This window comes from Confluentibacter lentus (assembly GCF_002806995.1).
Taxonomy (GTDB): Bacteria; Bacteroidota; Bacteroidia; order Flavobacteriales; family Flavobacteriaceae; genus Confluentibacter; species Confluentibacter lentus.
Genome location: NZ_NIHE01000011.1, coordinates 1 through 57,671, shown reverse-complemented (window position 1 = coordinate 57,671; position 57,671 = coordinate 1). Strand labels below are relative to the sequence as shown.

The 57,671-nt window shown below is 33.5% G+C and carries 49 protein-coding genes (1 of these 49 running past the window's edge); 27 read left to right on the top strand and 22 right to left on the bottom strand.

Annotation, left to right across the window (positions count from 1 at the left end; genetic code table 11):
- A protein-coding gene (locus CDH50_RS14720) for a hypothetical protein (protein ID WP_157805001.1) crosses the window boundary here: on the top strand, window positions 1-308 show its 3' portion. Its footprint begins 934 nt before the window's first position; the window shows 308 of its 1,242 coding nt (coding positions 935-1,242); its start codon lies beyond the left edge, outside the window; it ends in the stop codon at window positions 306-308.
- Here the strand turns inward: CDH50_RS14720 and pheT are convergent.
- The 4 genes from pheT to recG all read right to left on the bottom strand — a co-directional run bounded on the left by pheT (window position 284) and on the right by recG (window position 6,687).
- The gene (gene pheT / locus CDH50_RS14715; protein WP_100613051.1) at window positions 284-2,710 is read right to left on the bottom strand and encodes a phenylalanine--tRNA ligase subunit beta; all 2,427 of its coding nucleotides are present in this window, start codon (window positions 2,708-2,710) and stop codon (window positions 284-286) included. The two genes, CDH50_RS14720 and pheT, sit on opposite strands and share 25 nt — an antisense overlap.
- A gap of 97 nt (window positions 2,711-2,807) precedes the next feature.
- Complete coding sequence (miaE, locus tag CDH50_RS14710; RefSeq protein ID WP_100613050.1) at window positions 2,808-3,389, bottom strand: tRNA-(ms[2]io[6]A)-hydroxylase; 582 nt, start codon at window positions 3,387-3,389, stop codon at window positions 2,808-2,810.
- Window positions 3,390-3,504: 115 nt separating this feature from the next.
- Entirely contained in the window at window positions 3,505-4,437 is a 933-nt protein-coding gene (locus CDH50_RS14705; protein WP_100613049.1) for a T9SS type A sorting domain-containing protein, read from the bottom strand.
- A 147-nt stretch (window positions 4,438-4,584) separates the two neighbouring features.
- Window positions 4,585-6,687 (bottom strand): ATP-dependent DNA helicase RecG, encoded by a 2,103-nt coding sequence (gene recG / locus CDH50_RS14700; protein ID WP_100613048.1) that lies wholly within the window; start codon window positions 6,685-6,687, stop codon window positions 4,585-4,587.
- 76 nt (window positions 6,688-6,763) lie between these two features.
- On the opposite strand from recG, the gene CDH50_RS14695 reads away from it, so the two are divergent.
- Together CDH50_RS14695 and CDH50_RS14690 are read left to right on the top strand one after the other, a co-directional pair.
- Window positions 6,764-8,707: a M1 family metallopeptidase gene (locus CDH50_RS14695; RefSeq protein ID WP_100613047.1), complete on the top strand. Its 1,944-nt coding sequence runs from the start codon at window positions 6,764-6,766 to the stop codon at window positions 8,705-8,707.
- Between the two features lie 46 nt (window positions 8,708-8,753).
- Entirely contained in the window at window positions 8,754-9,665 is a 912-nt protein-coding gene (locus CDH50_RS14690) for a patatin-like phospholipase family protein (protein WP_100613046.1), read from the top strand.
- Here CDH50_RS14690 and CDH50_RS14685 read toward each other — a convergent pair whose 3' ends face one another.
- Window positions 9,666-10,187: a DUF7935 family protein gene (locus tag CDH50_RS14685; protein WP_100613045.1), complete on the bottom strand. Its 522-nt coding sequence runs from the start codon at window positions 10,185-10,187 to the stop codon at window positions 9,666-9,668. It lies immediately after the preceding gene.
- A 100-nt stretch (window positions 10,188-10,287) separates the two neighbouring features.
- On the opposite strand from CDH50_RS14685, the gene CDH50_RS14680 reads away from it, so the two are divergent.
- Window positions 10,288-11,859: a hypothetical protein gene (locus tag CDH50_RS14680; RefSeq protein WP_100613044.1), complete on the top strand. Its 1,572-nt coding sequence runs from the start codon at window positions 10,288-10,290 to the stop codon at window positions 11,857-11,859.
- A 94-nt stretch (window positions 11,860-11,953) separates the two neighbouring features.
- On the top strand, window positions 11,954-14,287 hold the full coding sequence (locus CDH50_RS14675) for an ATP-dependent helicase (RefSeq protein ID WP_100613043.1): 2,334 nt from the start codon (window positions 11,954-11,956) through the stop codon (window positions 14,285-14,287).
- A 17-nt stretch (window positions 14,288-14,304) separates the two neighbouring features.
- On the opposite strand, the gene CDH50_RS14670 is transcribed toward CDH50_RS14675, so the two are convergent.
- Window positions 14,305-15,147, bottom strand: coding sequence for an alpha/beta hydrolase (locus tag CDH50_RS14670; RefSeq protein ID WP_100613042.1), 843 nt, complete (start codon window positions 15,145-15,147; stop codon window positions 14,305-14,307).
- A gap of 59 nt (window positions 15,148-15,206) precedes the next feature.
- Between CDH50_RS14670 and CDH50_RS14665 the strand changes: the two genes are divergently transcribed.
- Complete coding sequence (locus CDH50_RS14665) at window positions 15,207-15,827, top strand: L-threonylcarbamoyladenylate synthase (RefSeq protein WP_100613041.1); 621 nt, start codon at window positions 15,207-15,209, stop codon at window positions 15,825-15,827.
- Window positions 15,828-16,077: 250 nt separating this feature from the next.
- On the opposite strand, the gene CDH50_RS14660 is transcribed toward CDH50_RS14665, so the two are convergent.
- The 3 genes from CDH50_RS14660 to CDH50_RS14650 form a co-directional block, all read right to left on the bottom strand.
- Window positions 16,078-16,914, bottom strand: a complete 837-nt coding sequence (locus CDH50_RS14660) for an OmpA/MotB family protein (RefSeq protein WP_100613040.1) — start codon at window positions 16,912-16,914, stop codon at window positions 16,078-16,080.
- Window positions 16,915-17,008: 94 nt separating this feature from the next.
- Window positions 17,009-17,998 (bottom strand): glycosyltransferase family 2 protein, encoded by a 990-nt coding sequence (locus tag CDH50_RS14655; protein ID WP_100613039.1) that lies wholly within the window; start codon window positions 17,996-17,998, stop codon window positions 17,009-17,011.
- 60 nt (window positions 17,999-18,058) lie between these two features.
- Window positions 18,059-18,505, bottom strand: coding sequence for a type I restriction enzyme HsdR N-terminal domain-containing protein (locus CDH50_RS14650; protein WP_100613081.1), 447 nt, complete (start codon window positions 18,503-18,505; stop codon window positions 18,059-18,061).
- A gap of 104 nt (window positions 18,506-18,609) precedes the next feature.
- Here CDH50_RS14650 and holA point away from each other — a divergent pair, with 104 nt between their 5' ends.
- Entirely contained in the window at window positions 18,610-19,614 is a 1,005-nt protein-coding gene (gene holA, locus CDH50_RS14645; RefSeq protein WP_100613038.1) for a DNA polymerase III subunit delta, read from the top strand.
- Window positions 19,615-19,646: 32 nt separating this feature from the next.
- Window positions 19,647-20,513, top strand: a complete 867-nt coding sequence (locus CDH50_RS14640) for an SMP-30/gluconolactonase/LRE family protein (protein ID WP_100613037.1) — start codon at window positions 19,647-19,649, stop codon at window positions 20,511-20,513.
- On the opposite strand, the gene CDH50_RS14635 is transcribed toward CDH50_RS14640, so the two are convergent.
- Entirely contained in the window at window positions 20,504-21,997 is a 1,494-nt protein-coding gene (locus tag CDH50_RS14635) for a YfcC family protein (protein WP_100613036.1), read from the bottom strand. The two genes, CDH50_RS14640 and CDH50_RS14635, sit on opposite strands and share 10 nt — an antisense overlap.
- Before the next feature lie 64 nt (window positions 21,998-22,061).
- Between CDH50_RS14635 and ung the strand changes: the two genes are divergently transcribed.
- The 7 genes from ung to CDH50_RS14600 all read left to right on the top strand — a co-directional run bounded on the left by ung (window position 22,062) and on the right by CDH50_RS14600 (window position 28,715).
- The gene (gene ung / locus CDH50_RS14630) at window positions 22,062-22,727 is read left to right on the top strand and encodes a uracil-DNA glycosylase (RefSeq protein WP_100613035.1); all 666 of its coding nucleotides are present in this window, start codon (window positions 22,062-22,064) and stop codon (window positions 22,725-22,727) included.
- 430 nt (window positions 22,728-23,157) lie between these two features.
- On the top strand, window positions 23,158-23,997 hold the full coding sequence (locus CDH50_RS14625) for a 1,4-dihydroxy-2-naphthoyl-CoA synthase (protein WP_100613034.1): 840 nt from the start codon (window positions 23,158-23,160) through the stop codon (window positions 23,995-23,997).
- Window positions 23,998-24,900 carry a 1,4-dihydroxy-2-naphthoate octaprenyltransferase gene (menA, locus tag CDH50_RS14620; protein ID WP_198513513.1) on the top strand — a complete coding sequence of 301 codons (903 nt, stop codon included), beginning with the start codon at window positions 23,998-24,000 and terminating at the stop codon, window positions 24,898-24,900.
- 52 nt (window positions 24,901-24,952) lie between these two features.
- A complete protein-coding gene (locus CDH50_RS14615) occupies window positions 24,953-25,630 on the top strand; it encodes a metal-dependent hydrolase (RefSeq protein ID WP_100613033.1) in 678 nt (225 codons plus the stop codon).
- Window positions 25,631-26,668 (top strand): o-succinylbenzoate synthase, encoded by a 1,038-nt coding sequence (locus CDH50_RS14610; protein ID WP_100613032.1) that lies wholly within the window; start codon window positions 25,631-25,633, stop codon window positions 26,666-26,668.
- A 3-nt stretch (window positions 26,669-26,671) separates the two neighbouring features.
- Window positions 26,672-27,655: a CPBP family intramembrane glutamic endopeptidase gene (locus tag CDH50_RS14605; RefSeq protein WP_100613031.1), complete on the top strand. Its 984-nt coding sequence runs from the start codon at window positions 26,672-26,674 to the stop codon at window positions 27,653-27,655.
- A complete protein-coding gene (locus CDH50_RS14600) occupies window positions 27,630-28,715 on the top strand; it encodes an AMP-binding protein (RefSeq protein ID WP_317044660.1) in 1,086 nt (361 codons plus the stop codon). Before CDH50_RS14605 ends, CDH50_RS14600 begins: the two co-directional genes overlap by 26 nt.
- Here the strand turns inward: CDH50_RS14600 and CDH50_RS14595 are convergent.
- The 8 genes from CDH50_RS14595 to CDH50_RS14560 all read right to left on the bottom strand — a co-directional run bounded on the left by CDH50_RS14595 (window position 28,710) and on the right by CDH50_RS14560 (window position 39,865).
- On the bottom strand, window positions 28,710-29,180 hold the full coding sequence (locus CDH50_RS14595) for a hypothetical protein (protein WP_100613030.1): 471 nt from the start codon (window positions 29,178-29,180) through the stop codon (window positions 28,710-28,712). The two genes, CDH50_RS14600 and CDH50_RS14595, sit on opposite strands and share 6 nt — an antisense overlap.
- A 21-nt stretch (window positions 29,181-29,201) precedes the next feature.
- Complete coding sequence (locus tag CDH50_RS14590) at window positions 29,202-29,576, bottom strand: DoxX family protein (RefSeq protein ID WP_100613029.1); 375 nt, start codon at window positions 29,574-29,576, stop codon at window positions 29,202-29,204.
- A gap of 73 nt (window positions 29,577-29,649) precedes the next feature.
- Window positions 29,650-32,061, bottom strand: coding sequence for an alpha-ketoacid dehydrogenase subunit alpha/beta (locus tag CDH50_RS14585; RefSeq protein WP_100613028.1), 2,412 nt, complete (start codon window positions 32,059-32,061; stop codon window positions 29,650-29,652).
- 170 nt (window positions 32,062-32,231) lie between these two features.
- On the bottom strand, window positions 32,232-35,060 hold the full coding sequence (locus CDH50_RS14580) for a gluzincin family metallopeptidase (RefSeq protein WP_100613027.1): 2,829 nt from the start codon (window positions 35,058-35,060) through the stop codon (window positions 32,232-32,234).
- Between the two features lie 114 nt (window positions 35,061-35,174).
- The gene (locus tag CDH50_RS14575; protein ID WP_100613026.1) at window positions 35,175-35,864 is read right to left on the bottom strand and encodes an LOG family protein; all 690 of its coding nucleotides are present in this window, start codon (window positions 35,862-35,864) and stop codon (window positions 35,175-35,177) included.
- A gap of 43 nt (window positions 35,865-35,907) precedes the next feature.
- On the bottom strand, window positions 35,908-38,739 hold the full coding sequence (gene uvrA, locus CDH50_RS14570) for an excinuclease ABC subunit UvrA (RefSeq protein WP_100613025.1): 2,832 nt from the start codon (window positions 38,737-38,739) through the stop codon (window positions 35,908-35,910).
- A 99-nt stretch (window positions 38,740-38,838) separates the two neighbouring features.
- The gene (locus tag CDH50_RS14565) at window positions 38,839-39,321 is read right to left on the bottom strand and encodes a septal ring lytic transglycosylase RlpA family protein (RefSeq protein ID WP_100613078.1); all 483 of its coding nucleotides are present in this window, start codon (window positions 39,319-39,321) and stop codon (window positions 38,839-38,841) included.
- Window positions 39,322-39,499: 178 nt separating this feature from the next.
- Window positions 39,500-39,865 (bottom strand): hypothetical protein, encoded by a 366-nt coding sequence (locus CDH50_RS14560; protein ID WP_100613024.1) that lies wholly within the window; start codon window positions 39,863-39,865, stop codon window positions 39,500-39,502.
- A gap of 418 nt (window positions 39,866-40,283) precedes the next feature.
- Between CDH50_RS14560 and CDH50_RS14555 the strand changes: the two genes are divergently transcribed.
- From CDH50_RS14555 to CDH50_RS14545, 3 genes are all read left to right on the top strand, one after another.
- Window positions 40,284-40,808: a hypothetical protein gene (locus CDH50_RS14555; RefSeq protein ID WP_100613023.1), complete on the top strand. Its 525-nt coding sequence runs from the start codon at window positions 40,284-40,286 to the stop codon at window positions 40,806-40,808.
- Between the two features lie 153 nt (window positions 40,809-40,961).
- Window positions 40,962-43,274, top strand: coding sequence for a VWA domain-containing protein (locus CDH50_RS14550; protein ID WP_198513512.1), 2,313 nt, complete (start codon window positions 40,962-40,964; stop codon window positions 43,272-43,274).
- A 65-nt stretch (window positions 43,275-43,339) separates the two neighbouring features.
- Window positions 43,340-44,941: a carboxypeptidase-like regulatory domain-containing protein gene (locus CDH50_RS14545; protein ID WP_100613022.1), complete on the top strand. Its 1,602-nt coding sequence runs from the start codon at window positions 43,340-43,342 to the stop codon at window positions 44,939-44,941.
- Between the two features lie 23 nt (window positions 44,942-44,964).
- On the opposite strand, the gene CDH50_RS14540 is transcribed toward CDH50_RS14545, so the two are convergent.
- Window positions 44,965-45,354: a transmembrane 220 family protein gene (locus tag CDH50_RS14540; protein WP_100613021.1), complete on the bottom strand. Its 390-nt coding sequence runs from the start codon at window positions 45,352-45,354 to the stop codon at window positions 44,965-44,967.
- Between the two features lie 151 nt (window positions 45,355-45,505).
- Between CDH50_RS14540 and CDH50_RS14535 the strand changes: the two genes are divergently transcribed.
- Both CDH50_RS14535 and CDH50_RS14530 read left to right on the top strand, forming a co-directional pair.
- Complete coding sequence (locus tag CDH50_RS14535) at window positions 45,506-47,413, top strand: 3-keto-disaccharide hydrolase (RefSeq protein ID WP_100613020.1); 1,908 nt, start codon at window positions 45,506-45,508, stop codon at window positions 47,411-47,413.
- A gap of 17 nt (window positions 47,414-47,430) precedes the next feature.
- Window positions 47,431-49,392, top strand: a complete 1,962-nt coding sequence (locus CDH50_RS14530; protein WP_100613019.1) for a plastocyanin/azurin family copper-binding protein — start codon at window positions 47,431-47,433, stop codon at window positions 49,390-49,392.
- A gap of 49 nt (window positions 49,393-49,441) precedes the next feature.
- On the opposite strand, the gene CDH50_RS14525 is transcribed toward CDH50_RS14530, so the two are convergent.
- Together CDH50_RS14525 and CDH50_RS14520 are read right to left on the bottom strand one after the other, a co-directional pair.
- Window positions 49,442-49,864, bottom strand: coding sequence for a DoxX family protein (locus tag CDH50_RS14525; RefSeq protein WP_100613018.1), 423 nt, complete (start codon window positions 49,862-49,864; stop codon window positions 49,442-49,444).
- A 57-nt stretch (window positions 49,865-49,921) separates the two neighbouring features.
- The gene (locus tag CDH50_RS14520; protein ID WP_100613017.1) at window positions 49,922-51,550 is read right to left on the bottom strand and encodes an acyl-CoA carboxylase subunit beta; all 1,629 of its coding nucleotides are present in this window, start codon (window positions 51,548-51,550) and stop codon (window positions 49,922-49,924) included.
- Between the two features lie 174 nt (window positions 51,551-51,724).
- On the opposite strand from CDH50_RS14520, the gene CDH50_RS14515 reads away from it, so the two are divergent.
- The 7 genes from CDH50_RS14515 to ettA all read left to right on the top strand — a co-directional run bounded on the left by CDH50_RS14515 (window position 51,725) and on the right by ettA (window position 57,187).
- Entirely contained in the window at window positions 51,725-52,255 is a 531-nt protein-coding gene (locus CDH50_RS14515; RefSeq protein WP_100613016.1) for an NADPH-dependent FMN reductase, read from the top strand.
- A gap of 2 nt (window positions 52,256-52,257) precedes the next feature.
- On the top strand, window positions 52,258-52,548 hold the full coding sequence (locus CDH50_RS14510) for a GNAT family N-acetyltransferase (RefSeq protein ID WP_100613015.1): 291 nt from the start codon (window positions 52,258-52,260) through the stop codon (window positions 52,546-52,548).
- Window positions 52,549-52,552: 4 nt separating this feature from the next.
- A complete protein-coding gene (locus CDH50_RS14505) occupies window positions 52,553-52,990 on the top strand; it encodes a MarR family winged helix-turn-helix transcriptional regulator (RefSeq protein ID WP_100613014.1) in 438 nt (145 codons plus the stop codon).
- Between the two features lie 25 nt (window positions 52,991-53,015).
- Window positions 53,016-53,738 (top strand): pirin family protein, encoded by a 723-nt coding sequence (locus tag CDH50_RS14500; RefSeq protein ID WP_100613013.1) that lies wholly within the window; start codon window positions 53,016-53,018, stop codon window positions 53,736-53,738.
- 162 nt (window positions 53,739-53,900) lie between these two features.
- Window positions 53,901-55,061 carry an OmpA family protein gene (locus tag CDH50_RS14495; RefSeq protein ID WP_100613012.1) on the top strand — a complete coding sequence of 387 codons (1,161 nt, stop codon included), beginning with the start codon at window positions 53,901-53,903 and terminating at the stop codon, window positions 55,059-55,061.
- 252 nt (window positions 55,062-55,313) lie between these two features.
- Complete coding sequence (locus tag CDH50_RS14490) at window positions 55,314-55,496, top strand: CAL67264 family membrane protein (RefSeq protein ID WP_100613011.1); 183 nt, start codon at window positions 55,314-55,316, stop codon at window positions 55,494-55,496.
- Window positions 55,496-57,187, top strand: coding sequence for an energy-dependent translational throttle protein EttA (gene ettA / locus CDH50_RS14485; protein ID WP_100613010.1), 1,692 nt, complete (start codon window positions 55,496-55,498; stop codon window positions 57,185-57,187). Before CDH50_RS14490 ends, ettA begins: the two co-directional genes overlap by 1 nt.
- 49 nt (window positions 57,188-57,236) lie before the next feature.
- Here the strand turns inward: ettA and CDH50_RS14480 are convergent, their stop codons facing one another.
- Window positions 57,237-57,470 carry a hypothetical protein gene (locus tag CDH50_RS14480; protein WP_100613009.1) on the bottom strand — a complete coding sequence of 78 codons (234 nt, stop codon included), beginning with the start codon at window positions 57,468-57,470 and terminating at the stop codon, window positions 57,237-57,239.
- Between the last annotated feature and the right edge of the window lie 201 nt (window positions 57,471-57,671).

Here is a 57,671-nt window from a genome sequence, read left to right as displayed (position 1 = left end):
TGTTAGTAATGCCTTTATTTTTCTTGTGGCCAATATTTGGATTCTTTATGAGTCAAGAATTGAAACATTTACTACTTGTAAGGCAAAATTATTTTGACGTATTTGCAAAGATAAAATACATATTGGCGATTACATTTTTAACCGTATTAAATTTTATAGTATCTTTTAAAATATATCACACTACTATAGGTCCTAAAATAGGAGTGTTCAATGTTTACTTATTTTTATCTATAAGTCTTATTATTATTCATTATTTAATAAAGCATGATAAAAGCAAAAAACATTACCTCAATTCAGCCCCTAATTGATTTTCAAATTGAATTTGAAGTGTGCTCATGATCTTATCAATTTGCTTATCGGTTAGTGTATTGTTTTCATCTTGTAATGTGAAGCTAACAGCATAACTTTTTTTGCCAGTTGGTAGATTTTTACCTTGGTACACATCAAATAAATTAACACTTTTAAGTAATTGCTTTTCGCTTTGCTTTGCTATTTTATAAATGGATTCAAAAGTTATGTTATCATCTATAAGCAAAGCAAAATCCCTGCGGACTTCTGGGTATTTAGGAATGGCTTTAAACTTGATGGTGTTATTTTTTATAACTTCTAAAATAGCATCCCAATGAACATCAGCAAACAAGACTTCTTGTGAAATATCAAAATGTTTAAGTATGGATTTTTTAACAAGTCCGAAATCAACCAATTGTTTTTTTCCTAAACCTATAGTTAATCCTTCACTAAACAAATCATTATTAATTGGTGTTTCAGTATATCTGGAAATTCCTAAACGTTCCAATAATGCATTAATCGTTCCTTTAAGAAAAAAGAAATCACTTTTTTCATTAGCAACATGCCAATGTTCTTGGTTTTTATTTCCGGTTACAAAAACAGTGAGATGTTTAAATTCCTCACGTTTGTCATTATAACTGTGATAGGTTTTGCCAAATTCAAACAGTTTCAAATCACTGCGTTTTCTGTTGATATTATATGAAACTGATTCCAGTCCAGAAAACAATAAGGATTGTCTTAAAACAGACAAATCGCCACTCAGAGGATTTAATATTGTGATATTATGTTCCTCTTTTAATTGGTTGGTTAATGAAATATAGTTAGGCGTTGTAAGCGAGTTTGCCATAATCTCCAAAAAGCCTTGAGCAGCTAATTGGTTACCAACAATGTTTTGAATTTTATGGTCTTCAAAACGTGTGGAGCTGGAAACCGAAGCATTTAGTTTTTCGGTAATGTTGATATTGTTATAGCCATAAACACGCAGAATTTCCTCAATAATGTCTGCTTCACGAAGCACATCATTTCTATAGGCTGGTACTGTTAAGCCCAAGCCCGTTTCCGTAACATTATTTATTTTAATTTCCAAGGACGTTAATATACGTTTAATGGTTTCCTTAGGAATTTCCTCGCCTATTAACTTTTTGGCATTTTCAAAACTAAACCGTACCTGAAAATCCTCAATTTTTTTGGGATAAATATCAATAATGTCACTAGTAATTTCACCACCAGCAACTTCTTGAATCAATAATGCGGCGCATTTAAGTGCGTATTCGGTAATATTTGGGTCGATACCGCGTTCAAATCTAAAAGAAGCATCGGTATTCAATCCGTGTCGCTTTGCAGATTTCCGAATGCTAACCGGATTAAAATAAGCACTTTCTAAGAAAATATTGGTTGTACTTTCAGAAACGCCGGAGTGCATACCTCCAAAAACACCCGCAATACACATGGGTTTTTCGGCATCGCAAATCATTAAATCATCCTCATGCAGTTCGCGTTCAACGCCATCGAGGGTTGTGAATTTTGTTCCAGAAGGTACAGTTTTGACTTCAATTTTATGGCCTGAAATTTTAGCTGCATCAAAAGCGTGAAGTGGCTGACCCAAGTCGTGCAGCACATAATTGGTCGCATCTACAACATTATTTATAGGCTTTAATCCTATAGATTTCAGACGGTTTTGCAACCAAACAGGAGATGTTTCTACTTTTATTCCAGAGATGGTTAAGCCACAATAGCGAGGTGCCAATTCTTTATTTTTAACATCAACATCAATTTTTAATGTTCTACTATCAATATGAAAGGCACTCACAGATGGTGTGATAAACTCTAAAGTAATATCTTTTTGAATCAACCCCGCTTTTAAATCGCGTGCAGTTCCTAAATGGCTCATGGCATCAGCCCTATTTGGAGTTAATCCGATTTCAAAAACATGGTCATTTTCAACATCAAAAATGTCTGCTACGGGTGTGCCTACTTTACATGATTCATCAAGTACCAAAATACCTTCGTGAGATGCCCCTAGGCCAAGCTCATCTTCGGCACAAATCATTCCATGACTTTCTTCGCCACGGATATTTCCTTTTTTAATGGTCCAAGATTCACCTTCTTTGGAGTAAAGCGTCGTTCCAATAGTGGCGACGGGTACTTTCTGACCAACAGCTACATTTGGAGCACCACAAACGATTTGCAAAGGATTTTCCTCTCCAATATTAACAGTTGTGATTCTTAATTTATCCGCATTTGGGTGTTTAATACACGTTAAAACTTCTCCAACTACAACACCTTCTAGGCCACCTTTTACAGATTGATAGGACTCAATGCCTTCAACCTCAAGACCCAAGTCTGTTAGTAATTCGGCAGTTTGTTCAGGTGTCCAATCAATCTTAATAAATTGTTTTAACCAATTGTATGAAATCTTCATGAAAATTTACAGTTTTATAAGCTAGCAAAGATAAAATATTGAAGCTAGCATTCAAACATTGCAATGTAATTTATGGATAAAATAGTAAGTGGATGTTTTACCCGTGTATGGTTTCATGTTTACCATAGTTTTTTATCACTTCGCTTTCAAAATCGACTAACTCTTTCCAACGTTTATCAACATCAATATCTTTTCCGTATTTTCTAGCGAAGCCGATGAAAGTTGTATAATGCCCCGCTTCACTAATCATTAAATCATTGTAGAATTTGGAAAGTTCTGGGTCTTTTATTTCTTTGGAAAGAAGCTTAAAACGTTCGCAACTTCTGGCTTCAATCATGGCTGAAAACAACAATCTATCTACCATGCATTGCAATCTGTTTCCGCCTTTATTCATGAATTTATAAAGTTCGTTCACGTAACTATCCTTGCGTTCCCTACCTAGTTTGTAACCACGTTTCTTAATGATGTCGTGAACCATTTGGAAGTGCTCCAATTCTTCTTTGGCAAGTTCTAGTAAATCCGTAACCAAATCGGTATGTTCAGAATTTAGAGTGATTATAGTAATGGCATTCGTGGCGGCTTTTTGTTCGCACCATGCATGATCGGTAAGTATTTCTTCAATATTACTTTCTACAATATTTACCCACCTAGGGTCAGTTTCTAATTTTAAATGGAGCATGATTAAATTTTCAGTAAATATAAATAATAGCAAGACTATTAAAGTCTTAACTTAGATAATTACACTAAAAGGATTAACTCATTTAATAGAACAAGAGTGAAAAATAGAAAAAGGATTATTTTACGAGTAATTTTGCTGAGTAAGAATTGTTTACGCTACTTAAAGTGAGAAAATAAAGTCCTGATTTTAAATACCCTATTTCCAATTCTTCAATATCGTTTTTAAATGTTAGATTTAATTTGTTTGATACTTGTTTACCAACAATATCCATAATTGTTACTTTATAGGAATCTGGCTGAATACCGTTAAGGGAAATTTTGCTAGATGAAGTTACTGGGTTTGGAAAAACCTTGAATTTTTTTGCGTTTTCAATATCAGTAACCGATAATGTGGTGGAGCAGGTTGCTTCTTGAATACTTAAATTAGTAGGATTAGATACTGTACTTTTACTTAATACAATTCTATCTAATAGGTGGAATTCTGATCGTGCGGATATCTCCATGGTATATATACCTGGCGAATCAAATCGAACAAAAACCTCATGGCCATCGTTGTCACTTACTAGGGTAGACCATGTCCAATTCGTAGTTCCGTTTGAATATACCTTAAACCAACCGGCAGATCCTGCACCTTCTGGATTCGGAGTTTTACCACTTCCTGTTGGATAAATAATGCTCGAGCCATCTTGTCCGAAGAAGTTATCAGCATCTGGAAAACGTAGCCACGAATCATTTTCATCTGTTGAGCTAGTGCCAGCACCAACTTTAGTGCGCCATTGGAATTTATATAGCCCAGTATTGTTTATCTTTATATTGACTGAAAATTTACCTGTACCTGGTGTGTTAAAATAACTCCCATTTCCCCATTCTAAATATCCACTGCCCGAAAATCCAGTAATATTATTTTTAACATCCCATAGACCATCTGTATCCATATCTTCAGCTTCTATGACTACAATATTGTTGGATTCTTCATAAAAACAGTCTGAGTTTTGGGAAAACACAATAGATTGTATGAATATGAATGTGAAAAAAGTAATAAATTTCATTTTTAGAGGGATTAAATGTTATAAAGAGAGAATAATTAGGAGATTCTTTCTCTAGGCAATATTACTAATTAATTTCTTTTAATAAAAATTAAATCATTTTAATAATTAACACATTATCAACATACTGCATGTATCTGATTTAATGGTTTAACTTATATAATTCCAAATATTTTTGAATTTTGCTAGTTCTTGATAGGTGTTGAGAATAGCTTTGTTTTCCGTATTAGATAGCATAGGGTCGCTGTTTAAAACTTTTTTTGCGTGAAATCGAGCATTTTGAAGAATATCTTTATCCTTTATTAAATCAGCTATTTTTAGATTTAAAACACCGCTTTGTTGAGTTCCCATAATATCTCCTGGTCCACGTAATCGTAAATCGACTTCAGCAATTTCAAAACCGTCCGAAGTTCTTACCATCGTTTCTAATCGTGTTTTGCTGTCCGCGCTCAATTTATGGCTGGTCATTAAAATGCAATAACTTTGTTCGGCACTTCGACCAACACGACCGCGTAATTGGTGCAATTGTGATAACCCGAAACGTTCAGCACTTTCAATAATCATTACTGATGCGTTGGGAACGTTTACGCCGACTTCAATCACTGTGGTAGCCACCATGATGTTTGTTTCGCCTTTTATAAAACGTTGCATTTCATAATCTTTATCGGCGGGTTTCATTTTGCCGTGGACAATCGAGATTTGATAATTGGGCAAAGGAAAATCTCTGGAAATGCTTTCATAGCCATCCATCAAATCTTTATAATCCATAGTTTCGCTTTCTTGGATTAATGGATAGACAATATAAATCTGTCTGCCCTTCGCAATTTCATCACGTATAAATTTGAAAACATTCAACCTGTTTTTGTCGTAACGATGCACGGTTTTTATGGACTTTCTTCCAGGAGGTAATTCGTCAATTATGGAGATGTCTAAATCACCGTAAACGGACATCGCTAATGTTCGTGGAATGGGTGTTGCCGTCATGATTAAAACATGTGGTGGCGACGTGTTTTTTTTCCATAATTTGCTTCGTTGTTCCACACCAAAACGATGTTGTTCATCTATGATGGCGAGTCCTAAATTTTTGAATTTTACCTTATTTTCAAGTAAGGCGTGGGTGCCAATTAAGATGTCTAATTCGCCATTTTCTAAAGATTCATGAATTTTTGTTCGTTCTGAAGTTTTAGTTGAACCAGTGAGTATTTTTATACTGATATTCAATTTGTTACATAATTCAACTAAATTGTTATAGTGTTGAACTGACAAAATTTCAGTCGGAGCCATTAAACACGCCTGAAAACCGTTGTCAAGTGCGATTAACATTGACATGAGCGCCACAATGGTCTTGCCAGAACCTACATCGCCCTGCAACAATCGATTCATTTGTGCATTGCTACCTAAATCGGCTCTGATTTCTTTTAAAACACGCTTCTGTGCATTGGTCAATTCAAAGGGCAAATGGTCTTTAAAAAAGGTGTTGAAATAGGTGCCGACTTTTTCAAAAGGAAAGCCTTTTATTTTCGATTTATGAATGAGATTTTTTAAAATCAATTGCAATTGAATATAGAAAAATTCCTCAAACTTTAATCGGTATTGCGCACGTGCCAATAGCTCTTGGGTTTTTGGAAAATGCACGTTAAAAAGCGCATCACTTTTACTAATTAATTTCAATTCCGAAAGGATATTTTCTGAAAGCGTTTCGCTAAATCTGCCATTGGTTTCCAAAAAAAGCTGCTGCATGATTTTACTAATCACTCGGTTTGTGATGCCTTTATTGGATAACTTTTCCGTGGAAGGGTATACGGGTTGCATGGCAGAACGTAAATTTTTTTCGTGTTCTTCGAGCAATTCCATTTCGGGATGCGGCATGCTAAATCGGCCATTAAACCAATTGGTTTTTCCGAAAATAACATAATTAGTGTTTAATTTTATGCTTTCCCGAATCCATTTTTGACCCCGAAACCAAACCAATTCCATCAAGCCCGTGTCGTCTTGAAATGTAGCAACCAATCGTTTTCCCTGTTGTTGTGCTACTTCTTTAAACTCAGTTATTTTTCCAATCACTTGCACATCAGTATTGTTACGCTGCAGTTGATTGATTTTATAATACTGTGTTCTGTCAATGTATCTATTTGGAAATAAGTTGATTAAATCCTGATACGTATGAATACCCAACTCTGTGCGCAGTAAATCCGCCCGATTGGGGCCAACGCCTTTTAAATAATCTATAGGAGTTTGAAGATTAGTAATCATAGAACTAAAATACTGCTTTTGGTAATAATGACAAGGATTATTATTATTTTGGCTTAACCTTTGTTATAAACACGTTATGAAGTTAATTACCAATCTTTTTATTATATTTTATTGTTGCTTGATACAAGCGCAACAAACTGATTTTGTTGATTTTAAAACAGCCAAGGCTAGTGTTGAGTTCGGTAGTTTAGATGATAATAGAATAGGTGGTAAGGTTTCCTATCAATATGAAATTTTAAAAGATGTTGACTCTATCTTTTTGGATGCTAAGGATTTCAGTATGGTTGAATGTCTTTTGAATAATGAGTTTATAGCCGCAAAATATGATGGAAATCATCTTGTCATAAAACATAATTTTAAGAAAAATGAAATCTATACTTTAGACATTATTTGGAAGACAAATCCTAAGAAAGCACTTTATTTTGTTAATAAAGGTGACGAAAAGCAAGTTTGGACTCAAGGTCAAGGAAAATACACGAGTAATTGGCTTCCCAGTATTGATGATATGAATGAAAAAATTGAGTTTGATTTAAGCATTGTTGTTAAAAACACGTATCAAGTGGTAGCTAATGGTAAGCTAATTGATATTGAAAATTATGAAGGATTTAATCGTTGGAATTTTGATATGCAACAACCCATGTCCAGTTATTTAGTTGCCTTAGCTATTGGTAAATACGATAAAAAAGTAGAAACGTCAAAAAGCGGTATTCCTTTGGAAATGTATTATTATCCAGAGGATTCATTAAAGTTTGAACCAACTTACCGTTACACCAAGCAGATGTTCGATTTTCTTGAAGAAGAAATCGGCGTTCCTTATCCGTGGCAAAATTACAAGCAAGTTCCAGTGAAAGATTTTCTGTATGCGGGCATGGAAAACACAAGTATTACCATTTTTTCTGATACGTATTTAATAGATTCCATCTCGTTTATTGATAAGAATTATGTGAATGTGAATGCCCACGAATTGGCGCATCAATGGTTTGGCAATTTGGTGACTGAAACCTCGGGAACACACCACTGGCTGCAAGAAGGCTTTGCGACTTATTATGCGTTGTTGGCTGAAAAAGACATTTTTGGAGACCATTTTTATTATTGGCAATTGTACCATTATGTTCAGGAATTGCTGGAACAAGAAAAAGCGGGAGGCAACACAGCACTTTTAGATCCGAAATCGAGTGGCACGACGTTTTACAAAAAAGGTGCATTGGCATTGTATATTTTGAGAGAAAAAGTAGGGGATAAAGCTTTTAAATCGGCCATAAAGAATTATCTAAAAAAACATGAATTTAAAAATGTTGAAACCAACGATTTTATAAGTGAAGTAGAAAAAGCAAGCGGAAAAGATTTATCGGAATTTGTAAAACTTTGGTTGGAAAGTGATGCATTTGAAAGTGATTTGGTTATAGAAAGTATAAAGCAGTCAAAGTTTATGAATGATTATTTGAAAGTAGATTGCCAAGGAGATAAATCAAAATATGCTGATTATTTGAATTCTAAAATTTCTGATGAAGCAAAAATCAAATTGATTTCAGAAAATCCAAACTTCATAAGAAAAGAAGATTTTAATAATTCGCTCAAAGTTCGTCAAGCTATTGCAAAATCCCTTTCTAAAATCCCTTCAGAATTGAATTCTGATTACGAAACACTTTTAGACGACAAATCATATATAACCATCGAAATAGCTTTATATAATCTTTGGAATAATTTTCCAGAAAGTAGGCATGAATATTTAGCTAAAACAAAACATCTTCAAGGCTTTAATGATAAAAATATTAGAACGCTTTGGTTAACATTAGCGTTGATTACAGAAGATTTTGAACAAGAAAATAAGTCGGAATACTTTGAAGAACTCACTAATTACACCAATCCAAGCAATCATTTTGAAATCCGTCAAAATGCCTTTCAGTATTTAAAATTGATAAACGCTTGTAACGAAAAATGCCAAGAAAATTTAGAGCAAGCCGCAAAACATCCTGTTTGGCAATTTTCAAAAATGGCAAAAGACTTGCTTAAAAAATAGCAACTATTTTTAAAATGTTATATTTATCAACTAAATTTTAAAAAAAATGAGAGCTTTGGTTATTTCTGGAGGTGGTAGCAAAGGGGCCTATGCGGGTGGTGTAGCGCAATATCTAATTCAAGAAGAAGGCAGGCAATACGATTTGTTTTTAGGAACCTCAACAGGCAGTTTATTAATACCTCATTTGGCCGCTGGTAAAATTGAAAAAATCCATAAAGTCTTTACCAATGTCAAGCAAAGCAACATTTTTAATATCAATCCTTTTGTGCAACATAAAAAAGAAGGTAGGGAATATGTATCGATTAACTATTTAAATACGCTTATTCAATTCGCTAAAAGAAAGCGCACCTTTGGTGAAAGTCAGGCACTTTTGCGGTATTTGAAACGAAATTTCACAGAAGAAGAATACCATATAATTAGAATGACCAAAGAAGATGTTGTGGTAACAGTATCTAATTTATCAAAGAACAGAATAGAATACAAATCCATAAAAGATTACACATACGACGAATTTTGTAATTGGGTATGGATTTCATGTAATTACATTCCGTTTATGTCTTTAGCAACTGTTGACGGATTTGAATACGCCGATGGTGCTTTTGGCTGCGTGGTGCCCATTAGGGAGGCCATTCAACGCGGTGCGACAGAAGTTGATGCCATTATTCTGGAATCTGAAAACATGGAGTACAATAAAGTTTTGGGTAAAAATCCGTTTTCGCTCATGATGAATTTATTCGGGCATTTGCTTGATGGCATCGAGAGAAGCGATATTACTATTGGAAAACTCGCCGCCAAAAATAAAGATGTAAAACTCAATTTGTATTATACACCATCCAAACTCACCGAAAACTCGTTGGTCTTTAACAAAGCGCTCATGGTATCTTGGTGGCAACAAGGCTTTGATTATGCTAAAGAAAAGTGTGCCCAAGGCAGGTTTAACGAATTAAGAAATGATTAATTAAAATATACCAGCAATTTCATCTTTTATTAAAGAAAGTGCCGCATCACTGGGCGAACGTCTCTCCATCATTTCAGTTAAAATAACTTCTCTTAATTTGTCTGCCGAAGTCGTTTTTTCAGATAAACTAGCTTTTCTAATCAACTGAATAGTCGCATTTTTAGCTGCTAAAATAATATTCCAGCATTTCTCACTAACATAAATTTGCTGGGTTAAATTATGTTCCAATTCCATTTCAATGGTTTGTATAAGTAGGGATTCGTAATCTTCTTTATTTAAATCATTTGGAGATATTCTAATAAGCAGTTTACTAGGGGACATCCTTTCTAAAAAAAGAGTTAAACGTTCATATGCCTGTAGCCGTGTTGGCAAGGCATTAACCTGCAATTCTTTTTTTAACAAAAAGCGTCTTCTTCCGTCTTCATTTTTGGTATGCTCTTTAAAAAAATAGTAGGCAATTAATCCCGTAATTAAAGAAGGAATGGCGAACAAAAGCATGTCAATAACTCTTTCAGAATCCATAGCGATTATTTTTTTAAGTTAAAAAGTTAAAAATTAATTTTAAGCGTAAAGATATTTAAAATATGTTGTTATAAGGGTATTGATAGCTTATCTTTATGTAATGGACAAACGGCTAAAAAAAGGATTTATCATAGGTTTATTTGCATTAATATTTTTCATTATAAGCACTTTAGTTATAAATGTTATAGTTAAAAACAAGCTAGTAAGAGGAATAAATAATTTTTCTGAAACTATAAAAATTGAATATCAAGGTGTCCATGTCAATTCCTTAACAGGAAGTGTGGTGTTGGTACATCCTAAAATTTTAGTTTATGGAAGTACAACTAGCAACATCAATCTTCAGATTGAATTAGAGAAGTTGTCCATCAATAATTTAAGCTATTGGGATTATTTTTTTGATGATAAGATTAATGTAAAAAGCATTTCTTTTGATCAACCCAAAACAATCTATCATCATAATAGTTTGGTAAGCTTAAAATCTTCTCGAGATTCATTTGATGGTGCCTCTAGGAAAGATATTGAAATTGGAGCTATTAAAGTAATCAATGGCCACCTATCGGTTTTTGATTTAGCCAATGATTCGTTGCTATTGAAGTCTGAAGAAATTAATGCCAGGGTTAATATGGTTGTCATTAAAAAGTCAAGCCTTGAACATAAAATACCTTTTACTTTTCAGGATTATCTTTTAACCTACAATAATTTGTTTTATCAGCTAAGCGATTATGAAAACCTGTTCATAAAACAAGCTCATTTTAATATGGATTTTTATAAGATTAAAAACCTATCCATAAAGACGAAATATTCTAAAGAAGCCTTATCAAAACAGATCGCTGTTGAACGAGATCATTTTGATTTAAACATCGATTCCTTAATAATTAAAAATCATGATTTTGGTGTAAAAAACGATTCGGTCTTCTATTTTAAAAGTGATCAAATCGATTTTTATCAGCCTAAACTTATTATTCATAGAGATAAATTGGTTGCAGATAATTTTAATTATAAATCACTGTATAGTAAAATATTAAGAAACTTTAATTTTGGTATTAGTTTAAGTAAAGTTTATTTAAACAATGCTACCGTAGTTTATACCGAAAAGGTTAATGAAGACCCCAAAGGAGGAAGACTTGAATTCTCAAATTTAAATGCTGAAATAAATAATTTAAGTAATACTTATAAACATGGTGAAACTAAAACATCAGTCCATATTGATGCCATTTTTATGAAAAATACGCCTTTAAAAGTCGACTGGAATTTCGATGTGATGGATACTAATGACGAATTTATTTTTAAAGCAGTCATAGGCACATTGGATGCAAACCATATGAATCAATTTATGGAGCCTAATCTCAATATAAGATTGAATGGGAAAATCAATAAAAATTATTTTACTATTAGCGGGAACGACCATACGTCGCGTATAGATTTAAAATTGCATTACGATGATTTTGATATTGTGATTTTAAAGAAAGGCGGTGAAGAAAAGAATAAATTGTTGTCAGGATTAATCAATCTTTTTGTTTCAAAGGATAGTCAGAATAAATCCAATACATTTAGGTATGGCCATGGAAAGGACATAGAAAGAGATAAAACAAAATCGGTGTTTAATTATTTGTGGCTCAATATAAAAGCAGGATTATTAAATGCCATGACAGGTGATGGTAAGGAAAACTGAACATATTAAAGCTTAATTGTTTATAATTTTTGATTATAATAACAAGCTAAAAGCTTAACAATGGTTAATTTCACACCTTAAATCGCAATAAGTTTTGGAAAAGTATTTAAGTCAGTTAAACGACGCACAATTAGAGCCTACTTTGCAAAAAGATGGTCCGATGATTATTATTGCTGGTGCAGGTTCTGGTAAAACACGCGTGCTTACATTTAGAATTGCTTATTTGATGAGTCAAGGTGTGGATTCCTTCAACATATTGGCTTTAACATTTACCAACAAAGCCGCAAAGGAGATGAAAGAGCGAATCGCGACTATTGTTGGAAGTAGTGAGGCTAAAAATTTGTGGATGGGAACATTCCACTCTGTTTTCGCTAGGATTTTACGCAGTGAAGCTGATAAATTGGGTTATCCAAGTAATTTCACCATTTATGATACTCAAGATTCAGATAGGTTGGTAGGTGCCATCATCAAGGAAATGAATTTGGATAAAGATATTTATAAGCCTAAACAAATACGTTCAAGAATATCATCTTACAAAAATAGTTTAATTACGGTTCGTGCCTATTTTCAAAATCCGGAATTAATTGAGGCGGATGCTATGGCACGTCGACCACGTTTGGGAGATATCTACAAAGAATATGTCAACCGCTGTTTTAAGGCTGGTGCGATGGATTTTGATGATTTGTTGTTGAAAACCAATGAATTATTAACGCGTTTTCCGGATGTGTTGATGAAATACCAAAATAGGTTTAAATATATCTTGGTTGATGAGTATCAAGATACCAATCACTCTCAATATTTAATCGTTAGGGCTTTGTCCGATAGATTCCAGAATATTTGTGTGGTAGGTGATGATGCGCAAAGTATTTATGCGTTTCGTGGCGCCAACATCAATAATATTTTGAATTTCCAAAAAGATTATGATGATGTGAAGGTTTTTAGACTGGAGCAAAATTACCGTTCTACGAAAAACATCGTCAATGCAGCTAATTCTATTATTGAAAAAAATCAAACGAAACTTGATAAAGTCGTTTGGACCGCCAATGATGAAGGTGCGAAAATAAAAGTACATCGGTCTTTAACGGATGGTGACGAAGGGCGTTACGTAGCCAGTACCATTTTTGAAGAGAAAATGAATAATCAGCTGAAGAATAGCGATTTTGCTATTTTGTACAGAACCAATTCACAATCGCGTGCTATTGAAGATGCGTTGAGAAAGCGTGATATTCCATATCGAATTTATGGTGGCACATCTTTTTATCAACGCAAGGAGATTAAAGATGTATTGTCGTATTTAAGATTGGTAGTCAATCCAGCGGATGAAGAAGCTTTGGTGAGAATTATAAATTTTCCACCTCGTGGTATTGGTCAGACTACTATTGATAGATTGGTTGTCGCTGCCAATGGCTATAACCGAAGCATTTTTGAGGTTTTAAAAAACATCGATAAAGTTGATATCAATATAAATTCTGGGACAAAAAATAAACTTCAGGATTTTGTGACGCTTATTGAAAGTTATCAGGTATTGAATCAAACAGCCGATGTTTTTGAGTTGGCAGAATACGTTACCAGAACTAGCGGATTAATAAATGAATTCAAAAAAGATGGAACGCCTGAAGGTGTTACCAGAATGGAGAATATTGAAGAGCTTTTAAACGGAATGAAGGACTTTGTGGAAGGCCAGAAAGAAATAGCCGATACTACAGGGTCTTTAGCGGAATTTCTCGAAGATGTGGCTTTGGCAACGGATTTGGATGCTGATAAAGGCGATGCCAATCATGTAGCTTTAATGACCATCCATTTGGCTAAAGGCTTGGAATTCCCTAATGTGTTTATTGTCGGTTTGGAAGAAGATTTGTTCCCGAGTGCCATGAGCATGAACACACGAAGTGAATTGGAGGAAGAACGAAGATTGTTTTATGTGGCGTTAACACGGGCCGAAAAACAAGCTTATTTAACGTATGCATTATCAAGATATCGTTGGGGAAAATTAGTGGATTCAGAGCCTAGCCGTTTTATAGATGAAATAGACGATGAATATGTTGAAATTTTAACACCGCCAGAAGAACTACGTTTTAACCCGATGCTAAGTGCTGATATTTTTGGAGACGTTGAGCCTAACCGAATCCGATTTAAACCAGCCAAACAAGTTGAGTTTAACAAAGGAAAAGTTTCAAAAGAAGAGCCTACAAAATTTCAGGTAAGTTCGCCCAAAAACTTAAAACCAGTCGGACAAACAAATGGCAATGTTAATTTATTTGACAGTAAATTAGTAGTGGGCAATTTGGTAAAGCACATTCGTTTTGGTACTGGAGAAGTTCTTAAAATTGAAGGTGCTGGAGCCGATATAAAAGCTGAAATCAATTTTCAGCATGGCGGTGTGAAAAAATTATTATTGCGTTTTGCTAAGTTAGAAGTGATTGGGTAATATAAAAGCTTGATTGTTTAGAGATTTGTTTGCATAAAAGCTTTGAGTTTTAACCAAGTGTCTAATAGTTCTAAACCTTCCCAACCATGGCCTGCGTTAGGATACAAAGTGAATTCATGCTTAACACCCAGATTTTGTAGCCTGTCTCTCAAATCTGTTCCTTGTGAAGTTGGTATTAAAGGGTCTTGTCCACCATAAAATAAAATGGTTGGTGGTGCCGTAGTGGACACTTGATGATATGGACTTACTTCTTCTAAAAAAGATAACTCCGCATTGGTGCCAAATGAGTTTAATAATTCCTGTAAAACAGGATCGGTATTATTTAAGTATTCAGGGTCTGTCAAATTCGTTGGTCCCACAATGCTGCAAACCATTTTTATGTCATTAAAATCATCAAAAGCATAGCTCCATAAAAGTGACAAATGTCCTCCAGCACTAACCCCTATAAATCCAAAATATTCAGATATGGTATATGTAGCTTTTTTTTCTTTTAGGTAATTTATAATAGATGTTATATCCTCAATTTGCATGGGGTAAGGACTATTATTGGCATCTGCTAAGCGATAATTAATATTTACGATTGCTAAATTTGGCAAATCCTGACGAATTAAATCCTTAATGGGATTCATGTCGCTTTTATCACCAGAAGACCATCCGCCACCATGTACTAGAATGATGGTTTTAGTTGACGTTGTTCGATTTGCTGGAAGATAAATATCGAATTTTTGATTTTCATCATTGCCATAAGTAATATTTAGCTCTTCATAATACTTTGGAGGATTTAATGTGTCATCATTAGTTTTTTCACTTGAGCAATTGTAAATAACAAAAAAGAAGAATATATATTTTAAGAATTTCATAGAGTTTCATATAAAAAAATAGTCCGTACTTTGTAAAACGTAAAAGCAAGTTACATATTATGGCAGAGTTTATTAGAATATACGAAGAAAACCCAAATCCGAAAGAGATTGAAAGGGTCGTGGCTATTCTAAAAAGAGGCGGCTTAATTATTTATCCTACAGATACCGTGTATGGTTTGGGATGTGATATTACCAATATAAAAGCGTTGGAACGTATCGCAAGAATAAAGGGCGTAAAGCTTGAAAAGGCTAATTTTTCTTTTGTTTGTCACGATTTAAGTCACCTAAGTGATTACGTAAAACAAATCGATAATACCACCTTTAAGATTTTAAAACGAGCACTTCCTGGACCTTATACATTCATTCTTCCAGGCTCAAACAATTTGCCAAATCCGTTCAAAAAAAAGAAAACAGTTGGTATCAGGGTGCCAAAAAACAATATAGCCATTGAAATTGTAAAACTATTGGGAAATCCAATCATTTCAACCTCTATACGTGATGACGATGAAGTTTTGGAGTATACAACAGACCCAGAACTTATTTTAGAAAAATGGGATGATTTGGTCGATTTGGTCATTGATGGTGGTTATGGCGATAATCAAGCATCTACGGTTATAGATTTATCTGAAGATGAACCTATTGTTGTTAGGGAGGGGAAAGGGAGTTTGGAGATATTTTAGTTTTGTTAGGTGTTAGGTGTTAGGTGTTAGGTGTTGATTCTAATTAAGGAAAGTGCAACAATCCTATAAATAAATTCATATAGCTAGTTGTTTGCTGCTTTAGGGATAGGAGCGGAAAGCCCTCAGTGAGGTACGAGCGAGTACTTGTAGCGTATAGCCCGACCTTTAGGTAACGCCATAATATTTTAAACAAGTTGCACAAAAAAAGCCCAACTGAAAAGTTGGGCTTTTTTATTATTTTAAATTCTAATTAGTTTTGAGCAGAAAGATTTTTCATTTCTTTTTCAACCATCTCATAGAATTGGTCAATTTTAGGTAATACTACAATGCGAGTACGTCTGTTTGTAGCTCTATTTTCAGCAGTGTTATTATCAACCAATGGCACATAATCAGCACGACCGGCAGCAATAAGTTGTTTTGGATTAACACCTAAACTTTGTAATACTCTGATGATAGAAGTGGAACGTTTAACACTCAAATCCCAGTTATCTAAAAGAACACCACTTTGGTAAGGTACATTGTCTGTGTGACCTTCAACCATACATTCGAAATCTGGTTTACCATTTACAACCTTAGCAACTTTAGCCAAAACTTCTTTAGCTTTAGCAGTTACATTGTAGCTACCACTTTGGAATAACAATTTATCAGAAATTGAAATGAATACAACTCCTTTTTCAACATTGATTTCAATGTCTGGATCGTTGATTCCTACTTCACGTTTTAAGCTAGTTACTACAGCAAGTGTAATACTATCTTTCTTAGTTAAAGCATCTTGAAGACGTGTAATTTTCATGTCTTTTTCTTTGATGCTTTCTAATGTTTTTTCTATGTTACTAGCACCTTTTGCTGATAACACTTGTAAGTTGTCATTGTTTTTTCTTAAATCGGCAACTTGTTCTTCTAAAGCAGTTGCTCTTGCGGTTGCTGATGCTTTTTCTTCTAAGCAAGAATTTAATTTTACGGTTGCAGAATTAAGTAAATCTTGAGTTTCTTTTTGTTTTGCTTGTAAGTCTGTGAATTGCTTTTTTGATACACAAGAACTTAAAACCAGCATAGTAGCCAAGCTAAGTAATAAAACTTTTTTCATAATTATTAATAAGGATTAATTTCAATATTATTAAATACAAAAGTATGGAAAAAACAGTATAATTTAAGATTTTAACAAAACTTTTGTTAAAAAACTATAAACAATTAAACGTTGTTTTTTTATTCATGAAGTAATCAATTACAACGGATGTTTTGTCAAAGTATTTTATTTTATTCTTTTGTAATTTACGCTGTTTTAATAAGTAAGGGAGATACCAATAAAAACTAACATGTGATTTTAAAATGGCTAAGGAATGATTTGGCTTCATTTCGAATAAAAATTTAATACTTGCCAATCCATCTAAAAAAAGCCGAAAAAACATGGTAGTAAATAATGGGCCTTTTGCATTTTTGATTAGGGTAAATAAACTGTTTCTAAAATTTAAATACGTTTTTTTAGAATTTACTTTTGAAAGTGTAGCACCACCCAAGTGATACACTTTAGATTGATATACATATTTAATAACATTTCCTGAATTTTTAGCTCTCCAACATAAGTCTATTTCTTCCATATGGGCAAAAAACCGTTCATCAAAACCATTTAGTCTTCTAAACACCTCGCTTCTAACAAAAAAACAAGCACCAGAAGCCCAAAATATATCTATAATATCATCATATTGGCCAGAATCTTTTTCTAAAGTGTCAAATAGTCTGCCTCGGCAATATGGGAAACCATATTTATCGATAAATCCGCCTGCAGCACCAGCATGTTCAAAATAATCCTTGTTTTTGTAATCTAAAATTTTTGGTTGAATGATGGATGTGTTAGCGTCTTTTTCAAATACCTCTAGTATTGGTGTTATCCAATTTTCAGTGACTTCTACATCGCTGTTCAACAGGCAAAAAATATCGGCTTCAATATGCTGTAAAGCATCATTATAGCCTTTTGCAAAGCCTCCATTTATAGTATTTCTTATGATTTTTATAGTGGGGTAATTTGAGTTTACAAAACCAATAGAATTATCTGTTGAAGCATTATCAACCAAATAAATCGTAGCTTCTTTTGAATGTTCAACAACGGAAGGTAAAAACTCTTCTAAAAGTTTTTTCCCATTCCAATTTAATATAACGACAGCTATTTTCATTTGTATACCGAATTCAAGACTATTTTATTTATCCAATCACCACTAATCATCAACTACTAACTAACCACCATAATTAGGTATATCTCTTAAAAAATTATAACGTTCGTTTTCAAAATCCATCTGGCAATAATAATGATTTAATCCGTTGGTAACCATTAAATACGTGGCATTTAATGTCAGGTTATATTTTGCGATTTGGTCAAATGTTGCTTGATTTATGGCAACATTTGGTGATTTACATTCTATGATGATTAAAATACTGCCATCTGTATTAAAAACAACTATGTCATATCGTTTACTTAAATTGTTGATTTTTAATTCCTTTTCAACATTAATTAAAGAAATTGGATATTTTTTTTCATTAATTAAATAATGCACGCAATGTTGCCTTACCCATTCTTCGGGTTGTAAAACCACAAATTTTTTACGTATCACGTCGAAAATAGAAATTTTATTTTCGCTATTTTTGAATCGAAACGAAAACTTTGGAAAGTTGAGTTCTTGCAAAACAGATTTTAATTTTTCCAAAGTTAATCTTCAATAATCAAATACCAAATTCATGACTTGTTTTTTGGAATTTGGATTTTATAATTTTTTGAAATTTCTCAGTTTTGGACGAAGTAAAACAATTAGTAACCGACATTAAAAATGGCAATATTAAACCTATTTATTTTTTAATGGGTGAAGAGCCCTATTATATTGATAGGATTTCAGAATTCATTGAGAAGAATGTTTTAAGCGACGAAGAAAAAGGGTTTAACCAAATGGTTTTGTACGGAAGGGATGTTACCATTGAAGATATTGTTAGCAATGCCAAGCGTTACCCCATGATGGCAGATCGCCAAGTGATTATTGTTAAGGAGGCCCAAGATTTATCCAGAACCATTGAGAATTTGGCTAGTTATGCCGCAAATCCACAACCTACAACGGTACTGGTTATTAATTATAAATATAAAAAAATAGATAAACGTAAGGCCTTATACAAGGCGGTCAGTAAGATTGGCGTTATTTATGAGAGCAAAAAACTATATGAAAATCAAGTAGCCGATTGGATTAGACGAGTTTTAGCATCTAAAAACTATACTATATCGCCAAAAGCAACACAAATGCTTGTGGAGTTTTTGGGAACGGATTTAAGTAAAATAAATAACGAACTAGACAAGCTGCAAATCATTTTGCCCAAAGGAAGTGCTATTACGCCAGAGGCCATTGAAGAAAATATAGGGATTAGCAAAGACTACAATAATTTTGAGTTGCAAAAGGCCATTGGAGAAAGAGATGTTCTAAAAGCGCATAAAATTGTCCATTATTTTGCTGAAAACCCTAAGGATAACCCTATGGTAGTAACAGTTTCTTTATTATTTAATTTCTTTTCGCAATTGTTACATTTTCATGGTTTAAATGATAAGTCACCTAGAAATGTTGCTTCAGCATTAAAAATAAATCCTTATTTTGTTAATGATTATATTATGGCTGCCCGAAATTACCCAATGAAAAAAGTGAGCGGGATTGTTTCTACTTTGCGTGAGTTTGATGTAAAAAGTAAAGGCGTTGGTTCTAATGCCGTTCCACAAGGCGATTTACTTAAAGAGCTATTGGTGAAAATAGTATCTTAGCGTTTTTAATAATCACATTTTAATATTTTTATATGAAAAATCATTTCCCAGTAGTGTTGATTCTTATAACGATGTTTCAAATAAGCCATTCGCAAACAACGGAGGCTAAAGTAACATTGACCAAACTTTGGGAAACGGATACGGTATTGAAAACAGCCGAAGCCGTGAGATATTATCCAGAAAAAGAGATGATTTTTGTTTCAAATATTGGAGGAGTGCCACCTAACAAAAAAGATGGAGATGGCTATATTTCCATGCTTTCCAAAGACGGAAAAATTGTTAAAAAAGATTGGGTTACTGGGATTAACGCGCCAAAAGGACTGAACTTTTTTAATGATAAATTATTTGTTGGAGATATCGATACGGTTGTTGAAATAAATATAGAAACAGGAAAAATAGGGAAAACACACACTGTAACTGATGCTGTTTTTATTAATGATTTGGATATAGATGCCAATGGTGATATGTATGTAACCGATTCCCAAGATGAGAAAATTTTTAAATTGGCTAATGGTGAATCTTCATTGTGGTTAGATTTAAAAGGGTTTTATCCGAATGGTATTTTAGTTGAAGACAACAGAATACTAATCTTATCTTCCAGCAAAGGGGAATTGATTGCAATCGATAAAATAACCAAAGAGAAAACGGTGTTGGCATCAGGCGTTAGAGGAGGCGATGGTATTGTACCAATAAAGGAAGGGTATTTTCTTTCGGCCTTTCAAGGTGAAATATATTTTGCCAATAAAAACATGGTAAATGCCCCTGCAGTAAAATTATTGGATACTCGAACGAATAAATTGAATTCCGCCGATATGTCATTCATACCAAAAGAAAATATATTATTGGTTCCTACTTTTTATGGAAATACAGTGGTTGCTTATAAATTGGATTATAAATAAACTGATGCTGTTAACATGATCATCGTAAAAACAGTTAAAATAATCACTAATGGTATGACAAATTTCAACCATTTATCATAGCCAACTTTTACAATAGCTAAAGACGCCAATATTAATCCCGTAGGGCTTATAAAAGCAAACAATCCCATACCGTATTGATAAGCATTTACAATGGCTTCCCGGCCAATACCAACACCGTCCGCTAAAGGCGACATAATGGGCATGGTTAATACGGCCATTCCAGAGGACGATGGAATAAAAAATGATAATCCGCTATAAATAAAAAGCATGGTATTTATAAAAATGCCTTTGTTCATGCCATTTGTGGCATTGCTTGCGTAATATAATAAGGTATCGCTAATTTGTCCATCTTCCATTAATACAGTAATTCCTCTGGCAATTCCAATAATTAGGGCAATGCCCAATAAGTCACTGGCGCCTTTAACAAAGGTTTCAATAAACTTATATTCATTAATTTTAGCTATAAAACCAATAATTATAACGCCGACAAAAAAGACAGTTGTCATTTCAAGAAACCACCACTCCAGTTGGGATACACCATAAATCATAACAACAAAGCACATAATGAAGGTGAACAAAATGAGCCTTAACCGGTTGTTTAATCGTATCACAGAATGTGTTGAGTTTCCAAAATGATTTTCAATGGCCTCTTTCTGACTAAAAATAATGGATTTAGAAGGGTCTTTTTTAACACGTTGTGCGTAGCGAAGAATGTATAATATACAAATAAGGGTTCCTAAACATAGCATAATTATTCTGCCTGTAAATCCAACCGTCCAATTAATACCAGCGGCATCAGAAGCGATGATCGCACTAAATGGGTTTGTTGTAGAAAAGGTGGTACCTATTGATGACCCCACATAAATACAGGCAAGTGGTACCATGGCATCATATTTCGCTGCTAAAAATATAGGGATGAGAATGGGATAAAAAGCAATGGTTTCTTCAGCAAGACCAAAAGTCGTTCCACCAATAGCGATTAATATTGTAACAAAAATAATGAGTAAATATTCTCTTCCTTTTAATGCGTTTGCTAACCATGCTATGCCCGATTCAAAAGCTCCAGTGATATTCATAATACCTATAAGTCCACCGATGAACAAGACAAGAAAAATAATATCGGCAGCTGCTATAATGCCTTTAATAGGGGATTTTATAAATGCAACAATGCCTTGGGGTTTATTATCTACTTTGTGATAGGTATTTGGGATGCTAATAGGTTTCCAAATATCTCCGTTACTGAATTTTTCTATAGGAATTTTAATGTTTAGCACATTAAGTGTTTCTTGGGTAGCTGCTAAAGTTTCTATTTTATTTAAGCTTGTTCGAGTAAATGTGTTTTCATCCTTATTATAGGCCAAGGAATCAAATTTTCCAGAAGGAATAAACCATGTAAGAATGGCTACGAGACCAGCAATAATAAAAAGTATGGTTTGTGCGGTTGGGAATTTTATTTTTTTCAATCTGTATAAGTTTTAATATGACTAAAGATAGTATTATTTTTATTTCGATTATTAAGTTAATAAAATGAATGTAGATATACACGACAGTTGGAAACCGTTTTTGCAAGATGAATTTAAGAAACCGTATTTTAAAGATTTGGTAAATTTTGTTAAAAACGAGTATGCTAATAATGAATGCTTTCCTCCTGGAAAACAAATATTCAATGCCTTTAATCATTGTCCATTTGAAAAGGTTAAGGTTGTTATTATTGGTCAAGATCCCTATCATGGTTTTGGGCAGGCGAACGGACTTTGTTTTTCCGTAAACGATGGTATTAGCCATCCACCTTCATTGATAAATATTTTTAAGGAAATCGAACAAGATTTAGGGATACCTTACCCAAAAAGCGGCAATTTAATGCGTTGGGCAGAACAAGGTGTTTTATTGTTAAATGCAACGCTTACAGTCAGAGCCAATCAGGCAGGAAGTCATCAAAATAAAGGATGGGAAACTTTTACAGATGCTGTTATAAAAATAATTAACGAGAAAAAGGAAGGTATGGTTTTCTTATTATGGGGTGGTTATGCTAAGCAAAAAGTCAAGCACATTAATTATAATAAGCACAAAATTTTAATGTCAGGACACCCTTCTCCATTAAGTGCCAATAGAGGATATTGGTTTGGAAACAAACATTTTAGCAAGACTAACTTCCTGTTGGAGCAAGTCTTTCAGATACCGATTCAATGGTAAGACTTGTATTTAAAACCACAGTTTTCTTAACATCTTGTTTTTGTTTTGTGATTTTATTACAACTAAACTTTAGTAGCAATAAATTAATTAGAACCAATACTGAGAGAGATACTGTAATTGTAAATAACATAGACATTGGGGTTTAAATGTTCGACAAAATACAACTATTATAGATAAAAAACAAATTCCAAACAAAAATAATCTATATTATACTACAAAGCAACACTTATTTGTAAGTATTTTTATTTTTTTTATATAATCAAAAAATTAACATGATTTTTAAAGTATTAAACATTTTTTGATAATTAAAATCAAGAATATGGTTTTTTACTTATTTTTTTGAATTAAGTTTTATTATTTGGTGTTGTAATATTTTTGACAAATTTGTATTGAAAACAAAATATAGTTTATTTTTGGACAAACTAAAATAATGAAGCAAGTTAACTGGATAACCGTTAAGGAATATGAAGACATTACCTATAAAAAATGTAATGGTGTTGCTCGTATAGCATTTAACCGGCCAAATGTACGCAATGCTTTTAGACCAAAAACAACTAGCGAATTGTATGAAGCATTTTATGATGCTGGAGAAGATGTAAACATAGGTGTTGTATTATTGTCTGCTGAAGGTCCTTCAACTAAAGATGGAGTTTGGAGCTTTTGTTCGGGAGGAGACCAAAAGGCTAGGGGGCATCAAGGCTACGTTGGAGAAGATGGTTATCATCGATTAAATATTCTAGAAGTCCAACGTTTAATTCGCTTCATGCCAAAGGCTGTTATAGCTGTAGTGCCAGGTTGGGCTGTTGGTGGCGGACATAGTTTACATGTAGTTTGCGATTTGACTCTAGCTAGTAAAGAACATGCCATTTTCAAGCAAACAGATGCCGATGTCACTAGTTTTGATGGAGGTTATGGTTCAGCTTATCTCGCTAAAATGGTTGGGCAAAAAAAAGCTAGGGAAATATTCTTTTTAGGAAGAAATTATTCTGCTCAAGAAGCTTTTGATATGGGTATGGTAAATGCTGTTATACCCCATGATGAACTGGAAGCTACAGCATATCAATGGGCTCAGGAAATTTTAGCTAAATCACCAACATCCATTAAAATGCTTAAGTTTGCCATGAATCTTACTGATGATGGTATGGTTGGGCAACAAGTATTTGCAGGCGAAGCTACACGTTTGGCATATATGACAGATGAAGCAAAGGAAGGTCGAAATGCTTTTTTAGAAAAGCGCAAGCCTAACTTTGAAAAAAAATGGATTCCGTAAATGAAAAATATTAAGCTGTGGATTTCTAGTATGCGTCTTAGAACGCTACCATTATCTGTTTCAGGGATTATTATTGCTTCCTTTCTTGCTGAATACAATGGGTTTTTTAAATGGGATATTTTTGTTTTTGCCATTATGACTACCATAAGTTTTCAAGTATTATCCAACCTTGCAAATGATTATGGCGATGGTGTTAAGGGAACGGATAATAATGACAGAGTAGGTCCAGAACGCGCAATACAAAGTGGCAGTATTTCTCCAGAGAATATGTTTAATGCCATTAAAATTTCTATATTAATTTCAATAGTATTAGCCTTTATGCTTATTTTTTTAGCATTTGGGGTGAAGCATTTTTTACTAACTGTTATTTTCTTCTTATTGGGCATCGCTTCTATAGTGGCCGCCATTCGTTATACTGTTGGCAGTAATGCTTATGGATATAATGGGTTGGGAGATGTGTTTGTGTTTCTTTTTTTCGGATTGGTAAGTGTCATTGGTTGCTATGTGTTATATGCTAAACAGATTGACCATGTGGTATTTTTGCCTGCTTGTGTCATTGGTCTTTTAAGCGTGTCTGTTTTAAACCTCAATAACATGCGGGATATTGTATCAGACAAAAAATCCAATAAAATCACTTTAGCAGTCAGATTAGGTGCCAAAAACGCAAAAAAATATCATTTAACTTTAATTGCATTAGCTGTTCTATTATCATTACTATTTGGAATATTATACTACACGTCTATTTTTAATTTGATTTTTATAGTAGCATACATACCATTGATTCTGCATTTTATTAAAGTATATAAAAATGAAGATTCTCTGGTTTTGGATGGTGAATTAAAAAAACTGGCATTAACAACATTTCTTTTGGCAATCCTTATGGGAATTGGACATTTGTTATAGTTTTTTTGTATTTTTCCTTATTGAAAATTGTATCTATTAAAGATGAAAACCTATGAAAATAACATTTTACGGACATTCTAGTTTAGGCATCGAAGTAAATGATGTTACTATATTGGTAGATCCTTTTATAACAGGAAACCCCAAAGCTTCCCATATAAACATAGATGCGTTGGAAGCCGATTATATATTATTGACCCACGCGCACCAAGATCATATTTTAGATGTTGAAAACATAGCCAAAAGAACAGGTGCCATAGTGGTCTCTAATTTCGAAATTGTGTCACATTTTGAAAAACTTGGCATTGAAGGACATCCTATGAACCATGGTGGCCAATGGGATTTTGAGTTTGGTAATGTAAAATATGTGAATGCCATACATTCATCATCATTTCCAGATGGCACTTATGGCGGACAACCTGGAGGTTTTGTCATTGAAGGCGAACATAAAAACATATACATTGCTGGTGATACGGCTTTGACGTTTGATATGAAACTCATTCCCCTTCAAACCAAATTGGATTTAGCTATTTTGCCTATTGGGGATAACTTTACCATGGGAATTAAAGATGCCATCATGGCAAGTGATTTTGTACAATGTGATAAGGTTTTAGGTTGCCATTTTGATACGTTTGGCTATATTGAAATTAATCATGATGAATCAAAACAAGCCTTTTTTGAAAAAGGAAAAGACCTGATGCTTTTAGAGATTGGCGAAAGTATTGAGCTATAAATGATAACAGCATCCTACCAAAAATACATTTTAAATTTCAAGCAACCTAGTGGAACATCTCGGGGGATTTTAAAAACCAAGGAAACCTGGTTTATAATCCTTAAAGATGAAACAAAACAAGGTATTGGTGAATGTGGTATTTTTAGAGGGTTGTCCGTTGATGATAGGCCAGATTATGAAGCCAAATTAGAATGGACTTGTCAAAATATTCATTTAGGTTTAGATGTTCTTTTAAATGAATTAGCAGCATTTCCAAGTATTCAGTTTGGTTTTGAAACTGCTTTTAAATCATTACTTTCAAAAGATAAATTTGAAATATTTCCTTCAGAATTTACAAAAAGTAACGATTCCATTTCAATAAACGGATTGATTTGGATGGGGTCAGAGGCTTTTATGAAACAACAAATCAAAGAAAAAATAGATGCTGGTTTTACGTGTATAAAAATGAAAATTGGCGCTATCGATTTTCAAACGGAAACAAATCTTTTAAAATCCATAAGAAAAGAGTTTACATCAAAAGATATTGAATTGCGAGTGGATGCAAATGGTGCGTTTTCATATTCCGAAGCTATGGAAAAATTAAAAAAATTATCAGAATTTGATTTGCATTCCATAGAACAACCCATAAAACAGGGGCAGATTGAAAACATGGCACTTTTATGTGAACATACGCCATTGCCCATTGCCCTAGATGAAGAATTAATAGGAATATTTGATGTAACACAAAAGGAAACGTTGCTACAAACCATAAAACCTCAATACATTATTTTAAAACCTAGTTTAGTTGGTGGTTTTAAAGGCAGTAATGAATGGATTAACATAGCGGATAAAAAAGATATAGTATGGTGGATAACCAGTGCTCTAGAAAGTAACGTTGGGCTAAATGCCATTGCGCAATATACATATGTAAAACATAATGATATGCCACAAGGACTTGGGACAGGAGGGTTATTTACAAATAATTTTGATTCACCTCTTGTGGTTAAAAATGGTAAATTGCACTACGATAACTCAAAAAAATGGACATTTAATTTATAAATTATGTATATAGAACAAGCTTTTAAGGTGTTGCACGAATGGTGGCGTTATTTCGTAGGACTTATAATTATAATATTGGCAGTTATAGCAGGCCAAATCCCATTTACAGTGGCTGTTTTAATGAAATCATACAAAGAAGGAGAGGGCTTGCAGGGATTGGATAATTCAAAGATAATGTCATTCTTAGAGCCCAATTTAAATCTTTTTTTGATGCTTTTGTCATTTGCAGTGGGTTTAGTTGTATTACTTTTTGTTGCTAAATTTTTACATAAGCAAACGGTTGTACAATTAACAACAGCTAGAAGTAAAATTGACTGGAAACGCTTTTGGTTTTCATTTTTTTTATGGGGAATTATATCAAGTGGTTTTATATGGTTTGATTACTTAATGTCTCCGGAAGATTATGTTTTTAATTTTAAATTGGTTCCTTTTTTAATTCTTTTGGTCATAGCTATTGTTTTTATTCCCTTGCAAACCAGTTTTGAAGAATATTTATTTAGGGGTTATTTAATGCAAGGTATAGGAGTCGTTGCTAAGAACAGATGGCTTCCATTATTAATAACATCATTTGCTTTTGGACTATTACATATTGCAAATCCCGAAGTTGATAAATTGGGATACAGTATTATGATTTTTTATATTGGAACAGGCCTGTTTTTGGGAATTATGACGTTGATGGATGAGGGTATGGAACTATCATTAGGGTTTCATGCGGCAAATAATTTCTTCGCGGCTATTTTTGTTAGTGCAGATTGGACTGCTTTGCAAACCCATTCTGTTTTAAAAGACATCTCAGAACCATCCAAAGCTATCTTAACAGAAATGATTCTGCCAGTTTTTATTGTTTTTCCTATTTTACTTCTAATAATGTCAAAAAAATATGGTTGGAAAAATTGGAAAGATAAATTATTTGGAAGTATTTTAGAGCCTGAAAATGAAACCATAAAAAGTATAGTAAATAATGATGAAAACACCGCCAACCTTTGATAAAGTACATTTAAAATTCAAGCTGAATTCTGGGAATTACCAGTATGATGATTTATATGATGTAGCTTATAGCTTTATTAAAGAAGGCGAGTATTATGAAGAGGTTTTCGGTCATTTTTTAATGGATTGGCTGGATAAAAAGGATTACATCATCATTAAAACGTCTGGTTCTACTGGCAAGCAGAAAACTATAGAGGTAAAAAAGCAAGCTATGGTAAACTCTGCCATTGCTACTGGTGATTTTTTCAATTTAAAACCAGGAAACAAGGCGTTACATTGTTTGCCATCAAATTACATATCTGGTAAAATGATGTTGATAAGGGCCATGATATTAGGTTTGGAATTAGATATCGTTAATCCAACTTCAGAGCCCGTTTTTTTAAAAAACAAAAAGTACGATTTTTGCGCCATGACACCCATGCAGTTGCGAAACACACTTGATAGAACCCATAATATTGAAACCATAATTGTAGGTGGCTCAAAGGTTACCAATTCCCTAAAAGAAGCCATAGCTAACCATCCTGCTAAAATTTTTGAAACTTATGGCATGACAGAGACCGTAAGCCATTTTGCTTTAAAGCAATTGAATAATTTTACAGAAGAGCAACGCAATAAACAACAACATTTTAAACTATTGCCAGGTATAACCATCTCTCAAGATGACAGAAATTGTTTAGTTGTAGAGGTGCCGTATATTTCACAAGACAAGATAGTCACTAATGATATTGTCGAGATTCATTCCGAAACCGAATTTGAATGGATAGGGCGTTATGACAATGTGGTTAATACAGGTGGCGTTAAAGTATTTCCAGAGCAAATAGAAAACAAACTAGCAGGCATCATAGACAAGCGATATATTATAGCTTCTGAGCCAGATGAGGTTTTGGGTGAAAAATTGATTTTGGTTGTTGAAGATAAAACCAATCAATTGGATCCATCCGTTTTTGATGGGCTTGAAAAATTCGAAAGACCAAAAGTTGTTTATAATCTAGAAAAATTCAATGAAACGGGTTTTGGTAAAATTCAGCGTAAAAAAACGCTGGCATTGTTAAATCTATAAATCTTCTATAGCTAAATTATAATCGTACTGTAAATCTTCGTGTAAAGAGCTGACAATCTTTTTAATGAGACTGATTTGCCTTTTGTAGATGTTTTCCAATTGTAAACTATTCTTGATGCTAGGTTTAAAGGCTTTCATTTTTTCACAGAAATAAAGTAATAATTCTACTTCGGTTTCTTTTTTTTGGGAATAACGAATGTATTTTTTTGTCTGCGTTAGAATCTTTCTCATGCTTTTTCTTATGTAGAAATAGCTGTTTATATTTATAGACTCAAACCCTTCATCAATAGCCTTTTTTATGCTTTCAATGTATGCATCTTCATTAGCTGATTGAAATAAAAGATAAGAGAGTAGTTCTTTATTTTCTTTTTTGAACCTTGATAAACGAAGGCAGATTTCTTGTAATTCATTAGAAGAAAGATGATTTAATTCTTGCTTAATATCTTTCAAGAGAATGGCCTTCATTATATATTTCCCCTCTTATGTTTACTTTTTATCAACCGAATATTTACCAGCACCAGCTAGAAAAATGGCAACAAAACAAATTAGGAATAGTAATGCTTTCTCTTTAACATCAATAGGGTCGTTAGCATGAACAACAAATGCGGCAACTGCCATGGTAACTATAGCAGGTATGGTTGCTAGTCTAGTTTTAAACCCGATGATTATTAATATTGGAGCAATAACTTCACCTATTAAAGCGAATATTAATGATAAGGTTTGGCCAACACCAATCGGGTCTGCAAATTGAATTGGACTGGCAAATAACATATTTATTTTAGGAATTCCGTGGGTAAGCATTAAACTTGATGCTCCTAAACGTAGAATTAATAAAGCTAAATCTGGAAAATTTTTTTTCATATGGTTGTAGAGTTAATAATGTTAAAAATACACAAAACTTTTTAATGTAGGTAGAAAATTAATTAAGGCTGTGCTATCTTAATTTTGGAAAATCGTCTGGGTTCGATTCATGCATCACTTGGTAAACAGCTTCAAAAATATCTTCAGCCGAAGGCTTAGAGAAATAATCACCATCATCTCCAAAAGCAGGTCTGTGTGCTTTAGCGGTTAATGTTTTGGGTTGGCTGTCTAAATATTGATAGGCATTTTGGTTGTTTAAAATTTCATTCAATATGTACGCAGAGGCTCCTCCAGGCACATCTTCATCTATCACCATGACTCTGTTGGTTTTGGCAATACTTTTTACAATATCATGATGGATATCAAAAGGAATTAAAGATTGTATGTCAATAACTTCGGCATCTATACCAATTGTTAATAAATCTTTGGCTGTCTGCTCAACGATTCTAAGGGTGGAACCGTATGATACCAATGTAATGTCTTTCCCTTCCTTAATAGTTTCAACAACGCCAATGGGCGTTTTAAAATTACCTAAGTTATTAGGTTTATTTTCTTTAAGTCTATAACCATTCAAGCATTCCACAACTAAAGCAGGATCATCGCTTTGCAATAATGTATTATAAAAACCGGCGGCTTTAGTCATGTTTCTTGGGACTAAAACATAAAGTCCGCGTATTAAATTTAAAATACCACCCATTTGAGAACCAGAATGCCAGATACCTTCTAGTCTATGTCCTCTAGTTCGTATGATTAATGGCGCCTTTTGGCGTCCTTTTGTTCTGTAATGAAGTGAAGCTAAATCGTCGCTAATAATTTGCAAGGCATACAAGACATAATCTAAGTACTGAATTTCAGCAATAGGGCGTAGTCCGCGTAACGCTAATCCAATACCTTGGCCAATAATAGTCGCTTCTCTAATCCCTGTATCCGTAACACGATGTTCACCATATTTTTCTTGTAAGCCTTCCAAACCTTGATTAACATCTCCTATGCCTCCAGTATCTTCACCAAATATCAACAATTCAGGATACTTTTTTAAAAGCGCGTCAAAATTATCCCTAATAATAGTTCTGGCATCAACTTGTTCGGATTCGTTATTATAAGTTGGTTTTACTTCGGTTACGTTTAAAGCAGATTTATTGGTTTCGCAATAAAGATGGGAGCTAAACCTTGGCTGTACAAATTCAAAATAATTATTTATCCAAGAGTTAAGTTGTTGTTTTTCAGTATTATTTTCTCCAATGGTATATCGCAAAGCCTTTCTGGCATTAGATAGTAAATCTTTTCTAGTGGGCTCACTAATTGCAATTAATGAATCTTTGATTTTTGATATAAACACACCATTAGCACTAGTAGCTGCTACAGTTTTCAGTAGAGAAATAAGTTCTTGCTGTTCTTTTTGAATGGGTCTTAAAAAAACATCCCAAGCATTTTTTCTGCCTTCTTTTACATCTCTTTTTATGATTCTTTCAATACTAGTAAGGGTTTCGTTAGTTGCAATACCACTATCAATAATCCATTCTCGCATTTTTTTATTGCAATCGTATTCTGCTTCCCATGCTAGCCTATCCCTGTCTTTATAGCGTTCATGAGATCCCGATGTAGAATGGCCTTGTGGCTGTGTTAATTCTTGAACATGTATAAGTACTGGAACATGTTCGTTTCTAGCTATTATGGAAGCTTCTTGAAATGTTTCAATACAATTGGCATAATCCCAACCCTTTACTCTTAATATTTCAAAACCATTATTATTTTTATCTCGCTGGAAACCTTTTAATATTTCCGAAATATTTTCTTTGGTCGTTTGGTATTTAGCATGAACTGAAATGCCGTACTCGTCATCCCAAACACTAATTACCATAGGTACTTGTAAAACACCAGCGGCATTTACGGTTTCAAAAAACAAACCTTCACTGGTACTGGCATTCCCTATGGTTCCCCAAGCAACTTCGTTGCCGTTTACTGAAAAATTTATGGGATTGATATCTTTTAAGTCTTTATAAATCTTTGAAGCTTGAGCCAAACCAAGTAAACGTGGCATTTGCGCCGCGGTAGGAGAAATGTCTGCACTAGAATTATATTGTTTGGTTAAGTCTTTCCAATTTCCGTTTTCATCAAGGCTATGGGTTACAAAATGACCTCCCATTTGACGTCCGGCAGACATGGGTTCTAGCTCTAAATTGGTATTGGCATATAAACCGGCAAAAAGTTGTTCTACAGATAATTCGCCAATAGCCATCATGAAGGTTTGGTCCCTATAATAACCAGAACGCCAATCACCTTTTTTAAAGGCTTTTGCCATGGCTAGTTGAGGCACTTCTTTACCATCACCAAAAATACCAAATTTAGCTTTGCCTGTTAATACTTCCCGTCTTCCAAGTAAGCTGCATTCCCTGCTAGTTACGGCTATTTTGTAGTCATTTAAAACCTCTGCTTTAAAATCTTCAAATGAAATATTACTTTTTAAATCTGGAACAGTATCCATACAGGTAGAGTTTCGCTTCTGCGAATTTAACTAATTTTTGTGGCACTAACAATTCTATAATCTTACTTTAGTGCTGATTCTTTAAATAAAATCAGTAAATGGTTGAAATTGCATTGGATAATCTATGAAAATGATTATTTTGTTTAAAAAAAATTAAAAATTTAACAGTCTTAATACCAGCGTCTTCTAAATAACCCTAATAAAGCTTGTGGGTCTACCGTAAACTTGAATCTTATTTTTTGTGAATAATGTGGTTGTGCAACTTCCCATCCTAAATTAGAATAAACAGGAAGATAAATTTCAAAATAATCGGTTACTAAATTGATTCTGATACCCGAATCGTATACAAATTTAGGGCTACTGTACTTGTTTTTAACAATACCCAAATCTCCATAAGCTAAGATGTATTTCCAGAGGGTGGTACTCGTATTTACTGTTGAAATCCATTGATTTGCAAAAGCAGGGTCTAGCTTAGATTTAAAGCCTCCTTCAGCATCTATATATTGCTGACTAAAAATACCTGTAGATTCAGAACGTCCCAAATAATTGTAATCAAATAAATAATCTGTTGGTCTATCTAATGCGAAACTAAAATAATTTGAGCCAGCATCATTATTATTCTTTAAAAACGCCCCAGTGAAAAACCGCAGATTGAATTGTCGGTTGCTTTCAAAAAGTTTTCTGTACTCATAATTAAACGACACTTTACTGAAGGTTTCAGCTATTTGAAAATCGGCTACCCATCTATTGAAATTAATCAGGTTGTCATTTGAATTAATAAAGTTGACATTAAACACGCCATAATTCGGTTTTGTGATATTTAATAAATTTGATGTGTCCTCGTCCCTTTTAATATCAACATACCTGAATTTTAGGGCTTTTTTCTTGTTCGACCGAAAGTCATTGTCTTCTCTAAAAAGTAGAGATATCGCAGGCATTAATTGTCTAACAAATAAATTATTAGCATAAGAGTTGTATGCGCCACTTAGGCCGAAACTCATATAATATAAATCACTGTTTTCAATGTTGTGAATGTAAAAAACTGAACCAGAACCAGTAAAGGATTTGGAATTAAGCGAATATTTTGGCTGTATTTTATAGTTAAAAGACCTTCTCAATAGGGTTCCATTATAAATTTTCGCACCCAATGTTACACCATCATAAATATTGTTAAACTCTAATAGGGGCATAAAAAAAACTTGACTGTAGTTTGGGTCTTCTACATCTTTAAAAAGTCTTAATTGTAATGGTTTGTTATTAAAAAAGAATCCTTTTAACGATTTCCAGTTATCCCTTAAATTATATTCGGGAATGACCTGATCATAATTTAAAACCAATTTGTTGGCGTTATTTCTAGGTATGGTAATGGTCTTCTCCTCATCAACATTCTCAACCCAAGTCTTAGATACAAGGCTATCATTATTTAAAGCGTATAACGATATGGGCATATTGTTATGCCTTTTGTTTTTTATGGTCAACCATACGGAATCTTCCGTCTTTGTTACGTTCTTTATTTTGTAATCTATTTTTTCGCGAGTTTTAATGTAATCATTAAAAAACCAATCAATATTCTTATTTGTTTTAGATTTAATAAAAGTTTCAAACTCTTTAGGGGATGTAGGTTTAAGTTTTGTAGTCGCTAAATAATATTTTAAAGCATTTTCTACAATATCATGATTTACAAAATCATCTAAATATTCAAAGCCAATACCAGCCTTGTATTTGTTGGCAATATTTTTGTTGAATTTTAAAAGGGAATCTTTAGCCATAGTTAATGGCTGATCTCTATTAGTTCTAGCCATAAGCATGTAGGCTAAATCGTATTTGTCGTTATATTTTAAATCGGCTGCATGAAAAGATCTAATGCCCCATATATTAGCAATGGAACCCAAAAATTTCATGTCTGGATAATTTTCTTCTACATAATTAATCATGTAATACATTTGAATGCCATCTAAAAGCCATTGGTCTTTTCTTGGATTGATGAGTAATGTGTTTTCCAAATAGTTTTGTAGTCCAATTTTCAATAATTTTAATTCATAATTAAAACTATCAGGGTAGGCGCGGATAAATTTTGGCAAAAAATTAAGTCCGTAAACGGGTTCTTTATCAATATCTATTTGAGATAGAAGCAGTTTTTTATGGGGATATCCGCCAAGATTATCTAATATAAATTTAGAGACTCTCTCAATGGTTAAAATTTTATCTATCATACCCAATCCTTCATCATTTATATTGGTGACAAATGCTAGATTTTCGTTTTCGAAGGTTTCAAAAACTTTAACTTTGTTTATAAATAATTTGTTGTTTACTCTATTATTCCCTTTTAATATAACTTTATGTTTATTAGGGGTTTGGGATGATTCTTCTATATCTAATTCTGAAGTTAAATAATATCCTTTTGGATAATCGATTTCTAATCGTATATCTGATTTAGGAATAAATAAATCATCTAGATTTTTATTGCTATAATAATGCCATTTACCATCGTAAACAGCAGGTGTTATGTACCAATATCTTAGGTTTGCATCGCCAGTAGGTGTCATGCCATAATTTGTAAATTTATCACTAGGAATTTTTACAATGTATTGAAGGTTTATAGTATAGGTATCGTTAGGTTTCAAAGGAGAATTCAAATCAACTTTTATAACATCTATTTGGTTTTTAAGTTGATTATAGACTAAGTTTTGATTGTTCTGCTTTATGGATGTAATCACCGAATAGCCTCGGTCTTCATTTTTTGCTAAATGAAAATCATTGATATATTCATCTGCCAATCGTTCGGCCAAAGCTGTTTTTTTAGTTGCATAACTTTGGTTCCAATCATTTAAATAAATACTTCGTAATGTGTCTTGGGAGGTGTTTTGGTATGTTATGGTTTGAGAGATTGTTATTTGTCCAGTTTCCATATCAAAATCAGCTTTGAGGTCAATACTATTTTGACCAAAAGCTGTTATATAGGAAATAAGAAGAATGAAATTTAGAAAACGTAATTTCAATTTATAGCAATAACATTAAATAGATTTATATTTTTATAAGGCACAGCAATATAGTAAATTAGTTGATTCTTTGGGTTAAGTATCAAGCAAACGTAAAAATTATTAATAAAGTATTTAGAAATTAGGACTTAGTTCAGAGCCATTGTAGAACGAATTCAGAATGGCTATCACTTCATCTTCAGAATCCACTAAATGTATTAAATCTAAATCTTTAGCACTTATATTGCCATTGCTTTCTAAAAGTGTTGATTTTATCCAATCCAACAATCCTTTCCAAAAGGATGTTCCAACTAAAATTATAGGGAATTCTTCTATTTTATGGGTTTGAATTAATGTCATAGCTTCAAACAATTCATCTAAAGTCCCAAACCCTCCAGGCATAACCACAAACCCTTGCGAATATTTAACAAACATGACTTTACGTACAAAAAAGTAGTCGAAATCCAGGCTTTTATCCGAATCAATATACGGGTTATCATGTTGCTCAAAAGGCAATTCAATGTTTAGTCCCACTGAAGTACCACCACCTAAATTTGCTCCTTTATTACCTGCTTCCATAATGCCTGGACCGCCACCTGTAATAACACCGTAACCTGCCTCAACAATACGTTTTGCAATTTTTTCCGCAAGAATGTAATTTGGATCCTCTGGCTTTGTCCGTGCAGACCCAAAAATGGAAACACAAGGACCAATAAGGCTCATTTTTTCAAATCCATAAACAAACTCTCCCATGATTTTGAAAATGGCCCATGAGTCGTTGGTTTTTATTTCGTTCCATCTTTTATGATGCTTTTCGTGTGTCATAAGTTTTAAATATTTTTATGTTCTATTTGTGTCTAGGAATGTATTAATTTAATTCTTTTTTCAGAAATTTAGCTGTATAACTTTTTTTATGTGTTGCAACTTCTTCTGGAGTTCCTTCAACAATGATTTGTCCACCGCCTTTACCGCCTTCATAACCAATGTCTATGATGTGGTCAACTGTTTTAATAACATCTAAATTATGCTCAATAATAAGGACGGTATTTCCTTTGTTGGCTAATTTGTTCAATACAATCATTAACACTCTAATATCCTCAAAATGAAGTCCGGTTGTGGGTTCGTCCAATATATAAAAGGTGTTTCCGGTATCGCGTTTGCTCAATTCCGTTGCCAGTTTTATACGTTGGGCTTCACCACCAGAAAGCGTTGTGCTTTGTTGTCCTAAAGTGATGTAACCGAGTCCAACATCTTTAATCGTTTTAAGTTTATTATGAATTTTAGGAATGTGTTCAAAAAAATCAACAGCTTCACTCATGGTCATATTAAGCACGTCGCTGATGGATTTTCCTTTATAACGAATCTCCAAAGTTTCCCTATTAAAACGTTTTCCTTGGCAGGTTTCACATTCTACATAAACATCTGGCAGGAAATTCATTTCGATAACCCGTAAACCACCTCCTTGGCAGGTTTCACAGCGTCCGCCAGCCACATTGAAACTAAAACGTCCCGCTTTATACCCACGAATCATAGCTTCGGGAATTTTAGCAAATAAGTTTCTAATTTCACTAAATGTTCCAGTATAGGTTACTGGATTACTGCGAGGGGTTCGTCCAATTGGGGATTGATTGATGTCAATCACTTTATCAATATGTTCTAAACCACTGATACTTTTGTATGGCATGGGTTTTTTTACGCCGTTAAAATAGTGGGCATTGAGAATGGGATAGAGGGTTTCGTTTATTAAGGTGGATTTTCCACTGCCAGAAACACCTGTAACACCAATCATTTTTCCTAAAGGAAATTTTACCGATACATTTTTTAAATTATTTCCGGTACAACCTTTTAATTCTAAAAATTTACCGTTGCCTTCCCGACGTTTTTTCGGGATTTCAATTTGTTTGGTGCCATTTAAATAATCTGCTGTAAGGGTATGATGCGTTAAAAGTTCTTTAGGTGTGCCAATACTAATTATTTCCCCGCCATATTTGCCTGCTTTCGGACCAATATCAATCACATAATCGGCGCGTTCTATCATGTCTTTATCGTGTTCCACCACAATAACCGAATTCCCTAAATCTCTTAATGCAACTAAAGAATTAATAAGTTTTTCATTATCACGTTGATGCAATCCAATACTAGGTTCATCTAAAATATAAAGAACGCCAACCAATTGTGAGCCGATTTGCGTAGCCAGACGAATGCGTTGCGCTTCTCCACCAGAAAGTGATTTTGAGCTTCTGTTTAATGATAAATAATCCAGTCCAACATCCAATAAAAATTGTAACCTAGCTTTGATTTCCTTAATGATTTCCTCTGAAATTTTTAATTGTTTTTCAGAAAGATGATGGTGCAAATCGTTAAACCAATTGGTGAGCTCTACAATATCTGCATTGGCAATTTCAGCAATATTTTTATTGTTTATCTTGAAATAAAGAGATTCTTTTTTTAATCTGGAACCGTGGCATTCCGGACAAACAATTTTATCCATATACTCTTTTGCCCAGCGTTTTAAGGATGTAGATTCAGCTGTTTTATATTGATTTTCAATAAAGTTGGCAACACCTTCAAAATCGATTTTATAATCGCGGGTAACGCCCAAAGTTTTACTTTCTACCGAAAATTTTTCATTGCCACCATACAAAATCATGTGTTTGGCGTCTTCAGGAATATCTTTATAGGCATCGGTCAATTTAAAATTGAAACGTTGCGCAATGGCTTCAAACTGTTTAAATATCCAACTGTTTTTTTCTGGTCCGTGAGGAGCTAAAGCACCATTTTTGATGGATAAAGTTTCGTCTGGAACGATTTTTTTGGTGTTAACTTCATATAATTCACCAATCCCGTTGCAATGGTCGCAAGCTCCTTTTGGGGAATTGAATGAAAAATTATTTGGCTCCGGATTTGGATATGAAATCCCTGAAGTCGGACACATTAAATGTCTACTGAAATAGCGTACTTCGTTCGTGTCTTGGTCAATCACCATCAACACATCCTCACCATGATACATGGCAGTATTGATACTTTCTGTTAGGCGTTTATCATTATCTATTGAGTCATCAATCTTAAGTCTATCAATAACAATTTCAACATCATGTGTTTTGTAACGGTCTAGCATCATGCCTTTAGTGATGTCTTTTATTTCGCCGTTGGTTCTTACCTTTACAAAACCCTGTTTGGCAATTTGCTCGAACAATTCGCGGTAATGTCCTTTTCTGGAACGCACAACTGGTGCTAAAATATTGATACGCTTGTCTCTAAAATCCGTAATAATAAGTCCTTTAATTTGTTCATCATTATAACTTATCATTTTATCGCCCGTATTGTAACTGTAGGCATCACTGGCTCGCGCATATAATAATCGAAGGAAATCGTAAATCTCAGTGATGGTGCCTACCGTTGAACGCGGCGATTTACTGGTGGTTTTTTGCTCGATGGCAATAACAGGTGACAAACCATCAATTTTGTCAACATCCGGACGCTCGAGACCGCCTAAAAATTGTCTGGCATACGCCGAAAAAGTTTCTATATAACGACGTTGTCCTTCAGCATAAATAGTATCAAAAGCTAATGACGATTTTCCACTTCCGGACAAACCAGTAATAACCACTAATTTTTCACGAGGAATCGATACATCTATATTTTTAAGATTGTGCACTCTGGCACCTTTTACTTCAATAAAATCCTCAAATTGGCTCATAAATTATAGGCAAACCTGCCTGTTTGACGGACAGGAGTGCAAAGGTACAATTTTAGTTATTAAATTTAAGTGAAGATTTAGCTCTAATAAGAAAACTGGTTACTCTTCTAAAACCTCAAGATGTACAATTAAAGAACCGGTTAGTTTGTGTTTTGTAATTTCCATAAAGGCTTTTTTTGATAAATCTATTTCCCTATCTTTAACAAAAGGGCCTCTGTCGTTTACGGTTACGATTACAGATTCATTATTAACCGTATTTGTAACCCTAATTTTAGTTCCAAATTTTAACGTTTTGTGGGCAGCAGTATATGAATTATTATCAAATTTTTCACCACTAGCAGTTTTTCTACCATTAAATTTATCGTGGTAGTAAGAGGCGTGCACATTTTCTTTATATGGCACGTATGATGTAAATGAGGAATCTATAGCTATAGTATCAGTTAAAACACTATCTATTTGTATGGTATTAAAATGTGATGTTTTGTTGATGTTTGTTTTAGGAGCTCTATTAGAAAAACTAGATATAAAAATAAGTAAACATAAAAAACTTAGAGGTTTAATAAATAATACAAGAAGCTTCATGTTTTTAAGTTTAATTGTCATTCAATAGGACTAATATAGCCTTAAAAGGCTTAAAAAATAAATTTAAAAACGGAATGGTTGCATTTTTATTGTAATGTATCAAAGATTTTAAGTAATAAAAACAAAAGAAGCTACATAAAATATGTAGCTTCTTTAAATGTTTGATTAAAAAAAGTTGTTATTTTACCACTGATATTTCACCTGAATTCAATGATTTAGTATAATTAGCCTTAACTTCTTTTAAAAATCCAAAGAATTGAGTGTTATCTTTTTTCTCTAAAACAACATAGGTATTTCCATTAGATTTTGTTATCACTTCTTTTACAACAACATGGTTTCCATGAACACTTTTGTAATTAGCTACTTTTCCTCTTTTAGCAATCATATTTAGCTTAGGAAAAGAGATATGATTATATTCAGTTCCTGAAGGATTATTTATAACTAATACATCGCCAACTTTTGGCTCGTTTTGGTTTGGAAAAGTGTTGTTGTTTGCAAAAGAAACACTAACAGCAAAAAGCAATAAAAGACATATTTTTTTCATAATTTTTAGGTTTTAAAGGGTTTAAATTATTAATTTGACACTAAAATAACGCCTAAAATGTTTATTGTAAAATTTGTTAAGACTAATTAACTTTTAAATCTTTTTATTATTTTTTGTGTTATACCCTATTAGTTTTGGGGTGTAATTCAATCTTTAATAGAAGTTTTTATGTTATGTACTTTGTAGCAAATAGTCATCTATTTTTTGTTATTTATTTTGATACTGAGACCCCATCAAAAAATAGGGTTCAACCTTTAAAAAACAAATGTAAAATTTAACATATTCTTAATATTTAATTTATGATTTTTCTTTCAAATTAATCAATCTAATATTATTGTCATTTTAAAATTTTAAAACATTTTGTTTGACAAAGTTTTTTTATAATTGCAGTAAAATGATATTTAAATAAGTAAGGATTATGAAATTATTAGGAATTGGCTCAAGAATCAACCATAAACAATTCGGCAAAGGGGTTATAACCAATGTGACATCCCAGCATTATTGGGTGACATTTATTGAAAACGGATTGGAAACCATTGATTTGGATAATGAATTTGAAGTTATTGAAGCTGCTGATGGTGATGTTGACACCGTGAGTTTTTTTGATATAGAAAGCAGTTTGGTAAACATCCTTAAAAAATGGAGCGATGTTAGTGAAGTAGTCCCAATCGCTGATAAATATAAAGGTGGCAAGCTTATTTTAGAACCCGCTGACACCAGTCTAAAACCTTATGAATTACCTATAGACACCTTTTTTCATAAAATAACGATGGTACGTGACCGGTTGCGCGTTATGGAACAACGTATTAATGCGAGCGATTTAGATGAACAAAGTAAAATTGATTTACAGCAATACATCACTAGAATTTATGGCAGTTTAACCAGTTTTAATATTCTGTTTAAATCTAAAAACCATCAGTTCGTGGGGCAGAAGGGAAGTTAACATATTTTAATTAAAGAGTTATAATATAAAAGCTAAACGCAAGTTTGGCTTTTTTTTGTGCTTTACTCATTCAAAAGACGATTTCACTCATTGCTGGTTTTATAATTTGCCTGTTGGTTTTAGTTTTAACCTAAACTTTTAAAATCGACTATTATGAAAACACTATTTACATGCTTATTTGTAATGATTTCAATCATACAATTAAACGCTCAAGACCGATTGGTTATTGGTAAAGTTACAGATTCCAAAGACGCTATTCCTTTGATTGGCGTTAATGTTTTGATTAAAGGAAAGACAACTGGTACTGTAACAGATTTTGATGGACTCTACGAAATTAAAGCAAAAGACTCAGATATTTTGGTGTTTAGTTATGTTGGTTATGAAACTAAAGAAATGAAGGTTGGCACTTTAAGAACTATCAATGTAGCTTTAAATCCTTCAATTTCGGCTATGGAAGAAGTAGTAGTGGTTGGTTATGGTATTTCAAATAGTAGGCCTTATACGCCGTCAGCTTCCCAAATAAAACGGCAAAAACAAAAAGCGTATCACAATCAATTGGCAGGGCAAATTCAATCCACACCAATTACCCAAACGTTGGCAGGGAAAGTAGCAGGTCTTCAAATCACAAACCAAAATCACAGTAATAATAATGCTAGGGTTGTACTTAGGGGACAAGCTTCATTATCTAAAAATTTGCAACCGTTAATCGTGCTGGATGGCATTGTGAGGCCTAACGATGATTTGAATGGCGTTAATTCCAATAACATTCAAAATATAACCGTGCTAAAAGATGCTTCAGCAACTTCTATATATGGAAGTAGAGGTTCTAATGGGGTTATTATTATTTCAACTAAAAATAATTCAACCGAGATAAAAGAAGAGCCTTTATATATCGTTGATGGTGTGCCAATAAAAAAAGAAAACAATTATGTCATAAGAAATTTATCTGAAACAGATATAGATAGCAAGATTGCTTATGATAAATCTGACGCTAAGAAAAAATTCGGACAAATAGCTAAAAACGGATGTGTTGTAATTACAACGCATAATGGTAATTTCAGACTGAATAATGAAGAAAGTTATGCTGTTATAGAAGAAAATAATTTTGAAAGAACGTCATTGGCACCATTATCAACTTTTTCAATTGATGTGGATAAAGCAGCCTATAGCAATTTAAGACGTATGATTAATAATGGTGAATCTATTGACCCTGATGCTGTTAAAATTGAAGAAATGATTAATTATTTTGATTATGATTATCCGCAACCTACAGATGAACACCCATTTTCAATCAATACTGAAGTAGCGAAAGCACCATGGAACGAGGAAACTAAAATTGTAAAAATCGGTTTGCAGGGAAAAACATTTTCCAATGATGAATTGCCAGCCTCAAACCTTACGTTTTTAATTGATGTCTCAGGTTCAATGAATTTAGATAATAAATTACCATTGTTAAAATCGGCTTTCAAATTATTGGTTAACCAATTGAGGGAAGAAGATAAAGTAGCTATCGTGGTATATGCTGGAGCAGCGGGTGTGGTTTTAGAGCCTACTTCCGGAAGACATAAAGAAAAAATAATCTCTGCTTTAAATAAATTGGAAGCTGGTGGCTCAACAGCTGGAGGTCAAGGTATTACATTAGCTTATAAATTGGCTGAAGAAAATTTCAAAAAAAGCGGAAACAACAGAGTTATTCTTGCTACTGATGGCGATTTTAATGTAGGCGCATCAAGCGATAAGGATATGGAAAAACTAATTGAAGAAAAACGTAAATCTGGTGTGTTTTTATCTGTATTAGGTTTCGGCTATGGAAATTACAAAGACTCTAAACTGGAAATTTTAGCAGATAAAGGCAATGGAAACCATGCCTATATTGATACCATGCAAGAAGCCCAAAAAGTGTTTGGGAAAGAGTTTGGCGGTACCTTATTCACCATAGCTAAAGATGTTAAAATTCAAATTGAGTTTAATCCAAGTAAGGTTCAGGCATACAGGCTTATAGGCTATGAAAACCGACTATTGAATGATGAAGATTTTATTGATGATACCAAAGATGCAGGCGAATTGGGCAGCGGACATACCGTAACAGCACTTTATGAAGTTATTCCTGTAGGCGTAAAAAGCAATTATATAAAAGACGTTGCAGACTTAAAATATACCCAATCGGAAGTTTTGCAAAATCATTCAGATGAATTGTTTACGGTGAAATTCAGATACAAAAAACCAGATGGCGATAAAAGTATAGAAATGGTTCATGTTCAAAAAGATGACGTTCAAGTGCCATCAGAAGATTTAGAATTTGTGTCTGCTGTAGCCATGTTTGGCATGCAATTAAGGCAATCAAAATACCATAACAATTCAAAAATTGAAGACGCTATCAGTTTAGCCAAAAAGGGCAGAGGAGACGACAAAGATGGGTATAGAGCAGAATTTATAAGGCTCATATCCTCCTACAAAAATCTATAATCATTAAATGCGACTTTTTTAGTCGCATTTTTTTTGTATTTTAAATCGCTTAAAACCAATTAGCTATGAGAATTCCATTTATGGTTGTTTTTGTGTTTTTTTCCATTGTCGTGTTTTCCCAGGAAATACCGTCTAAAGATGCTATTGATGATACATTTGCTAATTCTACTGCCAAAAAAATTACAGGAACCATCACAGATGTTTCGGGTGCACCATTATTCGGGGTCAATGTCATTGTTAAAGGAACAAATAAAGCTACAAAAACCGATTTCAATGGATATTATACTATCAATGTTAATAAAGGTGATGTGTTGGTATTCAGTTTTATTGGACTACAAACCCAAGAAGAGATTTCAGAAGGCATGACCGTTTTAAATGTTGTCTTAGATGAGGATACTGAAATATTAAAAGAAGTGGTTGTGAATGCTGAAAAAAATATTAGAAAAAAGCGGGCTGAAAGTTATGCTACCTATGAAATCACACAACAACAAATAAACAAAATGGGATATTATGAAAAATTATCACAGTTTTTTGGGGATATAGGTGCTGTTCGTGTTAGGGGGCAAACTTCTATGTTTTCAAGTGATGTCCCTTTATATGTTATTGATGGAATTCCAGTTAATAATAGAGGTCCAATTGATGATTTAATTAATATAAATGATATTGAAAGTGTAAAAATTATAAGAGGTGTTTCTGGTTTTTATAGATATGGAGAAAGAGCACTAGGTGGTGCCATTGAGATTACTACTAAACGTAAACTAGGAGCAAAAAACAGAATGGGTAGTAACACTGTGGCAAATTTATATAAAGGGAGTTTAAAAGTTGAAGAAAGTATATTGGATGAACCATACATTAAAGAACTTTCCATAGCCCATTCAGCAGAAGAAGCATATAACATATATCTGAAACAAAAAGAGCAGTATGGACATTTGCCAGCTTATTATTTAAATATTTACAATTATTTTAAAAAGTGGAAAGATAGAAATTATGAATTAAGAATATTGTTCAATGATGTTATAACAGATCTCGATAATCCAGAGCAGCTTAAAGCTTTAGCCTATTTATTGGAAGCTGCAAAAGAATACAAGTTGGCCATTAACATATATAACCAAATTTTAAGATTGCTCCCAGCCGATCTCCAGTCCTTTAGGGATTTGGCACTGATTTATAAAAATATTGGTCTTGAGCAAGAGTCCACAGCAATTTTAAGTAGCCTGATATCAGATGAAAACAATGACAACGAAGGAGCTTTGGAGTTTTCGGATATAGATGATATACTATTGAACGATGGTTTAAATGTAAGTTACGATTTAAGGATTGTAGCAGATTGGAACAGATATGATGCTAATATCAATCTGCAGGTTATTGACCCTTCTCGTGAGACATGCAATTATGAAAACCCAAAAACAAAACAAGGTGGCCAATTGGCGCAGAACATGTCACAAGGTTATGGGCCAGAAGAATTCATACTTAAAAATGCAAAAAAAGGGAGTTATTTTGTAATGGTTAATTATTCACTAAGAGATACGGAAGAAACAACCAAGCCAACCTATATAAAGTTAACAATGTTTAAGGATTATGGCAAACCAACAGAAACAAGAGAAATTAAAGTTTTACAACTCACCGAACCTCAAGACGGACTTGTTATAGCTAAATTAGAATTCTGAAGAACAATCTAAAACCGTTTTTCTCACTTAAAAACTGGTCTTTTTAATTGGTATGCCAATGCTATAACAGCTATCAATAACCCAAGAAATTCTCTGGTACCTTCTAAATAAGGCTTCTCATAAACCATTTCGCCAAAAAGTTCTTCTTTGTGATCTATTTTGAACCAATCAATAAAATAAGAAAAATGTCTGGTAGAATATATAACCAGAGCTATAATAAATATCCACAACAAAATTTTAGAAATCTTTTTATAGTTGGCAATCAAACAAATGAATGCTACAATGCCATAAATGGTAAACCAAACCATAGGATCAGGGTCATTTAATTGAACGAAAGCAAATAAAACAAATAGAATAAATAAAACGATGTTGATGATTTTTCTGGATTTGTTTATGTTTTGGTCAGCCGTCATGGTTATTTTTTTTATTATTGCAGGGATAAATATAAAATATATTTGTTCATTTTCAGTCAGTAATCTCAATTGACTGATTAAAATTTTATATTTTTTTAAGTTTGCTTCTATTATTAATATATTTTAAAATAAGTAATTTAAAAATGATTTTATGAAATACACCACCACACTAAACTATTGTATGGCATTTATGATTTGTTGTTTTACGTCTTGCAAGAAAGATGTAAAAATAACCGAGACAATGGTTGTTCCAGAGGAAGAACCAAAACAAATAGAATTTCTACCTTTTACCGAGATTGATTTAAACGATTTATCTTCTTTTAAACCAACAACAAATAATTGGCAAATTGTTGGCAATGCTGTTGCCGACAGAGTTAAAGGAAGAACGTTGACCTTTTCTGAAGGAACAGGAATTTTGATAAATACGGGTGATAAAGATGCTAACGGACATATTTTTTCATCTTTTGAACATGGAGATATCGAAATCGAGTTAGATGTCATGATGCCCGTAAAATCAAATTCAGGTTTATATTTTCAAGGTAGATATGAGGTGCAACTATTTGACAGTTGGGGCGTTAAAGAACCACAGTATTCAGATATCGGAGGAATTTACCAAAGATGGGACGGAACAAGAGGTCAGGGAAAAGAAGGATTTGAAGGGAAGGCTCCTAAAACAAATGCCGCTAAAGCGCCAGGTTTATGGCAACATTTTAAAATCATTTTTCATGCACCAAAGTTTGATGAATCTGGAAATAAAATAAAAAATGCTTGGTTTGAAGAAGTATGGCTTAATGGCGTTTTAATACAAAGCAATGTTGAAGTTTCTGGTCCTACACAAGCTGCTGCTTTTGAAGATGAAAAACCTAGAGGCGCATTTATGATTCAAGGCGATCATGGCCCTGTAGCTATAAAAAACATAAAGTATAAGATGTATGAAGATAAGAAGTTTTCATTTTCCAACATCGTTAATAAAGAATTTGAAGGTAATTATCAGGCTCTTATAAATATGGATAGCCTTAAAATGGTAAGTGAAAAAAATGTTGATAATATTGATATATCTGAGCTTGCTTTAAGTAATTCAAGGAAAATAGTATCCTATTCTGGAACTATGGAAGTGCCAACTGCGGGAGATTATCTTTTTGGAATGGGATTAAATGGTGGTGGCGTATTATTGATTAATAACGATACCATCTTTAATATGAATGAGGATTATGGTTACGCATTTCAACAGAGATTTGCTGAGCTGACTTTAGAAAAAGGTTCTGTGCCATTTGTTTTGATTTATAATAAAAAATTCCCTTGGAGGGGCGAACTTGAATTAAAAGTAGAAGGGCCTCAAATACAGAGTTATTCACTTTTAGAACCCATAGTTGATACAAGACCAAGAAGACCACAACCTGAAAGAATTCTTATAGAGCCTAAAGAAGACATCATAGCCCAGAGAACTTTTATCATGCATAAAGATATAAAGAAGGTATTTAGCATTTCAGTCGGTAGTCCGATAGGAATCCATTATGCATTCGATTTATCAAGAGGCTCCTTATTAATGGCTTGGGATGGTCAATTTTTAGATGCTACGCCAATGTGGGATTCCAGAGGTGAAAGTCAGTTGGTAGAGCCAAATCAATTTCATGTGGCAAGTCATGGTGGTTTTGAATTTGCATATCTTGAAAGCGATGATTCCAATTGGCCTAAAATGGACGATGATATTGGTTTTAAACAATTGGGCTATGAGTTTAATCAAGAAGGTATTCCTATGTTTTTAAGCCAAATAAATGGCACAACCGTAACCAATACATTCAAACCTTCTAGTCAGCGTAAAATTGGAAGGCAAATAGTTGTAAATGCGGATAAAACCATTTGGCATAAACTAGCTGAAGGAGAAAGTATTGAAGCATTGCCAAACAATACGTATATCGTTAATGATGAAAGTTATTATGTTGAAGTATCTGGAAGCAATAAGTTAAAACCGTTTATTAGGAATGTAAACGGTCTAGATGAGCTTGTTGTGAAAATTCCATCTGGAAAACAAACTATTAACTATAGTATTATCTGGTAATCTAAAAGAACATAATCATGAAACATATAAATAATATATTAAAATTAGTATTGGTTTTTTGTTTGTGCCAAACATCTTTCGCACAGGTATCAAACGATTTACAAAAAAAAGAAGCTGAATATTATAAAATAGTGAATGTACCGATTCCTAAAGATGTTATTCTTGAAGTGGGTGGATTATCATTAACAGATGATGATAAATTAGGAGTTTCCACAAGAAGGGGAGACGTTTGGTTAATTGATAAACCTTACAGTCAAAATCCAACATATAAACGATTTGCACATGGTTTACACGAGCCTTTAGGTTTGGCTTATAAGAACAAAGGATTTTATTTATCCCAAAGAGGTGAACTTACACGTTTGGAAGATAAGAATAATGATGGTGTAGCCGATGTATATAAAACCGTTTATTCTTGGCCTTTATCGGGTAATTATCATGAGTATTCTTATGGTCCAAAATTCACAAAAGATGGTGATATGCTGGTTACCTTAAACCTTGGTTGGATGGATCGTGGTGTGAGTTTGGTAAAATGGCGCGGGTGGATGTTGAAGATTACCCCAGAAGGTAAAATGACACCCATAGGAACAGGATTGCGTTCGCCAGCGGGTTATGCCATTAATGGTGATGGCGATATATTTTATACGGAGAATCAAGGAGATTGGGTAGGTTCTGGTAGAATGACACATTTAGAGCTTGGTGATTTTGCAGGAAACCCTGAAGGATTACGATGGGCTGGTGAACCAGAATCCCCCATAAGAAATTTAAAATTTGAAGATATTGAAGCAGAGTCTGGACTCACTTTATATGAGTATGCCAAAAAAGTACCGGCATTAAAAGCGCCAGCAATTTGGTTTCCACATACCATTTTAGGGATTTCAACATCAGATATGATTTACGATACAAGTAAAGGTAAATTTGGACCCTTTGAAGGACAGATATTTGTAGGCGACCAAGGACATAGTAAAATCATGCGTGTTTACATGGAAAAAGTCAATGGTGTATATCAAGGAGCTGCTTTTGGTTTTAGGGAAGGATTTTCTTCTGGTATTTTAAGAATGATTTGGGGAAGTGATAACAGTATGTTTGTAGGTATGACCAGTAGGGGATGGTCCTCAACAGGTAAAGAAGATTATGGTTTACAACGTTTGGAGTGGACAGGAAAAACACCTTTCGAAATAAAAACCATGAAAGCTTTAGCTGATGGTTTTAAATTGGAGTTTACCAAACCAGTCAACAAAAAAATGGCTCAAGATATCATGTCGTATAAATTGACAACATTCAATTATTTATATCATTTAACGTATGGTAGTCCTATTGTAGATCAACAAAGTGCCATGATACATAATGCAGAAGTGTCTGAAGATGGTTTGTCGGTTAAATTAACGGTACACGGCATGAGATTAGGCTTTATACATCAATTGGAAATACCTAATTTAAAATCCACTACTGGAGAATTGTTATTGCATAACACTGGTTATTATACGTTGAATGAAGTTCCTGGAGGTGTTTTGAAATCATCTCAAATGAATGAAATGAAAACCTCTGGAAAGGTTGTTAACCAACCTAAGAGAGTTACCAAAATACCTAGTACTTGGGGAGGCAAAGTCGATAAAAAATTATTAATAGGAACCGTTCCCGGATTGAAATATGATGTTAATGAATTGGTTGTAAATAAAAATAGCAAAATTGAATTGACACTAAATAACAATGATGATATGCTCCATAATGTTGTTATTACCAAAACAGGAGCAGACACACCTACCAAAGTAGGGGAATTGGCATTAAACTTAGGGTTGGATGGGCCTGACCTTAACTATGTGCCGAATTCCGATTTAGTGTTATTCCATTCTGGCATTGTAGGCCCAGGAGCTTCTGAAAAAATTTATTTCCAAGCACCTAGTGAACCTGGGACCTATTGGATTGTTTGTACTTTCCCAGGGCACTCAATGACAATGAGGGCAAAGTTTATTGTGAAGTAATAGTGTTTAATATACTTATAAGTTAGGGCAACATAGTAGTTGCCCTTTTTTATTTTTGCATTTTAAAATAATAATCTAATGAATGCTTGCCAGAACCATATAATAAGAAAAAAGAACAAATCAGTAGCGTAATAATTGCTAATATTAAATTATCTGTGTTCATTTCTCCCAAAAAATTGATGAGGATTGCACCAATTAAAATCGGTATTTGAGCAATAATTGTCCATCGTGTTAATAATCCAAAAGCAATTAAAACACCACCAATAAAATGAGCCGGAGCAACATAGTGAACAATGATCATACCACCAGCCATATTTTGCAAAGGTTTAAATAGCGACATGAGCATGGTCGTATCAGACATAAAATGAATTCCTTTAATGAATAAAAATATACCTAAAGCAACTCGAACTAAATCAAGTGGCAAATAGGTATGACTATTTGCCCACTTATTAAGGGTTTTTATTGTATCCATGATTGAAGTTGTTGATTTTCAATAGAAAAGATACAAAAAAAATAATATAATTAAAAATTATACCTGTAAAATCCCCATGTTAAAGGACTTTTCAATAGGCGCGTGGTTTGCAGCTTCTATACCCATGCTAATCCATTTTCTAGTGTTTAATGGATCAATAATGGCATCAGTCCATAGTCTGGCAGCCGCATAATAGGGTGATACTTGATTGTCGTACCTGTCTTTTATTTTATTAAAGAGTAGTTCTTCTTTTTCGGGAGTGATTTTTTCACCCTTCTTCTCTAGGGAAGCCTTTTCAATTTGAAGTAATACTTTTGCAGCAGAGTTTCCACTCATAACCGCTAATTCGGCACTAGGCCAAGCGACAATAAGTCTAGGGTCATAAGCTTTCCCACACATGGCATAATTACCGGCTCCATAACTATTGCCAATAATAACCGTGAATTTAGGAACCACACTGTTGCTAACGGCATTCACCATTTTAGCACCATCTTTAATAATACCGGAATGTTCACTTTTGCTTCCGACCATAAACCCCGTGACATCCTGTAAAAATACTAATGGAATTTTTTTCTGATTGCAATTGGCTATAAATCGTGTGGCTTTATCTGCGCTATCATTATATATCACGCCACCAAATTGCATTTCGCCTTGTTTGGTTTTTACAAGTTTACGTTGATTGGCAACAATGCCAACCGCCCAGCCGTCTATTCTTGCGTAGCATGTTATTATGGTTTTACCATAGCCTGCTTTGTATTCATCAAATTCTGAGTTATCCACTAAACGTTTGATAATCTCATACATGTCATATTGTTCCACACGGCTTTTTGGTAAAATGCCATAGATGTCCTCGGGATTTTCTTTAGGTTTTTCTGGAGCAATTCTATCAAATCCAGCTTTGTTGTAATCACCAATTTTATCAATAATATTTTTAATGGTATCCAGTGCATCAGCATCATCTTTGGCTTTATAATCGGTCACTCCAGAAATTTCACAATGGGTAGTAGCACCACCTAAAGTTTCATTATCAATATTTTCGCCAATGGCTGCTTTCACCAAATAACTGCCAGCTAAAAAAATGCTACCAGTTTTGTCAACTATCAAGGCTTCATCACTCATAATAGGCAAGTAAGCGCCCCCAGCAACACAACTGCCCATAACAGCGGCAATTTGTGTAATGCCCATACTGCTCATAATGGCATTATTTCTAAAAATACGTCCAAAATGCTCTTTGTCTGGAAAAATTTCGTCTTGCAAAGGCAAATACACGCCAGCACTATCTACTAAATAAATAATAGGTAGTTTATTTTCAATAGCGATTTCTTGGGCTCGAAGATTCTTTTTAGCTGTTATAGGAAACCACGCGCCTGCTTTTACAGAGGCATCATTAGCAACAACGATACATTGCTTGCCTTTTATGTAGCCGATTTTAACAACGACACCGGCAGAAGGACATCCTCCATGCTCTTCATACATGTCATCACCTGCAAAGGCAGCAATTTCAATGGACTTTGTGTTAGGATCCAGTAGGTAATTAACACGCTCGTGGGCTGTCATTTTGCCCTTTTCGTGTTGTTTTTCTAAGGCTGCTTTACCACCACCTAAATGTACTTTAGCTAACCTTTTGTTAAGTTCAGATACAAGTAGTTTATTGTGATCCTCATTTTTATTGAAGTCGATATCCATTTACAATTTCTTTGTTGCTAAAGTACAAAAGTTGATTTTCTTGTGAAATACTATTCTTTTATTAAATGTAGACTTTAAATCTTAATGAAATCATAAAATATATTACATGGAAATATATTCCTTGGAAAATAAATTTATTATTTCTATATTTGTACAATAATTAAAATACATAATATGAAAAATATAATAGCTTTTGCAGGTAGTAATAGTAAAAACTCAATAAATAAGGACTTAGTTACATATGCGTCCACTTTGGTTGAAGACGCAAACATTACCATATTAGATTTAAATGATTTCGAATTACCTCTATATGGTATAGATTTAGAACATGAGCAAGGCATCCCAGAAAATGCCCATAAATTTTTAAACTTGATAAAAGAATCTGATGGTATATTACTATCATTAGCAGAACATAATGGAGCTTATTCAACAGTTTTTAAAAATTTATTTGATTGGCTGACTCGGATTAATGGAAAAATGTTTTTTAATAAACCCATGTTTTTGATGGCAACATCGCCTGGTGGTAGAGGTGGATTAACAGTTTTGGAGATAGCAAAAGGGAGATTTCCATTTCATGATGGCAATGTAGTTGAAATATTTTCATTACCTTTTTTCGGTAATAATTTTGCAGATGGAAAAATTATAAATGAAGATTACAATAATCAGCTTATAAATGCTGTTGAACGTTTTAATAAACAACTATAATTATGGAAGTAAAGCATTTAAATAATGGTAGAAAGGGGTCGTTTTATGTTGAAATAGACAATAATAAAGTTGCGGAAATGACTTACAGCCATGCTGAACCCAACAAAATAATTATTGATCATACTGAAGTTAGTGATACTTTAAAAGGACAAGGCGTGGGTTACAAATTAATCGATGCGGCGGTTGAATATATGCGTGCCAACAACTTAAAAGTGATTCCTTTATGTCCTTTTGCAAATGCTGTGTTTAAAAAAGAAATCACAAGAATTTTCCGATGTTCTAGCTTAAATTAAAGATATGGGGGATATAAGTAAAGACATACATTCAAAATTTGCCAATAACAAAATTAAAGCCTTGTTGAATATTTTATATACAGCAAACTGGATTTCAAGCTATCAAAATGATTTTTTTAAAGATTATGGAATCTCTCCACAACAATACAATATTCTTAGAATATTAAAAGGAGCAGGAGAACCCATAAATGTTCAGATTGTGAAAAATAGAATGATTGAACGTTCACCAAATGCCACCCGTTTAATGGACAAATTATGCGCAAAAAAGTATATTGAACGATTAGCTTGTCCAGAAGATAGACGTGTAGTGAAAATTGCGATTACTCAAGAAGGTAAAAATCTTTTGGCATCCATTCCAGATAATTTAGATAACGATTTATTGAAAAATTTAAACGAAGAAGAAGCCGAACAGTTAAGCAATCTGTTAGATAAAATGCGATAATAAATTAAAAGAAAGGAAATTAAAAATGAAAACAATAATTCATAAAGCAGACAGTAGAGGATTTGCAAACCACGGTTGGTTGCAAGCAAACCATTCCTTTAGTTTTGCCAATTTTTACAATCCAGATAAAGTACATTTTGGTGCTTTGCGTGTTTTAAATGATGACATTGTTGCTCCAAAAATGGGTTTTGGAACACATCCGCACAATAACATGGAAATCATTACAATTCCGTTAAAAGGCGTGTTGAAGCACAAAGATAATATGGGAGATGAGTGGATACCGGTTAAACCTGGTGAAGTTCAAATAATGAGCGCAGGAACTGGGGTACAACATTCTGAAATAAATGGTTCTGCGGACGAAGATTTAGGGTTGTTTCAAATATGGATCATGCCAAACAAACAACATGTTAAACCGCGTTACGACCAAAGAGCGTTTGATATTAATGAACGAAAAAACAAACTTCAAACCTTGGTAACATCTATTGATGAAAACCATGAAGGAAGCTTGAAAATACATCAAGATGCTGTGATATCTCGAATAGATTTAGATAAAGGAAAGACATTTGACTATATATTAAAGAGCAAAAACCATGGCGTTTACGTTATGAACATTCATGGTAAAATAATTATAGACAAAACCACTTTGGATACCCGAGATGCCTTAGGTGTTTCAGATACGGATTCATTTGAAATAAACGTAGAAGAAGATTCTAGTTTGCTATTTATTGAAGTGCCTATGGCATTTTAAGATAAGTTTTTGAAAATTTAATAAAAGCATCCTCAAGAGGATGCTTTTTAATTTCACGATTATTCCTATAATCGATTATTTTTACTATTTGAAGTAAATATTTTACTAGCCTTTGTTATTATAATATTTTCGCAGCTTTAAAATTAACCCCAAATTTAAAAGATGAGAAAAAAAGGATTTTTACTAGTCATACTAGTCGCTAATGTTTTTCTAACATATGCCCAAACCCCTGAATTAACAAAAAAAGATTCTACAATTGTAAGTTCATGGATTGCAGGAATTGGTTTTAATGCTGTAGATGATTCAGACGACGAGTTTAATAGATTGTTTGATATAAAAGATGCATGGAATGCTGTGCCTTTTCCTTCTCGATTAAGTATAGGTAGGTATTTTAAAAATGGATTGGGAATTGAATCCATTGCCGCCTACAACAAATATAAAAAGGATAAAATTGTTGATGGCTTGCCCATTGCAAGTGATAAAGATTATTTCTCTATAGATAGTAGATTGAGTTATGATCTTAACAAAATTATAGGTGAAACTGGTTGGTTCGATCCTTATGCTGGAGTAGGTATTGGTTACACATACGCCAATGATATTTCTCGAGGCACTTATAACGCCGTATTGGGTTTTAGAACTTGGTTTTCAGAACGAATTGGGTTAGATGTGAATTCATCTGGAAAATGGACTATGAATAAAAATTATACAAATCATTTGCAACATGCCATTGGTGTAGTTTATAGGTTTAATGTTGAAAAGGAATTGAATAAAGATGGTGAAGCAAAACTAGAACTGATTGAAGCATTAGAAAAAGAAGCCGCTAGAGTTAATGATTCTATAGCTTTGGCAAATGAAAATAAATTGTTGGCTGAAAAATTAGAAAAGGAAAAAGAAGCAGCAAGACTTGCCCAAATTGAAAAGGAAAAAGAAGAGGCTAGAGCTAAAGAGAAAACTGATATACAAAATAAAATAGATGCTCTGGAGAACGTTTATTTCCCTTTAAACGCTTCATATTTAACGCCGTCATCTAAAAATGTATTATCTAATTTGAATTCAATCTTAAATGAACATCCTAAATTACAATTAGAGATTAGTTCGCATACGGATTCGAGGGGTTCATCTGCTTACAACCAATTGCTTTCTGAGCGTAGATTAAAAAGTACCATAGATTATTTGTTGAATAATGGAGTAGGAACGGATAGAATTACCGGAAAAGCCTATGGTGAAGAAAAATTAATGAATGAATGTGATGATGATACTAAATGTTCTGAAATTAAACATAAGGAAAATAGAAGATCGGAATTTAAAATAATTAATTATTAAACATACTTTTTAAAATTGTAGTCTGAATTGATTTATAAAATTTTAAAATCTTTTAATTAAGCATCCTTATTAGGATGCTTTTTTATTTAAAAATACGATATTTGTGTTTCAAATGGCGCAAAGGATTGTAGCTGTATCCTGTTTTATTTGTTTTGAAATATATTTTGATTACGATGGATGTAACAAATAAAAAGAAATAGCAAAAAGCCTGACCATGCCCTAAGCATGGATGCGCACTAAACAAATTTAATTATGGCAATGAATAAAAACACGGTCCTAGCTTGGGCTACAACAATTATGATTTTAGTTGGTTTACTTTTAATAGGCATGGGAGCATTTAGATATGACGACGTTGCTGGCTGGGGATTTGCCGCTGTGGGTCTAGGTTTTTTCGCCATTGCTTGGGTTTTTAACGCTTTAAAAGGTAGAGTATAATGAGTGACGATAAGAAAGTAATCTTTTCAATGACTGGTCTTACAAAGACCTTTCAAGGTGCTAACACACCTGTATTAAAAAATATTTATTTAAGTTTCTTTTACGGAGCTAAAATCGGGATTCTAGGTTTGAACGGTTCTGGTAAATCGACTTTGCTTAAAATTATAGCCGGAGTTGATAAAAATTATCAAGGTGATGTTACCTTTTTACAAGATTATTCAGTTGGTTTTTTGGAACAAGAGCCCAAATTAGACGATAATAAAACGGTCATGGAAGTGGTTCGGGAAGGAGCTGCTGAAACAGTTGCCATTCTTGACGAATACAACAAAATAAACGATATGTTTGGCTTGGAAGAAGTCTATTCCAATCCTGATAAGATGGAAAAGCTTATGAACAGACAGGCTGAACTTCAAGATCAAATTGATGCATCCAATGCTTGGGAATTGGACACCAAACTTGAAATTGCTATGGATGCCTTGCGTACACCAGATGGTGATAAGAAAATTGGTGTTTTATCCGGTGGTGAGCGTCGTCGTGTGGCATTGTGTAGATTATTGTTGCAAGAACCAGATGTATTGCTATTGGATGAGCCAACCAACCATTTGGATGCCGAATCGGTACATTGGTTAGAACAACATTTGGCTGAATATAAAGGAACTGTGATTGCCGTAACGCATGATAGATACTTTTTAGATAATGTGGCGGGGTGGATTTTAGAACTGGATAGAGGAGAAGGCATCCCATGGAAAGGAAATTATTCATCTTGGTTAGACCAAAAATCCAAACGATTGGCCCAAGAAAGTAAAACGGCATCAAAACGCCAAAAAACATTGGAACGTGAGTTGGAGTGGGTTCGTCAAGGGGCTAAAGGCCGTCAGACCAAACAAAAAGCGCGTTTGAACAATTATGATAAACTATTAAGTCAAGACCAAAAGCAGTTGGATGAAAAGCTTGAAATTTATATTCCAAATGGCCCTAGACTAGGCACGAATGTTATTGAAGCGATTGGGGTTAGCAAAGCGTATGACGATAAATTATTGTACGAAGATTTGAATTTCAAATTACCACAAGCAGGTATTGTTGGTGTGATAGGTCCGAATGGTGCCGGTAAAACAACTATTTTCAGAATGATTATGGGTGAGGAAACTCCCGATAAAGGTGAATTTCAAGTTGGAGAAACAGCTAAATTGGCTTATGTGGACCAAAAGCATTCCAATATAGATGTTGAAAAATCCATTTGGGAAAACTTTAGTGATAGTCAGGAATTAATCATGATGGGAGGAAAACAAGTAAATTCCAGAGCTTACTTAAGCCGTTTTAATTTCTCTGGGAGTGAGCAGAACAAAAAAGTAAAATTGCTTTCTGGAGGTGAACGTAACCGCTTGCATTTAGCTATGACTCTTAAAGAAGAGGGTAACGTGTTACTTTTAGATGAACCTACTAACGACCTTGATGTGAATACGTTACGTGCTCTGGAAGAAGGTCTGGAAAACTTTGCAGGTTGTGCCGTTGTTATTAGTCACGACCGATGGTTTTTAGATAGAATCTGTACCCATATTTTAGCTTTTGAAGGCGATAGTCAAGTGTATTTCTTTGAAGGTGGTTTTTCTGAATATGAAGAAAATAAAAAGAAACGTTTAGGGGGTGATTTAACGCCTAAACGTATTAAATATAAAAAATTGGTTCGTTAAGTAAATTAATTTAATAAAACAAAAAGCCTGCTAATTGCAGGCTTTTTGATTATTGATACATATGTCCGTCCGTGAAATCGTTATACTTTTCCTCTTCCTCTTTTGCTAACTTTTCACTTATTTTATCTAGCTGTTCATTTTCCTTTTTAAGTTTATATGATTTTCTAACGCCCAAAATAAGCAGCACAGCAAAAAATATAACTACAATAGTAAGCATGGTAACTATTTGCCCATGATCAATTAAGAGGGTTAATAAAAGTTGAATTTGGCAATAGTTTAGCATCAGTTCTAAATTAATTTGAGGCAATAGTATACCAAATATAGTACTTTTTTTATAAGTTAATGAGAGAATTTAAATTAGAAATCGCACCTATCCCTATAATGGAATTTAAATTTATTATGGTTATATTCGTTTTCAAAATTTTTAGTATGGATAAAATACTTTCTTTAGCTGGTGCAGGGAATACGAAAAAGCACCAAGAAG

Excerpts from the sequence above, each read along its gene's own strand:
- CDH50_RS14610 (WP_100613032.1), top strand. The coding sequence starts at position 25,631 with ATGATAACAGCATCCTACCAAAAATACATTTTAAATTTCAAGCAACCT.
- CDH50_RS14575 (WP_100613026.1), bottom strand. The coding sequence starts at position 35,864 with ATGACACACGAAAAGCATCATAAAAGATGGAACGAAATAAAAACCAAC.
- CDH50_RS14685 (WP_100613045.1), bottom strand. The coding sequence starts at position 10,187 with ATGGATTCTGAAAGAGTTATTGACATGCTTTTGTTCGCCATTCCTTCT.
- CDH50_RS14505 (WP_100613014.1), top strand. The coding sequence starts at position 52,553 with ATGGGGGATATAAGTAAAGACATACATTCAAAATTTGCCAATAACAAA.
- CDH50_RS14640 (WP_100613037.1), top strand. The coding sequence starts at position 19,647 with ATGAAAAATCATTTCCCAGTAGTGTTGATTCTTATAACGATGTTTCAA.
- CDH50_RS14525 (WP_100613018.1), bottom strand. The coding sequence starts at position 49,864 with ATGGATACAATAAAAACCCTTAATAAGTGGGCAAATAGTCATACCTAT.
- CDH50_RS14625 (WP_100613034.1), top strand. The coding sequence starts at position 23,158 with ATGAAGCAAGTTAACTGGATAACCGTTAAGGAATATGAAGACATTACC.
- CDH50_RS14670 (WP_100613042.1), bottom strand. The coding sequence starts at position 15,147 with ATGAAATTCTTAAAATATATATTCTTCTTTTTTGTTATTTACAATTGC.
- CDH50_RS14705 (WP_100613049.1), bottom strand. The coding sequence starts at position 4,437 with ATGAAATTTATTACTTTTTTCACATTCATATTCATACAATCTATTGTG.
- CDH50_RS14615 (WP_100613033.1), top strand. The coding sequence starts at position 24,953 with ATGAAAATAACATTTTACGGACATTCTAGTTTAGGCATCGAAGTAAAT.
- CDH50_RS14540 (WP_100613021.1), bottom strand. The coding sequence starts at position 45,354 with ATGACGGCTGACCAAAACATAAACAAATCCAGAAAAATCATCAACATC.
- CDH50_RS14655 (WP_100613039.1), bottom strand. The coding sequence starts at position 17,998 with ATGAAAATAGCTGTCGTTATATTAAATTGGAATGGGAAAAAACTTTTA.
- CDH50_RS14660 (WP_100613040.1), bottom strand. The coding sequence starts at position 16,914 with ATGAAAAAAGTTTTATTACTTAGCTTGGCTACTATGCTGGTTTTAAGT.
- CDH50_RS14515 (WP_100613016.1), top strand. The coding sequence starts at position 51,725 with ATGAAAAATATAATAGCTTTTGCAGGTAGTAATAGTAAAAACTCAATA.
- pheT (WP_100613051.1), bottom strand. The coding sequence starts at position 2,710 with ATGAAGATTTCATACAATTGGTTAAAACAATTTATTAAGATTGATTGG.
- CDH50_RS14585 (WP_100613028.1), bottom strand. The coding sequence starts at position 32,061 with ATGGATACTGTTCCAGATTTAAAAAGTAATATTTCATTTGAAGATTTT.
- CDH50_RS14560 (WP_100613024.1), bottom strand. The coding sequence starts at position 39,865 with ATGAAAAAAATATGTCTTTTATTGCTTTTTGCTGTTAGTGTTTCTTTT.
- CDH50_RS14520 (WP_100613017.1), bottom strand. The coding sequence starts at position 51,550 with ATGGATATCGACTTCAATAAAAATGAGGATCACAATAAACTACTTGTA.
- CDH50_RS14555 (WP_100613023.1), top strand. The coding sequence starts at position 40,284 with ATGAAATTATTAGGAATTGGCTCAAGAATCAACCATAAACAATTCGGC.
- menA (WP_198513513.1), top strand. The coding sequence starts at position 23,998 with ATGAAAAATATTAAGCTGTGGATTTCTAGTATGCGTCTTAGAACGCTA.
- CDH50_RS14550 (WP_198513512.1), top strand. The coding sequence starts at position 40,962 with ATGAAAACACTATTTACATGCTTATTTGTAATGATTTCAATCATACAA.
- CDH50_RS14680 (WP_100613044.1), top strand. The coding sequence starts at position 10,288 with ATGGACAAACGGCTAAAAAAAGGATTTATCATAGGTTTATTTGCATTA.
- CDH50_RS14510 (WP_100613015.1), top strand. The coding sequence starts at position 52,258 with ATGGAAGTAAAGCATTTAAATAATGGTAGAAAGGGGTCGTTTTATGTT.
- CDH50_RS14530 (WP_100613019.1), top strand. The coding sequence starts at position 47,431 with ATGAAACATATAAATAATATATTAAAATTAGTATTGGTTTTTTGTTTG.
- ettA (WP_100613010.1), top strand. The coding sequence starts at position 55,496 with ATGAGTGACGATAAGAAAGTAATCTTTTCAATGACTGGTCTTACAAAG.
- miaE (WP_100613050.1), bottom strand. The coding sequence starts at position 3,389 with ATGCTCCATTTAAAATTAGAAACTGACCCTAGGTGGGTAAATATTGTA.
- CDH50_RS14535 (WP_100613020.1), top strand. The coding sequence starts at position 45,506 with ATGAAATACACCACCACACTAAACTATTGTATGGCATTTATGATTTGT.
- CDH50_RS14490 (WP_100613011.1), top strand. The coding sequence starts at position 55,314 with ATGGCAATGAATAAAAACACGGTCCTAGCTTGGGCTACAACAATTATG.
- CDH50_RS14695 (WP_100613047.1), top strand. The coding sequence starts at position 6,764 with ATGAAGTTAATTACCAATCTTTTTATTATATTTTATTGTTGCTTGATA.
- CDH50_RS14665 (WP_100613041.1), top strand. The coding sequence starts at position 15,207 with ATGGCAGAGTTTATTAGAATATACGAAGAAAACCCAAATCCGAAAGAG.
- ung (WP_100613035.1), top strand. The coding sequence starts at position 22,062 with ATGAATGTAGATATACACGACAGTTGGAAACCGTTTTTGCAAGATGAA.
- CDH50_RS14500 (WP_100613013.1), top strand. The coding sequence starts at position 53,016 with ATGAAAACAATAATTCATAAAGCAGACAGTAGAGGATTTGCAAACCAC.
- CDH50_RS14590 (WP_100613029.1), bottom strand. The coding sequence starts at position 29,576 with ATGAAAAAAAATTTTCCAGATTTAGCTTTATTAATTCTACGTTTAGGA.
- CDH50_RS14690 (WP_100613046.1), top strand. The coding sequence starts at position 8,754 with ATGAGAGCTTTGGTTATTTCTGGAGGTGGTAGCAAAGGGGCCTATGCG.
- recG (WP_100613048.1), bottom strand. The coding sequence starts at position 6,687 with ATGATTACTAATCTTCAAACTCCTATAGATTATTTAAAAGGCGTTGGC.
- CDH50_RS14495 (WP_100613012.1), top strand. The coding sequence starts at position 53,901 with ATGAGAAAAAAAGGATTTTTACTAGTCATACTAGTCGCTAATGTTTTT.
- CDH50_RS14600 (WP_317044660.1), top strand. The coding sequence starts at position 27,630 with ATGATGAAAACACCGCCAACCTTTGATAAAGTACATTTAAAATTCAAG.
- CDH50_RS14595 (WP_100613030.1), bottom strand. The coding sequence starts at position 29,180 with ATGAAGGCCATTCTCTTGAAAGATATTAAGCAAGAATTAAATCATCTT.
- CDH50_RS14545 (WP_100613022.1), top strand. The coding sequence starts at position 43,340 with ATGAGAATTCCATTTATGGTTGTTTTTGTGTTTTTTTCCATTGTCGTG.
- uvrA (WP_100613025.1), bottom strand. The coding sequence starts at position 38,739 with ATGAGCCAATTTGAGGATTTTATTGAAGTAAAAGGTGCCAGAGTGCAC.
- CDH50_RS14565 (WP_100613078.1), bottom strand. The coding sequence starts at position 39,321 with ATGAAGCTTCTTGTATTATTTATTAAACCTCTAAGTTTTTTATGTTTA.
- CDH50_RS14605 (WP_100613031.1), top strand. The coding sequence starts at position 26,672 with ATGTATATAGAACAAGCTTTTAAGGTGTTGCACGAATGGTGGCGTTAT.
- CDH50_RS14480 (WP_100613009.1), bottom strand. The coding sequence starts at position 57,470 with ATGCTAAACTATTGCCAAATTCAACTTTTATTAACCCTCTTAATTGAT.